This window comes from Geminicoccus harenae, assembly GCF_019800005.1.
GTDB classification, from domain to species: domain Bacteria; phylum Pseudomonadota; class Alphaproteobacteria; order Geminicoccales; family Geminicoccaceae; genus Geminicoccus; species Geminicoccus harenae.
Genome location: NZ_JABGCL010000029.1, coordinates 1 through 56,851, shown reverse-complemented (window position 1 = coordinate 56,851; position 56,851 = coordinate 1). Strand labels below are relative to the sequence as shown.

The 56,851-nt window shown below is 65.2% G+C and carries 45 protein-coding genes and 2 tRNA genes; 30 read left to right on the top strand and 17 right to left on the bottom strand.

Going from position 1 to position 56,851, the window contains the following annotated elements; translation table 11 throughout:
* The coding region (locus tag HLA95_RS21660; RefSeq protein ID WP_222184491.1) for an integrase core domain-containing protein at positions 1-324 on the top strand (324 nt) is incomplete at its 5' end.
* Here HLA95_RS21660 and HLA95_RS21655 read toward each other — a convergent pair.
* Positions 321-812 carry a hypothetical protein gene (locus HLA95_RS21655; RefSeq protein WP_191059538.1) on the bottom strand — a complete coding sequence of 164 codons (492 nt, stop codon included), beginning with the start codon at positions 810-812 and terminating at the stop codon, positions 321-323. The genes HLA95_RS21660 and HLA95_RS21655 overlap by 4 nt on opposite strands.
* Positions 813-1,116: 304 nt before the next feature.
* Here HLA95_RS21655 and HLA95_RS21650 point away from each other — a divergent pair, with 304 nt between their 5' ends.
* The 12 genes from HLA95_RS21650 (at position 1,117) to HLA95_RS21595 (ending at position 15,370) form a co-directional block, all read left to right on the top strand.
* The gene (locus tag HLA95_RS21650; RefSeq protein ID WP_191059537.1) at positions 1,117-1,359 is read left to right on the top strand and encodes a hypothetical protein; all 243 of its coding nucleotides are present in this window, start codon (positions 1,117-1,119) and stop codon (positions 1,357-1,359) included.
* Positions 1,360-1,751: 392 nt separating this feature from the next.
* Complete coding sequence (locus tag HLA95_RS21645) at positions 1,752-2,894, top strand: sugar ABC transporter substrate-binding protein (RefSeq protein WP_191059536.1); 1,143 nt, start codon at positions 1,752-1,754, stop codon at positions 2,892-2,894.
* A gap of 78 nt (positions 2,895-2,972) precedes the next feature.
* The gene (locus HLA95_RS21640) at positions 2,973-4,547 is read left to right on the top strand and encodes a sugar ABC transporter ATP-binding protein (RefSeq protein ID WP_191059535.1); all 1,575 of its coding nucleotides are present in this window, start codon (positions 2,973-2,975) and stop codon (positions 4,545-4,547) included.
* Positions 4,544-5,515, top strand: a complete 972-nt coding sequence (locus HLA95_RS21635; protein WP_191059534.1) for an ABC transporter permease — start codon at positions 4,544-4,546, stop codon at positions 5,513-5,515. The genes HLA95_RS21640 and HLA95_RS21635 overlap by 4 nt, the downstream gene beginning before the upstream one ends.
* Positions 5,516-5,517: 2 nt before the next feature.
* Positions 5,518-7,044 carry an FGGY-family carbohydrate kinase gene (locus HLA95_RS21630; protein WP_191059533.1) on the top strand — a complete coding sequence of 509 codons (1,527 nt, stop codon included), beginning with the start codon at positions 5,518-5,520 and terminating at the stop codon, positions 7,042-7,044.
* Positions 7,045-7,059: 15 nt separating this feature from the next.
* Entirely contained in the window at positions 7,060-8,799 is a 1,740-nt protein-coding gene (locus HLA95_RS21625) for a glycerol-3-phosphate dehydrogenase/oxidase (RefSeq protein ID WP_222184489.1), read from the top strand.
* The gene (locus HLA95_RS21620; RefSeq protein ID WP_191058894.1) at positions 8,796-9,614 is read left to right on the top strand and encodes a DeoR/GlpR family DNA-binding transcription regulator; all 819 of its coding nucleotides are present in this window, start codon (positions 8,796-8,798) and stop codon (positions 9,612-9,614) included. Before HLA95_RS21625 ends, HLA95_RS21620 begins: the two co-directional genes overlap by 4 nt.
* A complete protein-coding gene (locus tag HLA95_RS21615) occupies positions 9,611-11,107 on the top strand; it encodes an FGGY-family carbohydrate kinase (RefSeq protein ID WP_191058893.1) in 1,497 nt (498 codons plus the stop codon). Before HLA95_RS21620 ends, HLA95_RS21615 begins: the two co-directional genes overlap by 4 nt.
* Before the next feature lie 29 nt (positions 11,108-11,136).
* The gene (locus tag HLA95_RS21610) at positions 11,137-12,447 is read left to right on the top strand and encodes an extracellular solute-binding protein (protein WP_191058892.1); all 1,311 of its coding nucleotides are present in this window, start codon (positions 11,137-11,139) and stop codon (positions 12,445-12,447) included.
* A gap of 73 nt (positions 12,448-12,520) precedes the next feature.
* Complete coding sequence (locus HLA95_RS21605; RefSeq protein WP_191058891.1) at positions 12,521-13,441, top strand: carbohydrate ABC transporter permease; 921 nt, start codon at positions 12,521-12,523, stop codon at positions 13,439-13,441.
* A complete protein-coding gene (locus HLA95_RS21600; protein WP_191058890.1) occupies positions 13,429-14,244 on the top strand; it encodes a carbohydrate ABC transporter permease in 816 nt (271 codons plus the stop codon). Before HLA95_RS21605 ends, HLA95_RS21600 begins: the two co-directional genes overlap by 13 nt.
* A gap of 10 nt (positions 14,245-14,254) precedes the next feature.
* Positions 14,255-15,370 carry an ABC transporter ATP-binding protein gene (locus HLA95_RS21595; protein WP_191058889.1) on the top strand — a complete coding sequence of 372 codons (1,116 nt, stop codon included), beginning with the start codon at positions 14,255-14,257 and terminating at the stop codon, positions 15,368-15,370.
* A gap of 655 nt (positions 15,371-16,025) precedes the next feature.
* Here the strand turns inward: HLA95_RS21595 and HLA95_RS21590 are convergent.
* The 4 genes from HLA95_RS21590 to HLA95_RS21575 form a co-directional block, all read right to left on the bottom strand.
* Complete coding sequence (locus tag HLA95_RS21590; protein WP_222184485.1) at positions 16,026-16,625, bottom strand: helix-turn-helix domain-containing protein; 600 nt, start codon at positions 16,623-16,625, stop codon at positions 16,026-16,028.
* Positions 16,626-16,772: 147 nt separating this feature from the next.
* A complete protein-coding gene (locus HLA95_RS21585) occupies positions 16,773-18,761 on the bottom strand; it encodes a hydantoinase B/oxoprolinase family protein (protein WP_191058888.1) in 1,989 nt (662 codons plus the stop codon).
* Between the two features lie 3 nt (positions 18,762-18,764).
* Positions 18,765-20,852, bottom strand: coding sequence for a hydantoinase/oxoprolinase family protein (locus HLA95_RS21580; protein ID WP_222184483.1), 2,088 nt, complete (start codon positions 20,850-20,852; stop codon positions 18,765-18,767).
* Positions 20,853-20,942: 90 nt separating this feature from the next.
* Positions 20,943-21,719, bottom strand: coding sequence for a cupin domain-containing protein (locus tag HLA95_RS21575; protein WP_191059619.1), 777 nt, complete (start codon positions 21,717-21,719; stop codon positions 20,943-20,945).
* Between the two features lie 161 nt (positions 21,720-21,880).
* Here HLA95_RS21575 and HLA95_RS21570 point away from each other — a divergent pair, with 161 nt between their 5' ends.
* From HLA95_RS21570 to HLA95_RS21555, 4 genes are all read left to right on the top strand, one after another.
* Complete coding sequence (locus tag HLA95_RS21570; protein WP_222184481.1) at positions 21,881-22,936, top strand: ABC transporter ATP-binding protein; 1,056 nt, start codon at positions 21,881-21,883, stop codon at positions 22,934-22,936.
* A gap of 1 nt (position 22,937) precedes the next feature.
* Complete coding sequence (locus HLA95_RS21565) at positions 22,938-23,798, top strand: ABC transporter permease (protein ID WP_191059617.1); 861 nt, start codon at positions 22,938-22,940, stop codon at positions 23,796-23,798.
* The gene (locus HLA95_RS21560) at positions 23,795-24,583 is read left to right on the top strand and encodes an ABC transporter permease (protein WP_191059616.1); all 789 of its coding nucleotides are present in this window, start codon (positions 23,795-23,797) and stop codon (positions 24,581-24,583) included. Before HLA95_RS21565 ends, HLA95_RS21560 begins: the two co-directional genes overlap by 4 nt.
* Positions 24,584-24,645: 62 nt before the next feature.
* On the top strand, positions 24,646-25,713 hold the full coding sequence (locus HLA95_RS21555) for an ABC transporter substrate-binding protein (RefSeq protein ID WP_191059615.1): 1,068 nt from the start codon (positions 24,646-24,648) through the stop codon (positions 25,711-25,713).
* A gap of 1,792 nt (positions 25,714-27,505) precedes the next feature.
* Here the strand turns inward: HLA95_RS21555 and HLA95_RS21550 are convergent.
* Positions 27,506-27,595: transfer RNA gene (locus tag HLA95_RS21550), tRNA-Ser, on the bottom strand.
* A 189-nt stretch (positions 27,596-27,784) separates the two neighbouring features.
* Here HLA95_RS21550 and HLA95_RS28975 point away from each other — a divergent pair.
* A complete protein-coding gene (locus HLA95_RS28975; RefSeq protein WP_191057897.1) occupies positions 27,785-29,209 on the top strand; it encodes a tyrosine-type recombinase/integrase in 1,425 nt (474 codons plus the stop codon).
* Here the strand turns inward: HLA95_RS28975 and HLA95_RS21540 are convergent.
* Both HLA95_RS21540 and HLA95_RS28850 read right to left on the bottom strand, forming a co-directional pair.
* Positions 29,206-30,309: a calcium-binding protein gene (locus HLA95_RS21540; protein WP_191057896.1), complete on the bottom strand. Its 1,104-nt coding sequence runs from the start codon at positions 30,307-30,309 to the stop codon at positions 29,206-29,208. The genes HLA95_RS28975 and HLA95_RS21540 overlap by 4 nt on opposite strands.
* Before the next feature lie 108 nt (positions 30,310-30,417).
* A complete protein-coding gene (locus HLA95_RS28850) occupies positions 30,418-31,791 on the bottom strand; it encodes a calcium-binding protein (RefSeq protein ID WP_191057895.1) in 1,374 nt (457 codons plus the stop codon).
* A 977-nt stretch (positions 31,792-32,768) separates the two neighbouring features.
* Between HLA95_RS28850 and HLA95_RS21530 the strand changes: the two genes are divergently transcribed.
* Complete coding sequence (locus HLA95_RS21530; protein WP_222184477.1) at positions 32,769-34,145, top strand: hypothetical protein; 1,377 nt, start codon at positions 32,769-32,771, stop codon at positions 34,143-34,145.
* A gap of 225 nt (positions 34,146-34,370) precedes the next feature.
* Here HLA95_RS21530 and HLA95_RS21525 read toward each other — a convergent pair whose 3' ends face one another.
* Entirely contained in the window at positions 34,371-35,771 is a 1,401-nt protein-coding gene (locus tag HLA95_RS21525; protein ID WP_191057893.1) for a PIN domain-containing protein, read from the bottom strand.
* Between the two features lie 3,609 nt (positions 35,772-39,380).
* Between HLA95_RS21525 and HLA95_RS21520 the strand changes: the two genes are divergently transcribed.
* The 3 genes from HLA95_RS21520 (at position 39,381) to HLA95_RS21510 (ending at position 43,093) form a co-directional block, all read left to right on the top strand.
* Positions 39,381-40,055: a recombinase family protein gene (locus HLA95_RS21520; protein WP_191057892.1), complete on the top strand. Its 675-nt coding sequence runs from the start codon at positions 39,381-39,383 to the stop codon at positions 40,053-40,055.
* Between the two features lie 1,057 nt (positions 40,056-41,112).
* Positions 41,113-41,882 (top strand): IS5 family transposase gene (locus HLA95_RS21515; protein ID WP_191057891.1). Its coding sequence is split into 2 segments (ribosomal slippage): positions 41,113-41,428 and positions 41,428-41,882, totalling 771 coding nucleotides; the frame shifts between segments, so codons are not numbered across the junction.
* 671 nt (positions 41,883-42,553) lie between these two features.
* Positions 42,554-43,093, top strand: a complete 540-nt coding sequence (locus tag HLA95_RS21510) for an RICIN domain-containing protein (protein WP_191057890.1) — start codon at positions 42,554-42,556, stop codon at positions 43,091-43,093.
* A gap of 696 nt (positions 43,094-43,789) precedes the next feature.
* On the opposite strand, the gene HLA95_RS29315 is transcribed toward HLA95_RS21510, so the two are convergent.
* The 3 genes from HLA95_RS29315 to HLA95_RS21495 all read right to left on the bottom strand — a co-directional run bounded on the left by HLA95_RS29315 (position 43,790) and on the right by HLA95_RS21495 (position 44,990).
* Positions 43,790-44,104, bottom strand: a complete 315-nt coding sequence (locus tag HLA95_RS29315; RefSeq protein WP_191057889.1) for a transposase — start codon at positions 44,102-44,104, stop codon at positions 43,790-43,792.
* Positions 44,105-44,216: 112 nt separating this feature from the next.
* On the bottom strand, positions 44,217-44,435 hold the full coding sequence (locus tag HLA95_RS21500) for a hypothetical protein (RefSeq protein WP_222184475.1): 219 nt from the start codon (positions 44,433-44,435) through the stop codon (positions 44,217-44,219).
* A gap of 469 nt (positions 44,436-44,904) precedes the next feature.
* Positions 44,905-44,990 (bottom strand) — tRNA-Ser (locus tag HLA95_RS21495).
* A gap of 117 nt (positions 44,991-45,107) precedes the next feature.
* Between HLA95_RS21495 and HLA95_RS21490 the strand changes: the two genes are divergently transcribed.
* Positions 45,108-45,794: an RluA family pseudouridine synthase gene (locus HLA95_RS21490; protein WP_223861472.1), complete on the top strand. Its 687-nt coding sequence runs from the start codon at positions 45,108-45,110 to the stop codon at positions 45,792-45,794.
* On the opposite strand, the gene HLA95_RS21485 is transcribed toward HLA95_RS21490, so the two are convergent.
* Genes HLA95_RS21485 through HLA95_RS21465 form a run of 5 tightly spaced genes read right to left on the bottom strand, consistent with a single transcriptional unit; the run spans position 45,767 to position 48,063 of the window.
* Complete coding sequence (locus HLA95_RS21485) at positions 45,767-46,066, bottom strand: YceI family protein (protein ID WP_255513166.1); 300 nt, start codon at positions 46,064-46,066, stop codon at positions 45,767-45,769. The two genes, HLA95_RS21490 and HLA95_RS21485, sit on opposite strands and share 28 nt — an antisense overlap.
* Positions 46,067-46,095: 29 nt before the next feature.
* Positions 46,096-46,239, bottom strand: a complete 144-nt coding sequence (locus tag HLA95_RS21480; protein WP_191059244.1) for a hypothetical protein — start codon at positions 46,237-46,239, stop codon at positions 46,096-46,098.
* Positions 46,240-46,283: 44 nt separating this feature from the next.
* Positions 46,284-46,841, bottom strand: coding sequence for a cytochrome b (locus HLA95_RS21475; RefSeq protein WP_191059243.1), 558 nt, complete (start codon positions 46,839-46,841; stop codon positions 46,284-46,286).
* Between the two features lie 11 nt (positions 46,842-46,852).
* Positions 46,853-47,440 carry a YceI family protein gene (locus tag HLA95_RS21470; protein WP_191059242.1) on the bottom strand — a complete coding sequence of 196 codons (588 nt, stop codon included), beginning with the start codon at positions 47,438-47,440 and terminating at the stop codon, positions 46,853-46,855.
* Between the two features lie 35 nt (positions 47,441-47,475).
* Complete coding sequence (locus tag HLA95_RS21465) at positions 47,476-48,063, bottom strand: YceI family protein (RefSeq protein WP_191059241.1); 588 nt, start codon at positions 48,061-48,063, stop codon at positions 47,476-47,478.
* Positions 48,064-48,189: 126 nt separating this feature from the next.
* On the opposite strand from HLA95_RS21465, the gene HLA95_RS21460 reads away from it, so the two are divergent.
* From HLA95_RS21460 to dctP, 7 genes are all read left to right on the top strand, one after another.
* Positions 48,190-49,110 carry a LysR family transcriptional regulator gene (locus HLA95_RS21460; protein ID WP_322100158.1) on the top strand — a complete coding sequence of 307 codons (921 nt, stop codon included), beginning with the start codon at positions 48,190-48,192 and terminating at the stop codon, positions 49,108-49,110.
* Positions 49,111-49,162: 52 nt separating this feature from the next.
* Positions 49,163-50,413, top strand: coding sequence for a paraquat-inducible protein A (locus HLA95_RS21455; protein WP_223861473.1), 1,251 nt, complete (start codon positions 49,163-49,165; stop codon positions 50,411-50,413).
* Positions 50,410-52,086 (top strand): PqiB family protein, encoded by a 1,677-nt coding sequence (locus tag HLA95_RS21450; protein WP_191059238.1) that lies wholly within the window; start codon positions 50,410-50,412, stop codon positions 52,084-52,086. The genes HLA95_RS21455 and HLA95_RS21450 overlap by 4 nt, the downstream gene beginning before the upstream one ends.
* A complete protein-coding gene (locus HLA95_RS21445; RefSeq protein ID WP_191059237.1) occupies positions 52,086-52,727 on the top strand; it encodes a PqiC family protein in 642 nt (213 codons plus the stop codon). The genes HLA95_RS21450 and HLA95_RS21445 overlap by 1 nt, the downstream gene beginning before the upstream one ends.
* Entirely contained in the window at positions 52,724-53,704 is a 981-nt protein-coding gene (gene rfaD, locus HLA95_RS21440; RefSeq protein WP_191059236.1) for an ADP-glyceromanno-heptose 6-epimerase, read from the top strand. Before HLA95_RS21445 ends, rfaD begins: the two co-directional genes overlap by 4 nt.
* Positions 53,701-55,149 carry a D-glycero-beta-D-manno-heptose-7-phosphate kinase gene (gene rfaE1 / locus HLA95_RS21435; RefSeq protein WP_222184469.1) on the top strand — a complete coding sequence of 483 codons (1,449 nt, stop codon included), beginning with the start codon at positions 53,701-53,703 and terminating at the stop codon, positions 55,147-55,149. The genes rfaD and rfaE1 overlap by 4 nt, the downstream gene beginning before the upstream one ends.
* A gap of 107 nt (positions 55,150-55,256) precedes the next feature.
* Complete coding sequence (dctP, locus tag HLA95_RS21430) at positions 55,257-56,252, top strand: TRAP transporter substrate-binding protein DctP (RefSeq protein ID WP_191061978.1); 996 nt, start codon at positions 55,257-55,259, stop codon at positions 56,250-56,252.
* Positions 56,253-56,851: the final 599 nt, after the last annotated feature.

Below are 56,851 nucleotides of genomic sequence, written 5' to 3'. Positions count from 1 at the left end.
GCCTTCGTCCACATCTTCGACCGGGTTTGCGCAGAGCACAGCATCGAGCACCGCCTGACCAAGGTGAACCACCCTTGGACCAACGGCCAGGTCGAGCGCATGAACCGCACGATCAAGGACGCTACCGTCAAGCGCTACCACTACGACAGCCATGAACAGCTCCGGGTCCATCTGCAGCTGTTCGTCGATGCCTACAACCACGCCCGCCGGCTCAAGACCCTGCGTGGCCTCACGCCCTACGAGTTCATCTGCCAGATCTGGGCCAAAGAGCCCGATCGGTTCAGGCTCGACCCGTCACACCACATGCCGGGACCGTACACCTAGCGTCCGCTGCACTCCTGTTCGATCGTGTCCAGCTCGCCGTGCAGGCCTACCTCACCAGGGTCGGCCAGCAGGTGCGCGAGCCATGCCGGTGCCTGGTTGTCGTGGTCCATAGCTAGGTGATGCAGGCGGTCAATCAGCGCCAGATCGGATGGGTGGCCGTTAGTGTCGATCAGCAGACCAGCCGGGCGCATCTCGACATACCGGCCGTAGGCACGGGCCTCTGCGGTCGGTTCGGCCGCATCGTTGGCAGGCGCAGGTGCGTTCGCCGCGACTAAGGCCGCCCGGATCTCCTCACACCGGCCGCGTAGGTGCGCGAGCACGTTCGGTGCAATCGGACGCAGCGACTTCCAGGTGATCCGACCATCCGGCTCAAGGGCGAATGCGACACCGGCTGTCGCGCCAGGGAAAGCGCCGCAACACAGCTCGCCTCCCCACCTGTGCAACGCGCTCATAGGAAAAAGATTGGGAAGAAGCGTCATGAGCGTCATGGTCGGGCGCTTCCGGCACGTGAGGGGTCGGTTCGTCCGGCTCTCTTGGCGTCTCCAGCTTCAGTGACACCGACATCGATCACCTCCTGAAGAGAGCCGCCATGTCGCTCACCGCCAAGTCCGCTCGACACCTCGATGCAGCGAGGCTCGACCAGAGCGCAGCCCGCCGGATCAATGCCTTGCGCCTGGAATGGCTGGAAGCTGTCGATCAGAACTTCTGGGCGCTGGACAACCTGCGCCGCATGCGAGAGGGCACGGAGCACACGAGAAGGCGGCCGGGCGGATCGTGCGGCGCCGGGCGGTCATGTTCGATCTGGTCGAGCAGGCCTGCGCGGTACCGCTGGATGGGTCCGAGGCGCGCTGGCAGCTGCAGTGCTTCGCCGACTGGATCGAGAAGGCTGGCAGCGACCACGAGGACCGGGATATCGAGCTGATCGAGGAGCGCCTGGGCCGGATCATCGAGGGGGAGTGCGAGGTGGTGCCACTCGATCTGCTGGCGGTGTCGGCGAACAAGGCGCTGCATGGAAGAAGGTCGGCGGCGTCCTGAGGGCTATGTTCCGATGCTAGAACGACCGCCCCAGCCTCTTCGAGGCGGTCTTCATAGGCACAACACTTATGGCGGCCGCAAATGGCACGGACACGGGCCATTTGCTGCGAGCTCCTGAGGAAGCGTTCGCCCGACAAAGCTAGTCGAAGGTGGGCCGGTCGCCCCGCTGCAGAGTCAAAGGTTGTCATGGTGCATTGCTGCCCGTGACATTTGACCACCAGCGATCACAAGATCACATTGGATCTTAACAACGAAGCGGCTGGGATGTTACGTTCCGTTGGCTCGGCTGCCGGTCCGCAGGCCGAGCCCACGCAACAGAGGGGCCGTCGCGAGGACTCCAGGGGTCCGCACAGAGCACCAAGGAACAAGGTGCCGGGGAAGAGGAGGCTGAAATGAGCTTGAGCAACGGACGTTGCGCGATCATGGTCGCCATGCTGGCCACACTGGCCGGCGGCACGGCGCTGGCGGCGGAGAAGTACGAGGTCGCAGTCATCCGCTGGGCGCCGGAGGACATCTACTTCAACGGCGTCCAGCTCGGCCAGGAGATGGAACGCGACCGGATCATGAAAGAGGACGGTGTCGAGATCGAGTTCCGGGTGTTCGGCGCCAACGACGTGAGCGCTCAGCGCAACGCGCTCGACGCGCAAATCTCCCGCGGCGTGGACGGCGTGCTGATGGTGCCCTGGCGAGGCGAGGCGATGCGCGGCGTGGTCAGCCAGCTCCACGACGACGGCATCCCAGTCGTGATCAGCAACAACCTGGTACCGGGCGCCAAGCAGACCTTCGTCGCCTTCGACAACGAGGCCGCGGGCCGCAAGGGGGGTGAAGCGCTGGTCAAGCGATTGAGTGAGCTGCGCGGCGCCGACTGGGCGAAGGCGGGCGGCGTAATCATCGAACTCCGCTGCGTCATCACCGCCTCCGGTGACATCGATCGCCACAACGGCTACCGCAGTGCGCTCGATCCAATCGTCGCCGAAAACCCGGGCGTTCAGATCGAGGTCAACGAGGCCGGGTGCGACGGTGGCAAGGCGCGCAAGGCGGTCGACGACATCATCGCCCGCCATGGCCCCGAGCAGATCCTGGCAGTGATCAGCATCGACGGCACTATGGGCGTGGGCGGTGCCGTGCCGGCCTTCCAGGCGCAGGGCATGCTGGTGCCGCCGGACGATCCCAAGCACATCCCGATCATCACGATCGACGGCACCATGCCCGAGCTGGAGGCGCTCGAGCGTGGGCACATCGACACGGTGATGGTCCAGCCGGCCTTCGGCGAGGGCATCATGTCGATGCGGCTGCTCTACGACATGATGAAGTCGGGCAAGATGCTGGAAGCTCCGGCCGAGCCGCAGAAGCTCTATACCGACGGCGACGAGTTGTGGATGCCGGTCGAAGTGCTGCCCTCCGACCAGTTCGACGGGCCATGGTACCGGATCCAGACCTACAGCGTCCCGCACGACGTCTCGCCCAAGGATCCGCGCAACTGGGCGGTGCAGATGTCCGAGCAGGGCGGCGCCCAGCCGAAAGGCGCTAACTGACGGATCGCGGCCCGGTGTTTTCCCCGTGGGGAGGCGGCGGGTCGTGACTGGGCCGACATTCCATCTTGGATCATTCTCATGCTCGCTGCCGCTCTCCCGATCGAGAGCCCGACCGACGCGGCCGAATCCTACCAGCTGGCCAGCCTCACCCGCCGGTTCCCCGGCGTGCTGGCGGTCGATCAGGTCGACCTGACCGTCCGTCGCGGCGAGATCCACGGCATCATCGGCCGCAACGGTGCCGGCAAGTCGGTGCTGGTCAGCATGATCGCGGGCCTCATCCCGCCCAGTGCCGGCACGGTCCTGGCCAGTGGTGGCCAACTCGACGCCGTGAATGCCACGCCGGTCCGGGCGCATCGGCTCGGCATCTCGCTGATCCCGCAGGAGCCCCGGTTCGCCCGAGCCCTCACCGTCACCGACAACCTGTTCATGGGCCGCGAACTTACCGTGGGCCTGGGCTTTCTCGATCCGGCTGCCATGCGCCGCGCGGTGGCCGAGGTGATCGATCGGCTGGAGCTGGAGGCGAGCCCGGCCAGTCGGATGGGCGACCTGCCGATCGAGACCCAGCAGCTCCTGGCGTTCGGCAAGGCGGTGTTCATCGAGCACGCCCGGATCATCCTCCTGGACGAGATCACCGCTTCCTTGTCACGCCAGCGCAAGACTCGGCTTCTGGGCCTGCTGCGCACGCTGGCCGCCGAATCGACCGACCTGTCCTTCACCCTGATCTCCCATCACATCGCCGAGGTGATGGAGTTCACCGACCGGGTGACGGTGATGCGGGATGGTCGGGCGGTCGCGACGCTGACCACTGCCAGAACTGACGAGAGGAGCCTGGCCAACTGGATCGTGGGCGACGTCAAGATCGGTAGCGCGGCGCAGGCAGCCAGGCCCGTCGCCAGGCCACGGGCGGAGGCCGTGCCACTGCTTACGGCAGGCAGGTTGGGCGACGGCCGCGACTTCCACGACCTGTCCTTTCAGCTGCAGCGCGGTGAGGTTATCGGCTTTGCGGGGCTGGAAGGCTCAGGCAAGGACGCCGCCCTGGAGGCGCTGTTCGGCCTGCGCCCGTACCGGACCGGTGAGATGCTCCTGGAGGGCAGCGTCGTGCGCTTTGCCGCGCCGCGCGAGGCACTCAAGGCCGGTATCGCCTTCTTGCCCAAGCACCGCGAGGTCCAGGCGGTCATCCAGAACCGGCCGGTCGAGGACAACACGCTGATCTCCAGCCTGCGCCGGATCCAGGGTCCCTTGGGCTTCCTGCGGGTGCGCGAGGGCCAGCGCATCGCGCGCGAGAAGACCGCCGAGCTGCAGGTCAAGACGCCCAGCATCTTCACGCCGATCGACCATCTGTCCGGCGGTAACAAGCAGAAGATCCTGATCAACCGGCTGTCACTGACCACGCCCAAGGTTTTCCTCCTCAACGAGCCGACCCGGGGGGTGGACCTGGCAGCCAAGCCGGCGCTGTTGCAGGTCGTGCGCGAAAAGCTGGCGGCACAAAGCGGCGTGATCATGCTCTCCGAGAGCGAGGACGAACTGGTCGCCTGCTGCGACCGGGTGCTGGTGTTCTTCCGCGGCCGGATCAGCCGGATCTTGGAGCGGGACAAGCCTGACTTCACCGTCGGCGAGATCTATAAGAGCGTTCAGGGGGTTGAGGAGCCATGAGCGGTTCCCTGCAAGCATTCGTCCGCACCGTATTCGAGCGGCATCTGATCTGGGCGCTCCTGGTCCTGCTGGTCCTAATCGGTCTGACGGTCCCGGGCTTCCTGTCCACGCGCAACGTGGTCAATGTCCTGTGGGCGGCGGCCCCATTGGGCTGCGTCGTGCTGGGCCTGTTCTTCGTGCTGCTGACCGGCAGCCTCGACCTGTCGCTGGAATCGACCTTCGCCCTAGCGCCGGCCCTCGCGATCATGATCGTGCTGAACTGGCTGCCGGACCTGATCTGGCCGGGCCTCACCATGCCGATCGTGCTGATGATCGGCCTCCTCGCCGGCATGGTGAACGGATTCATCTCGGTGCGGCTGGGCGTGAACGCCTTCCTGGTCACGCTCGCCACCTTACTGGTGTACCGCGGGATCGTGATCTTCCTGATCCCGGAGGGCATCTACTATCTGCCGATCGAGATGACCTTCTGGGGCGAGAGCCGCGTCCTGGGCTTCCTGCCGATCGCGGTGATCATCTGGTTCGTTCTCTACGGACTGGCCTTCGCGCTCATCAACTACCACCGCCTGGGCAAGAACATCTTCGCGCTCGGCAACAATCCGGAAGCCGCCTTCATCGCCGGGGTCGATGTCGACCGCACCCGGATCACCTGCTTCTGCATCGCCGGCGTGCTGGCAGCGCTCGGCGGGCTGCTGGAGGTCGGGCGCCTGCAGTCGGCGGTGGCCGATCTTGGCCAGGGCGACATCCTGATGGCGTTCGCCGGTGCCATCCTGGGCGGCACCGGGCTCGCCGGCGGGGTGGGCAGCGTCGGCGGGATTTTCGCCGCTGTGCTGGTGATCTCTATCATTGAGAACCTGATGAACCTGTTTGGCGTCGAGCCCTCGGTGCGGCAGATCGTGTTCGGCCTGATCCTCCTGGCCGCGATCTACCTTACCAGCCTGCAGGGCCGTGTCCGGGTCAGGGCGGTCTGACCATGCCCAACAGCTATCTGCTCGGGATCGACAGCGGCCTGACCGTCACCAAGGCGGTGGTGTTCGATCTTTCCGGCCGCGCGCTGGGCCTGGGCCGTTGCGAGATCACAACGCGCAAGTCGAAGCCGCGCCACGTGGAGCGCGACATGGGCGAGCACTGGCAGGCGACCTGCCGGGCGATCCGGCAGGCGCTGATCCAGGCGACGGTCCCGCCGGACCGGGTCGTTGCCATCGGCATCACCGGCCATGGCGACGGCGTCTACCCAGTCACGGCGGCGAACGAGCCCAACGGTCCCGCCATGCTGTCGCTGGACAGCCGCAGCAACGGCATCGTCGAGGAGTGGCGGCGGGACGGCCGGATGGACGAACTCCTGCACCGTACCGGCCAGGCAACCCCGAGCTTCACCGCCGCCGCCCACTTGGCCTGGATGAAGCGCCACGAGCCGGAACGCTACCGCAGCACCCGCTGGGTGCTGTTCTGCAAGGACTGGCTGCGCTTCCGGCTGACCGGCAAGATCGCCACTGATCGGACCGAAGCCAGCTCCTCGTTCACCGACGTGCAGACCCAGCGCTATAGCAAGGAAGTGCTGGAGCTCTATGGGATGCCGGAGCTGTGGGACGCCCTGCCGCCGGTCTTGGAGCCGACCGCGATCGCCGGCGAGGTGACGGCCGAGGCGGCGGCGGTCACTGGCCTGGCCGCGGGCACCCCGGTGGTCGCCGGCCTGCACGACGTGGTGGCGACGCCGATCGGCATGGGCTGCATCGAACCGGCCCAGCTTTCCCTGATCGCCGGGACCTTCAGCATCAACTCGGTGATCTCCACGGCCCCGGCCTTCGACCCGGACTGGTGCTGCCGCAACGGCTTCCGACCAGGCGAATGGCTGGACGTCAGTGGCTCACCGGCGTCCGCGACCAACATCGACTGGTTCGTGCAGCAGTTCTGCCGCGACGCGCTGAAGGAGGCGCGGGCACTCGGCTGCTCGCCGTTCGACCTGCTCCAGGACGAGATCGAGGCCGCGTTCGCCCGGCCGTCCGGACTCCTCTACCACCCCTTCCTCTACGGCTCGCCGCACGGCGATGCCGCCACGGCCGGCTTTCTCGGGATGCAGGCCTGGCACGAGCGCGGCCACCTGATCCGCGCCCTGTTCGAGGGCATCGTCTTCAACCACCGCTTTCACGTCGACGCGCTGCGCCGGGCCTTCCCGATGACCGAGGCACGCCTGGGCGGCGGCGGGGCACGGAGCCCGCGGCTTAGCCAGCTGTTCGCCGACACGCTGGACCTGCCGGTCACGATCGTCGACGCCGACGAGGCGGGTGCTCTGGGCGTCGCCCTGTGTGCCGGGATTGGCAGCGGCTGCTATGCCGACTACGCCCAGGCGGTGGCCGCTACCTGCCGGATCCTCCGCCGGCATGAGCCTGATCCTGGATGCCATGCCGCGCTCGACCATGCCTACCATACCTATCTCGGCTCGATCCGTGCGCTCACGCCGTTCTGGCCGGCCCTGCGTGCGACCGACGAGCTTGCCTGAAGTGAGAGCTGCACCATGGCCATGACCCGCCAGCAACGTCTCGCCGCGGTCCGGGCAAAGACAGATTTCCCGGTTGTTATCGTCGGCGCCGGGATCAACGGCATTGGGACCTTCCGCGACCTGTCTCTGCAGGGGGTGGATTGCCTGATCGTCGACAAGGGTGACTTCTGCAGCGGTGCCAGCGCAGCACCCTCCCGCCTGATCCATGGCGGTCTGAAATACCTGGAGACCGGCGAATTCCGTCTGGTCGCTGAGGCGACGCTGGAGCGCAACCGGCTGCTGCGCAACGCGGGACACTTGGTCCGCCCGCTGGAAACGATGGTGCCGCTGTTTTCATGGCTGGACGGGATCGGCCCGACGGTTCGGCGCTTCTTCCGCCGCCCGGCTCGGACCACCAGCCGCGGCGCGGCCATCATCGAGATCGGCCTGTCGCTTTACGACTATCTGGGGCGCCGCGAGCGCGTCATGCCCCGGCACCGATTCTGGCGCCGACAGGCGGCGCTCCAGGCGATGCCGGGCCTGGATCCCCGCTTGGTCGCCGCGGCCAGCTACTACGACGCCTGGATCACCCAGCCGGAACGGCTCGGGCTGGAACTGGTCCTGGATGCCGAAACGGCCAATCCCGGCTCGATCGGCCTGAACCATGTCCGCCTGGTCGGCCGGGATGGAGGCCAGCTCCGATTTCGGGACGAGCTGTCCCAGGAGGAGTTTGAGGTCCGCCCCGACCTCGTGATCAATGCCGGTGGTGCGTGGATCGACCGAGCCAACCAGGTGATGGCGGTGCCGAGCCGCTACATCGGGGGCACCAAGGGCTCGCATCTTCTCCTGGACCATCCGGCCCTCCTGCGGGCACTGGCTGGCCGGATGCTGTCGTTCGCCACGGCGGACGGCCGGCTCTGCCTGGCCTTCCCGTTCCTCGACCGGGTGCTGACCGGCTCCACCGACTTGCGCATCGACGATCCCGACCAAGCAGCCTGCGAAGACGCCGAGATCGACTATATCCTGGCGGCCCTAGGGGCGATGTTCCCGGGCCTTTCGGTCGAGCGCTCGCACATCGTCTACACCTATTGCGGCGTGCGGCCCTTGCCGCACAGCAATGCCGCGGATGTGGGCGAAATTAGCCGGGATCACTCGGTGCCGATCGACGAGCCCACCGCCGAGAGGCCCTTCCCCATCCTGTCGCTGGTGGGCGGCAAGTGGACCACGTTTCGCGCCTTCGCGGCGGAGACGACCGACCGGGTGCTGGCCCGGCTGGGGCGGCAGCGCCGCTGCTCAACTGAGCTGGAACCGATTGGCGGCGGTCGTGGCCTCCCGCCGGCGGGGCCGGCCCAGGACGCCTGGATAGCGGAGTTCGCTGTCCGCCGCGAGGTCGAGCGTGAACGGGCGACAGCACTCATGCATCGCTACGGTAGCCGTGCCGAAGCCGTTGCCCGCTTCTGCGCCGCCGGCGCCGACCAGCCCCTCAAGAGCCTGCCCGCCTATACCAGACGCGAGATCGAGTTCATCGCCCGCGAGGAGCAGGTCGGCACGCTGGGCGACGTCCTGCTGCGCCGGACCGTGATCGGGATCACCGGCCGCGCCAGTCTCGCCGTGGTCCAGGAGCTGGCCGAGGTACTGGGCGAGGTCCTCGGCTGGGACAGAACCCGCCGCGAGGCGGAGGTGGCGCACATCAGAGCGGACCTGGCTGACCGCCACCGGGTAGTGCTGGCGGACGAAGCGCCGACTTACGTGGCGCGCGTGGCCGTGCCGACGTGAAGAGTTCCGCACGCCGCCAGCGGATCATCGATGCGCTGATGGAGCAGGGCTCAGTCCAGGTCGACGACCTCGCAACCTCACTCAGGGTTAGCCGGATGACCATCCATCGCGATCTCGACATGCTCGAGAGCGACGGGATCGTCTGCAAGGTCCGTGGCGGTGCCACCATCCAGTCGAATACCCTATTCGAGAGCGATTTCCGCTACCGGGAGCGAGTGGCGCTGGAGGAGAAGCGCCTGCTGGCGGAGGCGGCGGCCGAGCTGATCGAGCCGGGCCAAGCGATCATCCTGGACGGTGGGACAACGATCCAGGCCCTGGCACCCCTCCTGGTGCAGCGGCGGCCGCTCACCGTCATCACCAACAGCCTGGGCATCTGCACAGCGCTGGCGGAGGCACCCGGCATCAGCCTGATCGGCCTCGGCGGCATCTACAGCCGGCACTATCATGGCTTCATGGGCGCCCTCGCCGAGCGGATGCTGGCCGATCTGCGCGCCAACCTTCTGTTTATGTCGACCGCCGCCGTCTGTGGACGGACCGCCTTCCATCAGGACCCGCAGGTGGCCCAGGTCAAGCGGGCGATGATCGCGGCCGCCGAGCGGCGCTTCCTCCTGGTCGACCACAGCAAGTTCGGCAAGACTGCCCTGAACGTGCTGACCGACCTGACGGCCTTCGAGGCAGTATTCACAGGCTCGGCCCTACCCCAGGGCGTCCGCAGGGAGCTGGCCGGTCAGGGCGTCACGCTGCGCATAGTGCAGGTGCCGGAGCGAGTAGGCCGCCCGGCGGACATGGTGATCGGAAGTGAGGTGGCACCATGAGCCTGTTTCTCGGCATCGATGCGGGCGGTACCGTGATCAAGGCCGCCGTCTTCGATGGTCAGGGCAAGGAGATCGCCGCCGGCGTCGCGCCGATGACCAACAGCCACCCGCAGCCAGGGCGCAGCGAGCGCGATCCGCTCGCCATGTGGGAAGCCTCGGCGGCCGCAATCCGGCAGGTGCTGGCGGCACCAGGAGTCGACGCCCGGGAGATCGCCGCGGTGGCCTGCACGGGGCACGGCAACGGCGTCTATGTCTTCGACCGGCAGATGCGGCCGGCCTGCCCGGGCATCATCTCCTCGGACATGCGCACCCACGACCTGTGCGAGGCGCTGATGGCGTCTGAGCGCGGCCAGGAGCTGGTGGCGCACTCGCGGCAGCAGCTCCGGCCGGCATCCACGCCGCTCTACCTCCTGTGGTTCGATCGTCATGCACCCGAGGTCACTCGCGCTGCGCGCCACGTCCTGCTCTGCAAGGACTATGTGCGTTACCGCCTGACCGGCAGCATCGACAGCGACCTGAACGACCTGTCCGGCAGCCAGCTCGTGCATATCGAGACGCGCGACTACGACGCGCCGCTGTTTGAGGGGCTGGAGATCAGCCACTGGCTGGAGCGGATGCCGCGCATCCGGCGCAATTCCGAGATCGTCGGTACGGTGACGCCGGAGGCCGCGGCACAGACCGGATTGCGGCCCGGCACGCCCGTGGTCGCGGGCACCATGGACCTGGACGCCGTGGCGCTGGCGTCCGGCGTGACCCGGCCGGGCGAGCTGGCGATCTGTGCCGGGACCTGGAGCATCAACCTGATGGTCCAGGACGAGCCGGCCGGCCCACCCTTCCCGCTGATGCAGTGCCTGGACCAGGACGGCAGCCGCTGCCTGGTCGTCGAGGGCAGCCCGACCTCGGCCACCAACCTCGCCTGGTTCAAGACTGGCGTGCTAGACGATTCCCTGGAGTTCGAACGGATCAACGCCCTGGTGGAGGGAGTGCCGCCCGAGGCCAGCCGCCTGGTCTACCTGCCCTATATCCACGGGGCGCCGGGTGCGCCGCGCGGCGCGTTCGTGGGACTGGGCGCAGAGAACGGTCGTGCCGAGATGCTGCGGGCCCTGTTCGAGGGCGTAGTATTCAAGCACCGCGCGCATGTCGCGGACCTGGTCCGGGTGACGGGCCGTACGCCCGAGGTGGCACGGCTTTCGGGTGGTGCCGCCAAGAGCGCGGTATGGGCGCAGATGTTCGCCGATATCCTGGAGCTGCCGGTCGAGGTGGCGGCAGGATCCGAACTGGGGGCATTGGGCTCCGCGATCTGCGCCGCAGTCGCCGTCGGCGCCTATCCGGGCTTCGAGGCGGCCATCGCCGGTATGGTCCGGCTGGAGCGCCGGTTCGAGCCCAGGGCGCAGGTGATCGAGGCCTATCGGCTGAAGGCCGACGACTGGCACAAGGTCGATGGCTATCTGGCTCCGGCCTGGGCGGAGCTGGGAGGACCGCTCCTGCGATGAAGCAGTCGTCGTGAAAGGGAGGAACGAGAATGAGGAATCGAGCAAGGCAGCGATGGCTGGATACGGCCGCCCTCGGCCTGACAGCGGTGTGGCTGGCGGCAGCTCCGGATGCACAAGCCCAGGCCACGGCCGAGGCCTGCGCCGGCAAAGTCCCGGAAGTCCGGGTGATCGTCCAGCCGATGCCGGCGACAGGTCATCTCGACACGATCAAGGGCGAGTTCGAAGCGAAGTGGCAGACCAAGGTCGAGATCGTCCAGTACGGCGAGAACGACCGGCGCTCGCGCTCGCGCCTAGACGCGTCGAGCGGGGCCGGCGCCTATCAGGTCTATTACATCGACGAGGCCAACGTCGCCGAGTTCGCCGCATCCAAGTGGGTGCTGCCACTGCTCGACTACCTGCCGAAGGACTATGACTACGAGGGCTTCCTCGACGCCCGCAAGGCGGTGGCACAGTGGAACGGCACGCCCTACTTCGCGCCGATCACCGGCGGCGGCGACATGATGATCTACCGCAAGGACGTCTTCGCGGAGAAGGGCATCGCCCCGCCCAAGACACTGGACGAGCTCAAGCAGGCGATCGCCGCCCTGCACTCACCTCCGGAGATGTACGGCTGGACCGCGCGGGCGCGGCGCGGCTCGGGCATGAACGTCTGGCGCTGGACCCCGTTCTTCCGGGCCGAGGGCGGCCAGTGGTTCCAGGACGGCGAGGCCAGCTTCAACTCCGAGGCAGCGGTCAAGGCGACCGAGACCTACAAGGACCTGTTCCAGTTCGCGCCGCCCGGCGCCACGACCAACACCTGGTCCGAGGTCGTCGAGAGCTTCCGGGCCGGCCAGGTCGCGGTGATCGTGGAGAGCGACCCGCTGGCCTTGTGGATGGAGGATCCGGAGAAGTCGCGGGTGGTCGGCAAGGTTGGCTTCGCGCCGCCACCGGAACCGCTACCGTCGGCCGGCTATGCCCACGGGCTCGCCCTGTCGGCGAGCGGCAATCCGGACGACTGCTCCAAGCTGGTCTCCGCCGACTTCATTGGCTGGGCCACCAGTTCGGAGATGGAGCACCGGCGCTTCGAGGCTGGCCTGTTCGCGGACTTCGCCCGCAAGAGCAGCCTGGAGGACCCGATCTTCAAGGAGAAGGTGCCAGCCGAATACATTCAGGCGCTCGCCGGCACGTCACCGCGCACCAGCCTCCTGATCTATGATGGCCCGGAATGGCCCGAGATCGGTGACTTCCTAGGCCTGGTCCTCGAGGAGGTCCTGACTGGTACCCGCGACGACATCCAGCTCTCGCTGGATGAGGCAGCGGAATATGCCAACGACATCATGCGCCGCTCGCAGCGCCAGTGATGGCCTGGCAGGCGGGCGGTGATCTTTCGCCGCCCGCTCCAGCCGATCTGCCGACTAAGGACTGAGCCGGACCATGAACCACTCGGCATCGCCCGGGACGGGCCAGCCGCGGCGCCTACGGCCTGAGCATCGACGCTTCGCACTGGTAACCCTTCTGCCAGGGCTGAGCCTGCTCATCCTCCTGTCGCTGATCGCCAGCGTCGGCGCCATCAACCTGGCCTTCCAGGACCGCATGCTGCGCTTCCCGGACGCGGCCTATGTCGGTCTGGAGAACTTTGAACGGCTGTTCCGTGACCGACGCTTTGCCAACGCGCTGCAGGTCTCCGCGATCTGGGAAGTGGTGACCGTTGTCTGCACGATGCTGCTCGCCGTGCTGCTGGCGATTCTGCTGGTCGAAGGGGTGCGGAGCCCCCGGGTCCGCAACGCCATCTGCATCCTGCTGATCATCCCAGTGCTCCTGCCGCGCGTCTCGGCGGGCCTGATCTGGCGGTTCCTCTACAGCCCGACCATGGGCGCCGCGAACTATCCGCTGACCATGCTGGGCCTGCCCCCGATCGAGTTCTTGAGCGATCCGCAGATCGCGCTCTACGCGGTAGCGCTGGTAGACATTTGGCAGTGGGGCCTGTTCTTCGGCGTGGTCCTGGCCAAGCTCATCGAGACGTTGCCCAAGGAGCCGCAGGAAGCCGCTCGCCTCGACCATGCAGGCACGCTGGGGGTGTATTGGTGGGTGGCGCTGCCCATGCTGCGTGGTCCCATCATCATGATGACCTTCGTCAAGGCGATCGAGTCGTTGCGCTCGTTCGACCTCATCTACACGATGACCGCCGGCGGGCCTGGCATCAGCACCGAAACGCTGGATCTTTACGCTTTCCAGCAGGGGATCGGCATCAGCGGCCGGATCTCCTACGCCTCCAGCCTGAGCGTCCTGCTCATGGTGATGACGGTGATCATCTTCTCCATCCTGTGGAAGAGGGCTGCACGATGGGCCGCGTGACCCTGCGCCTCGGTGGGGGGCTGCTCACCTGGCTCATTGTCCTCCTGGCGCTGTTGCCAGTCTTCTGGACGATCCTCAGCTCTTTCAAGAGCCTGCGCGACATCGTCTCGCCGATCCCGGTGCTGGTGTTCCAGCCGACGCTGGAGAACTATCGGACCGTGCTCACCACCCCCGCCGTGCGCGACGGCCTGGTCAACAGCATCATCGTGGTCGGCAGCGCGCTGCTGATCGGGGTCGTACTGGGCGTGCCTGCCGCCTACGCGCTCGCACGCTTCGTGCGCCGCCTCAAGGGCGACATCCAGTTTTTCGTCCTGTCGCTGCGCTTCATGCCGCCCGTCGCCGTCGCGCTGCCATTCATCGCGCTCTGGCTCGATCTCGGCCTCTACGACACGCTGATCGCGGTCATCGTGACCTACTGCATCGTCACCATTTCTACGATCATCTGGCTGGGCGTTCCCGCGTTCGAACAGGTGCCGCGTGCCATCGAGGAGGCGGCCGCCCTGGAAGGCTATGGGCCGTTCGCGGTGTTCTGGAAGGTGGCATTGCCGGTCGCTGCGCCCTCGCTGGTGGGTGCGGTGCTGTTCACCTTCGTGATCACCTGGAACGAGCTCCTGATCGCCTTAGCGCTCACCTCGCGCAACGTCACCCTGCCGGTGGTAGCGGCCGGCTTCACCACGCTCGGCATGGAGGTGCCATGGGGCGTGATCAATGCCTCCTCCGTAGTGCTGGCCCTGCCGCCGCTCATTCTAGTGGGGCTGATCATGCGCTTCATCGACCGGTATTTCTCGCGCCCGGCGCGCTAGGGGACGCTTCATGGCGACGATCGAGATCAGGGACATCGGCAAGAACTACGGCGACGTACGTGTCTTGGACGGGCTCAACCTCGACATCGGCGACGGCGAGTTCATCGTGCTGCTCGGCCCGTCCGGCTGCGGCAAGTCGACGATGCTGCGAATGATCGCGGGCCTGGAGGATGTCGACAGCGGCACCATCGCCATCGGCAGCAAGGTGGTGAATAACCTGGCCCCGGGCGACCGCAGGGTCGCCATGGTCTTCCAGAGCTATGCCCTCTATCCGCACATGACGGTGTTCGACAACATCGCCTTCGGCCTGCGGCGCCTGCGTGTGCCGAAACTGGAGATCACGCGCCGGGTCGACGAGGTGGCGAAGCTCCTGGCCATCGACGGCCTGCTGGCCCGCAAGCCTGCCCAGCTATCGGGCGGCCAGCAGCAGCGGGTCGCGATGGCCCGGGCCATGATCAAGACGCCCTCGGTGTTCCTGTTCGACGAGCCGCTGTCCAATCTGGACGCCAAGCTGCGCGATCATCTCAGGGTGGAGATCAAGCGCCTGCACGGCATGCTCGGCACCACCACGATCTTCGTCACCCATGACCAGCTGGAGGCGATGGCGCTGGCCGACCGCATCGTGGTGATGAACGGAGGACGCATCGAGCAGCAGGGCACGCCGCAGGAGATCTATCACGCGCCTCAAACTCTGTTCGTCGCCCGGTTCGTGGGCAATCCGACTATCAACCTCCTGGATGGGCGGGTCGGCACGGACGGCAGGATCGAATACATGTCAGGGTCACTGGATGTCGGCGCGGCTCGGCTCGATGGCCTCGCCCCCGGCAGCCCGCTGACAATCGGCATTCGGGCGCGTGACCTGAAACTGCCGGGCCGGCTGCCGGAGGCGGCCGTTGCCGGGCGTATCGATGCCAAGGTGGAACTGGTCGAACTGCTGGGCGACGAAGCCCAACTCGACCTGCTAGTGGGCGACAAGAGCCTCGTGGTGCTGGTCGACGGACGTACGCCACCTGCTATCGGCAGCACGCTCAGCCTAGAGGTCGATCGCAATGCCCTCCATCTATTCGATCCCGAGAGCGGCCGGGCGATCCACAAGACGGGCCAGAAGCTTCACCAGGCAGCGTGAGCTTTCTTGTTCCGAAGCAGGGACAGCGACGTGCACCCACTATGAGCGGAGAGGCCGAATATCCAGTATGTTGCGCCTCAGCCCTGCATCAAGGAGGCAACCGGGACCTTCCGGAAAACCGGCAGCTGCAAGTGAGCCTCTGGCGTTGACCGAAGCCCCAGCTTGATGAGGCCAGCTCATGAGCAGAATTTCTGCCGTACCCGCTACCGGATCTTACCGGACGTGCCTGGACGGCTACCGCAATAGGTGGCTGAAGACGTCTCATGAACGATTAGCTCGTCCACATTCGCAACTTTCGCGACCCTCAAGCTCGACGGCGAGGCGGAAGGCTTCACGTCGATCTTTCGATTGATGCGCCATGAACGCTGCTCCTCATGTGGACATGATCCACGGGTTGGAGCTGCGGCTGCCTTGCCTCGCCAGCACCAGGCGAACCCGGTATCTCCGCTCGCCAGGATGCAGCTAGCCCGGGAGCGGAGGCCGGCAGAGCGCGGAGATAGAACAAGGGCGTCAAGAGAACGTTGCCCGGGGAGACCTGGAGCGGCTGCGCTCGCTGACTCGGCGAAAGCCAAAGCTCTTGGTGTTCGTTGTTGCTGATGCTCAGCTGCGTGATACATCTGAGATGCTGAACAGACCGGGACATCTCTGCTGTGCATCACCAGTGATGGTCGATGTGATAGCTGACCAGGACAGCTTGCTGAGGCTCATCGGTCATGTTTCTGATGGAGTGTGGGACATCGGCCGGATATCTCGCGGTTGCACCTTTCGCGAGTGTGAGAGTGCTGTCGCCGGAGGTGACGATTAGCCCGCCTGAGAGAGCGGTCAGATGCTCCCAGCTGCCCCGTCGATGAGCATCGCTGGCAAGCGTGCCGCCTGCCTGAAACTCCAGCTCGAACCATTGCGTGCTGTGGGCCAGGCCCAGGGGGCTCAGGATTCGGACCCGACAGAGCCCGTCGCGACTCTGGAGCTCGGGAGTATCGGCTGCCGGGATTAGCTCCGCGGGCGGCGGGCTCCGAAACTCCGGCGAGATGGTGAGCTCGCCCAGGCTAATGCCCAAAGCAAAGGTGATACGCCAGAGGGCCGCGAACGTAGGAGAAGACTCGCCTCGTTCGATCAGGGAGATCATGGACTTTGAGACCTTCGAGAGGTCTGCTAATTGCTCAAGTGTAAGCTGCCGCTGCTTACGATGGGCTCGCAAAGTACGCCCGATCTCGACTGGACTCTTGACGCCCATTTCGATCGGCTCGTCTAGCATTCCTCAGAATTCTCCTAACAGGGTGCACGAGCTCGAATGCTGGCTGGTCGACTCACCGGCCATTCCGCCCGCCGCCCGCACAAGACGACCGGTGGATCGTTCCGGGGCGGCAGGTCATCCAGGTGACCGACCAATGCGGAATCTCCGCTACTCGAATGCAGCCAGTTCACGCTCGACCGCCGGACGCGCCTGAACAAGACCCGCCGCATCGATGGCGCCGGTTGGCGACAGATACGGCAGCACCGGCGCGAAGATCTTTCGACGTGCCGAGCGCCGGGCAGCGGGCGGCAGCCGCGATAGGGCCGAGTTGATCCGGCTCATGAAGTCGTTCGAGAAGAGGCTCTCCCAGGTGAGCCGCTCCCTACCCAGGTCGAAGACAGTCCCGGCCTCGGCCGTCCTTCCCACATGCGTTGCCCGGAGAGCCTGGGTCGCGGCGTGGTCGACCTTCCCTTCCTCGATCACCACCTTGTAGTCGTCACGCGCGCTCTGCGCGCTGATGAAGCCGCGCTTCAGATCCAGCAGGACCGCTTCTGGGTCGCGTTCGGCCGGATCGCCATAGCCACCGCCGCCAGGTGTCAGGAAAGTGATGGTCTCTCCCACCTCGAGATCCACCACGTCGATCTTGCCGAGTTCCTGCTCGTCCGGGCGGCCCAGATTCTTGATGGTGCGGGAGCCCTTCGCGCAGAAGCCGCCGGCCATGCCCCAAGGCACGAAGCGATGGCGCTCCATGCCGCGGGCCAGCACTTGGCAGCCCGACACTTTCGGCGAGAAGGTCAGCTCCAGCCCCACACCTCCCCGCCAGCGGCCGGCCCCGCCCGAATCCTGGCGAACGCCATAAGTGTGGACCATGACCGGTGCCGAGCTTTCGATGCTCTCGATCGGGTTGTTGGACATGCCGCTGGTGCCGGGATCGCGGCCGTCAATGCCATCGGCGCCGAGCATCGCCCCGGTGCCGCCGGACAGGAGCTGCACCACCATGACCTGCCGGTCGCCATCGCTCGTCTGCGGGCCGGCGAGCACGACCGGGATGGTCACGCCGCAACCTGGTGCACGCATGAAATCCGGCACTGCGGCGGCCAGCACACCGTTCAGGACGTCCATCACTCGATTGCCGGTGGCATGGCGCACGCCCACCGCCGCCGGGAATACCGGATTGAGCAGGCTGCCTTCCGGCAGGGTCATGGTGACCGGCTCGAAGATCCCGGAGTTGAGTGGCACCGCACGATCGCGCGTGTAGACGTATTGCAGGAGGCGCAGCGAAAGCCAGGTATGCCGCTTGCCGCAGGACGGCAGGTTGAAGGCGGCGGCGACCTGCGGATCGGTCTGGCTGAAGTCGATGTCGAGCAGCCCGTCCCTCACCTTCATTCTGGCATGGATCCGCACCGGGACCGGCGACACCAGATCATCGTCGAGATAGTCCCAGAACTCGTAGGTCCCGTCCGGAATGGTGCGGAAGGCGGCGCGGGCCTTAGCGGCCGAATAAGCTGGGACGTCCACCGCCGCGGCCTCGAACGCTTCGACGCCGTGCTGCTCGATGATGCGCGCAACCCGCCGCTCACCCACCGCCAGCGCGGCCAGCATGGCCTTGAGATCGCCGGCATTCTCTTCCGAGGTGCGGCTGTTGGCGCCCATGACGGCCAGCATGTCTCGGTTGGGCTCGCCCCTGCAGACGATCTTCACTGGCGGGATCATCAGCCCTTCCTGGTAGATCTCGTGGCTGCTGGGCGAGATGCTGGACGGGACCCGTCCCCCGACATCCGCGGAATGGACGAAGCACCAGCCATAGCCGACGATCCGGTCCTTGGCGAAATAGGGCTTCACCAGATGCAGGTCCGGCAGGTGGGTGGCGAGGCCGCCGGATGCGAAGGGATGGTTGGTGAGCACGACGTCGCCGGGCGAGAGCTCGCCGATCACCTCCAGCACCGTGCTGTAGTCGTTGTCGACCATACCGATCACGCCCACGCCGCGCGGGTAGGCGAACAGCCGGCCGGCATGGTTGACGAGACCGGTGCCGAAGTCCTGGGTCTCCTTGACGTACATGGTGCGGCCGGACCGCTGCAGGGCGTTGCCCATCTCCTCGGCGGCAGCGGTAAGCTTGGTCGCCAGGATCTCGAGCAGAACAGGATCAAGACGCATTCTTTACCGACTCCGCTCGATGTTCAGCACGCCGACCTCGTCTGCCGCCAGACGCCAGCCAGGCAGGATCCAGGTGGTGGTGTCGCTCTGCTCGACGATGAGCGGCCCATCGAGCCAGGTGCCGCTGCCGAGTTCCTCCCTCCGCACGACCCGCGCCTCGACCCAGGCACCACCATGGAAGACCTTGCGGGTGCGCAGGTGGCCGCCGGCTCGTGAAGCAGCCACCGTCCGTGGCAGCTCGAAGGTCGGTACCCGGCCGATGATGCTCAGCCGCTGCGCAACGATCTCGATGGCCGCATCGTCCTCGCGGAACCCGTAGATCGCCTCGTGCGCCTGGTGGAACGCCTGCGCCACCGCAGAGACGTCGCGCGCGGTGCGGGCGGAGGCCGGAACCGTGACCATGAGGTTGTGCGCCTGGCCCGCGTAGCGCATGTCCGCGGCGTACTCGAGATCCTGCGAGAGGATCGCGATCCCTTCCCCTGCCAGCCAGGCCTTCGCCTCGCTCTCCAGCGTCGCCCAGTTGTCCCAGAGGCGGTCGCCCAGGCCGATCAGCCGCGCGTGGCCCAGCGCCGCCACGAAGTCCCGGCGGACATCGGCCAGGGCGGCACCCAGCGCGCAGAAGGTCGCCGCGGCCGGCGGCACCGCCACGCCGGCCAGGCCGGCTTCCTCCGCCAGCAGATTGGCATGGGTCGGTCCGGCACCGCCGAACGGCATCAGGACCTGGGTGGTAGGCTCGTGGCCCTTGAGTGCCAGGAGCTTGAACAGGTCGGTTGCCATCTGCGCGGTCGCCACGCTGATGGCCGCCTCGGCGGCATGAGCGGCGGAGGGCAGGTTCAGGCGATCGGCCACCTCCTGGAGGGCTACCTCGGCGCGTGCCTTGTCCAGGCGGATGCGGCCGCCGAGAAAGCCGTCCGGGTCGATCAGGCCGAGCACCAGATAGCAGTCGGTCACGGTCGGCCGGATCCCACCAAGCCCATAGGCGACCGGCCCCGGATTGGCGCCGGCGCTTTCGGGCCCGACCTTGATGATGCCGTGGGCATCGACCGACACGATCGAGCCGCCGCCTGCCCCGATGCTGGATACGCCGACCACCGGCATCATCAGGGGCAGCTCGCCGATGCGCGACGTCGTCGTGAACTCGAGGACGCCGTCCACAATCACGGCGATGTCGGCGCTGGTGCCGCCCATGTCGAAGGTCAGGGCGGAACCGATGCCCTGGGCCTTGGCCAGCTTGGCGGCCGCGGTGGCGCCGGACGCCGGGCCCGACAGCATGGTCTCGATCGGCCGGGCGCGTGCCGAATGGACGCTCAGCATGCCGCCGGAGGAGGAGGTGAGCTGCAGAGCGGCCGTGATCCCTGCGCCGTCGACCCGCTGCGCGAGCGTCGCCAGGTAGTCTTCCATCAGCGGATGGACCTGGGCGTTGATGCAGGCGACGACGGTCCGCTCGAACTCGCGGATCTCCGGCCAGACCGACGACGAGCTGGTGATCAGGAGATCCGGCAGCCGCGCGGCTATCGCGGTGACCAGCTCGCGCTCCAGCGTGGCGTCGACATAGGAGTTCAGCAGGGTGATGGCGACCGCACCCACGCCCAGGGCCCGGATCCTGGCGCACAGATCGTCCAGTTCCGCCTCGCCCGGGCGGCTCATGACGATGCCGTCCGCATCCGTGCGACCGCCAATCTCCAGGATCCGGTCACGCGGGACGATCGGCCGCTCCTTGGCGACATGGATGTCGAACGACGAAGGCAGGCGCGCCCGGCCGATCTCCAGCACGTCACGATTGCCCCTGGAAACCACCAGCGCGATGTCGGCCACCTTGTGCTGGAGCACCGCATTCAGCGCCAGTGTCGTGCCATGGACGATGCGCGTCCGGGCTTCCCGTAGCGCGGGATGAGCGTCCACGAGATGCTTCAGCCCCAGATGCACCGCCATGGACGGGTCCTTGGGCGTGCTCGGCTCCTTGTGGAAGACCAGCTGCCTCTCGGGCAGCGCCAAGACGAAATCGGTGAACGTCCCCCCGACGTCGATGCCGATGGTCGCACGCGCAGCCGGGTCTGCGGCAGCTTCGTCAAGACGTCCGGCCGATGCCATTTCCTACTCCGATGTCGGTTGTCGAGCGCACCACGAGGGGCCGCTGCAGCTTGAAGCGGATGCCGCAGGTCCGATGGACCATCGGGCGGGCTAGAACCGGAAGACGCAGTAGATCTTCCGCACGAACCGGTCGTTCTTCCAGTCGCACTCGACGCCAGCCGGCACCATGAAGCTGTCCCCAGCCACGAAGCGCAGCGTGTCGCCGGAGGGCGCCGTGAAGGACACCTCACCCTCCAGCAGGTGCATGAACTCGTAGCGCGGGAAGAGAATGGTCTTCCGATGATACGGCGTGGCACTCCAGATGCCCGCGGCGAAGCGCTGATCGGTTGTACTGAAGGCGGCGCGGCCCATGGTCTGCGGCACCTCGCTCAGCAGCAGCTCCGTCGGCGGGGGTGCCGACGGCGCCAGCTCGACCCCGGGATCGATCCGGACGACCGTCGTGGGATCCGCCGCGGCCACCCCAGTCGAATCGGCGGCGACGAACAGGTAGCGTGCCGGTCCGGGCTGGCTCCAGCGAGACCATGCCCCGGCAGGAAGGACGAAGCTGTCGCCTGCCTGGAAGCTCGTCTCGGTCCCGTCCTTACCCGTGATGACGATGCCTCCGGAGACCAGCATCACGAAGCTGTCGCGTGCTGCCGGAGGCAGGGTGACGGTCTGTGCCGGAGCGTCGACGACGCCTGCCAGGAGATTGACGGCGCGATCCTGGACCAGGAGGCTGGCGCGAACCCGGGGGTCGGGCTCGGCCGGGCGTCCCGGCAGGGGCGATGGCAGCTCGGTTGGATTGTGCAGAGGGCCCCCATGGGAGAATCGAGGGATCGCCGCGGCGAACGGTCCCACTTCCGGCGCGAACTTCGCACTTCCCGTCATCGCGTTGACACCCTGCCAAATTCCAGCATATTGGAATTCATGGCACGCTCCCGAATCCGACGCAATCCTCTTCCGTCCGTGACCGGCCTGTGCCGGCGCACCTTTCACAGCCTGTGGCCGGGCGCGGCATGAGCCAGCCCGCCGCCCTGCGTCTCGTGGACGTGACCAAGCGTTACCCGGCCGGCTATACTGTCGGTCCGGTTTCCTTCGAGATCGGCAAGGGCGAGTTCTTCTCGCTTCTAGGTGAGAGCGGATCCGGCAAGACCACCCTGCTGCGCTGCATCGCCGGCTTCGAGACGCTGACGACCGGCACAATCACACTCGGGGGCGAGCCGATCCATACTAGGCCAGCCCACCTGCGCAATGTCGGGCTCGTGTTCCAGAACTACGCGCTGTTCCCGCATCGCACTGTCTACGAGAACGTCGCGTACGGCCTGAAACTGCGCAAGCGGCCGCCGAAGGAGATCGCGGAGCGGGTCGGACGGATCCTAGAGATGGTGGGCATGCCGGACCTCGGGGGGCGCTATCCCTCCCAGATCTCGGGGGGGCAGCAGCAGCGCGTGGCGCTCGCCCGCTCCCTGATCCTGGAGCCGCCGCTCGTGCTGTTCGACGAGCCTCTTTCTAACCTGGACGCGAAGCTGCGCGTGCAACTCCGCTTCGAGCTGCGCGCCCTTCAGCGCCGGCTCGGCATGACCTGCATCTTCGTGACCCACGACCAGTCCGAAGCGCTCGCTCTGTCCGACCGCATCGCCGTTCTGGCCAAAGGACAGGTCGTCCAGGTGGGGCCGCCGGCCGACATCTACCAGCGGCCGAACTCCATCTTCGTCGCGGAGTTCGTCGGCAGCTCGAACCGCCTGTCGGCTACGCTCGAACACGCGGACCAGGACGGTAGCCAAGTACGGACCCAGGGTGGCCTAGCTCTCCGATCGTCGGTGCCGGCGCAGACGGGCACAACGCAGCTGGTGGCAATGTTCCGCCCGGAGGAGGTTGAGATCCTGCCCTCCTCCGCTCCGGAAGCACAGAACCGGTTCGCCTGTGAGATCGCCGATCTGACCTATCTCGGCGAGGACACCCACCTGCAGCTGGTCACCCGCGTGTCGGGCGAGCGGCTTCTGGTGACCTTCAAGAGCCATCGTCGCTGGGCGGGGCTGGCAGCCGGCGACGAGGTGGTCGCGGCGATCGACCCGGCTGCTGTCCGCCTGTTCGACGGGGCCTGAGATGGCTTCCCGGTTCCGCTTGCCACTCTGGGTCATCCTGCTGGCGTTGCCAGGGCTCTATCTTGTCGGGCTTTTCCTGGCACCGATCCTGTACATGCTGATGTTCAGCTTCTGGCAGTACTCGCAGATCGACATAGTGGTCCGGGCGTTCACGCTTGAGAACTACCTGGCGCTGCTGTCGCCCTATTATCTGCGCCTGTTCGGCCGGACGTTCTCGATCGGCCTAGCCACAACGCTCATCGCGGCGGTCCTGGCGTTTCCTGTGGCCTACTTCATCGCTCGGGCGCGGCCGGCAATCAAATCCCTCGCTATTTTCCTGATCATGACCCCGCTGATGATCAGCACGGTGGTCCGGGTGTTCGGCCTGGCACTGATCCTGCAGCGCGACGGCGTGCTCAACCAGTTCCTGGCGCTGATCGGGCTGCCCGTGGTCCTGCTGGCGCGCACTCAAAGTGCCATTGTCATCGGCCTCGTCCAGATGCTGCTGCCCTTGATGGTGCTGCCGCTCGTCTCTGCGATTGAGCGGATCTCGCCCAGTGTTGAGGAAGCCGCGCGCAACCTCGGGGCCAACAGCGCGCGGGTCTTCGCCACCGTGGTGTTCCCCCTGGCCCTGCCTGGGCTCGTCTCCGGCTGCGTCCTCGTCTACACGCTGTCGATCAGCGCGCTGGTGATCCCTGCCCTGCTCGGTGGCGCCGGCGACCGGATGATCGGCCAGCAGATCTACGACCAGATGTTGGTGGCGTTGAACTGGCCGTCATCGGCCGCGCTGAGCACGGTGCTGGCGGTCTTCACGATCATCTTTGCCATGCTGGGGCTGAGCCTCACCGCACGGGCCGCTAGGCTGCGGGAAGCAGGCCGATGACGCCTGTCGCCCGACGCATCCTGCTCACCGTCGTGATCGCCATCTATGCGTTGATCTTGGCACCGATCGTGGTCGTCGTGGCGGTCTCGTTCGATGGCAGCGGCCGCTATGCCTTCCCACCGACCCAGCTTTCCTTGCACTGGTTCCAAGAGTTTTTCCAGAGCGCTCCCTACTTCAACTCCTTCATGTACGTGAGCCTGCCGATCGGCCTGATCGTCGCGGTGGTGGCGACGTTCCTCGGCATACTGGTCGCGACCGCCCTGACGCGGTGCCGGTTCCTCGGCCGCCAGATGGCCGAGATCTACTTCACCGCACCTCTGTTCGTGCCGGACATCCTGCTTGCCGCCGCCCTCTATCTCGCCTACTCCACGATCGGGATGAAGGGCTCGCTCTTGTCCATCGCCGCCGGGCATCTGGTGATCGCCCTACCCTATGTCGTGCGCACCCTGATGGCCGGCATGGCCGGAATCGACCCGAGGCTGGAGGAGGCGGCTCAGAACCTGGGGGCTTCGCCCTTGCAGGCGTTCACCCACGCGACCCTTCCGTTGCTCCAGTCTAGCATCGTCTCGGGGGCGGCCTTTGCCTTCATCGTCTCCTTCAGCGACATCAACCTTTCCTTGTTCCTGTCCGGCCCGGGCACCACGACCTTGCCGGTACATATCTTCTCGCAGCTCGAGTTCCAGGACGATCCGACCATCGCCGCCGCTTCGACCCTGCAGATCCTGCTGGTGGGCAGCATGCTCTTTGTCCTGCAGCGCCTTTTTCAGCGGACGCCGGCCAGGTGAGCGAGCACGGTCGCCCCGCGCATCTCCGGCATCCTGTGCAAACTGTCTGATAGGAGTTGCCGATGACGTCCGAGTTTACCCGTCGCTCCACCCTGCGCCTCGGTCTTGCCGGTGCCACGTCTGCAACCGCGCTGGCGCTTCCCGGGATCCGGCCGGCCTTCGCCGAAGACCAATTCACCCTGTCCTCGGCAGGCGGCAGCTGGGGCGAGAGCCTGCGCAAGGCGTTCGTCGCCGGCAGTGAATTTGCCGACATGGACATCGCATACGAGGAAGGTGGCGATTCGGTTCGGCTGACCAAGCTGCTAGCACAGCGTGGCAATCCCCTAGTGAGCGCCATCAACCTCCTGACCACCGAGCAGGTCCTGGCGGCCGAGGCCGGCGCGGTGCAGAGCTACGACACCGATATTGTCACCAACCTGCAGGATATCTATCCCGAGGCCGTCTCGGCACCCGTGAACGGCCTGACCGATTGGAGCGCGGCCTTCTCGATCGCCATGATCGGGATGACGTGGAACACCAACGAGGTCGAAGCTGCTCCCACGAGCTGGAACGACCTGTGGAACCCGAAATACAAGGGCCGGATCGGCATCCCGGACTACGGCTGGATCGGCATCTCCTGGCTGCACGCGCTCAACCACGAACTCGGCGGGAACGAGGACAACATCGACGCTGCGATCGAGGCGGTGGCCGATCTGCGCCGCAACAACGAGGCGGTCATCATCGGCAGCTCGGATCAGGCCTACAAGTCCATGGCCAGCGGCGAGATCATCATGCTCCCTTGGTTCAACGGGCGGGCCTTCGAGCTTCAGGAGAAGGGCTCACCGATCGACATGGCCTATGTTCGCAACTCGGTCCTGCAGCACAACGCCTACCTGATCCCTGCAGGCGTCCAGCACGTGGAGCTGGCCAACAAGTTCATCCAGCGTACCCTGGATCCGGAGGCTCAGCTCACGCTCGCCAAAGCAACCCGTTACGCGCCGGCCAATCGTAAGGCGAAGCTGCCGCCAGAGTTCGAGCGCTACGCCATTCCCGCCAGTGCCCTGTCCTCCACTGCGCCGATCGATTGGCCGAAGGTAAACGCCCATCGCGCCGCTTATCTGACCCGCTGGACCCAGGAGGTGCTGGGCTAAAACGGCCCATTCTAGGAAAGTTGTAGTCCGTCCATGGCACGAGATCACAGGATAGCGCCATGATGATGCACGTACTCGCGTACAAGCACAATCCGAGGGCAAGAGCATCTTCTGAGGTCGGCGACTGAGCTCCGGCATCAAAGTGCCGGCTAGGGATTGTCGTTGAGAAGGCAGACGCGGGGAGGCTTTCCTTGGCGAAGCCGAGCTTGATGAGGCCAGCTCACGGACATGCCTCTCGACTTACACGTTATGGAATCTTAACGGCGTGCCTGGACGGCTACCGCAAATAGATGGCTGAAGACGGCTCACGGACGGGCAGCTCGTCCACATTCGCAACTTTCGCAGCCTTGGATGATGGTTGTTGCAGGCTGCGCGCCGGGCCGGCAGATCATCATCGGGGGTGAGGACCAAGCCGAGCTCATGATCGCGGCGGGCCTCGCCCGGGACTGCCCACGGTTCAGCGGCGGCCGCTATGCGGCGGCGGAGCAGCCGGAGGCGTCAGAACTGCCACTGCTGGGGTACTTGCCGGCCAGAATGACAGCGCCGCCTAGGGCTGGCGACAGGGGGAGTAAGGCGGAGGCACTTACGGTGACGAAGACATTGAGTGGGAGCCAGAGCCCTTCCACCAGTCATATGAGCCTGGCTCTGCCCCGTTAGCGAGGTGCCGCACAGGAGGGCAACTTCTATCGCCCTACCTTTCAGCGAGGTGCCTGTGCGCCTTCTCCATCTGTTCAGCCGACATCACCGTCGGGTCTTTCTTCTCGGTCTCGTCCGTCGAGCAAAATCCCCCGCCAACAGAGTGGTCACCAGCAGTTCGTCACGTGCCATGGGTCGTGCAGGTCATACCCCTGTTCTGCTGGTTGGACTGGTTCATCAGGGCCATACCTTGTAGAGCCATGCCGAGGCTGGTGGCGCGCGCTTGGCGCTCCTGCTGCTCCAGCAGCGCGGCTTGTCCATGTCTGGAGCCGGCATGAGCGTGCGCCACCCAGCTGCCGCGGATGCGCCAAGCCTGGGGGCATGAGCTTGGCCGTCCGCCCCACCTACGACATTCCGGGCTTCTGCGAGGCCTTCGGCGTCGGCCGCTCCCACGTGTTTGGCGAGATCGCCGGGGGACGGCTGCGGGCGACCAAGATCGGGCGGCGAACCGTGATCGTCGGGACCGATGCGCTGGCTTGGCTGGAGGCCTATCGGCAGGCTTCGGGGGAATCGGCACCGAAGGTCGCCTGGGTCAGACGGAGGTGGCGGCTGCCGCGCAGAGACAGCCCCGCCTTCCCATACTGCGTCAGTGGCCGATTTCGCTCCCGCAGAAGCCGAAGGGTAGCAAAGGTAGCGGGGGTAGCAGGTATGCGTGCGCGCGAGGGGCATAGTGCGAGTAGGTCAGGGAGACCCTGAGCCAGCTCACCAGCAGGCCCACGCGGGCAGCAGGAGCAGCGAAACGACACCGATGCTATGGCACCGGTGACTCTACCCGCCAGTGCTTACAGCGGGATTTGCTCACCATGTGCTCACCAGCGGCGGAGGCTTGGTAAGCAATGAGCAGCTAACTTATTGATTCATAATCGGAGTGGTCAGATTGAACTGACAACCCTCTGCCCCAAAACAGGTCACACTCAGTCTGGATGTGAAATACGGCTACGTATGAGGTACAAGATGTACTACTCCTTCACCGTGCTGAGCTACTGGACCGAGGGCAGAAGACCATCATCCACCGGCGTTCTTGGGACCAATGGTGGTACCAATGAACAGCGCACCAAAAATTTAGGCGCAATTTCAGCGGTTTAGCTGCTGATGCTGGCGGAGGGACAGGGATTCGAACCCTGGGTACCATCGCTGGTACAACGGTTTTCGAGACCGCCCCGATCGACCACTCCGGCATCCCTCCGAGGCGCGTGGTGATGTAGCGTCCGCCGGGCGAGGCCGCAAGGATGGGATGATGGTTCGGGGTGATTTGCCGGCGGGTGGGCGTCGGAAGGGGCGGTCCGTCCTCCGCCACATGGCTACCGCCTAGGCTGCTTTTCGGCACTTTCAGAACGATGGGCCGCCTCCCAGGGCACCCGTCGGGAGGTAGAAAGTGCCAAGGAAGGTTCCGTATCTGCGGCGGAAGGGACACGCCTGGTTTGCCGTCAAGAAGGTCCCGAGGGCTCTGGTGGCCGTGGTGGGCCAACAGGTCTTCGAGGTCTCCCTTAAGACCGACAGGCAGCAGGAGGCCATCCGGCGGCTGCCCTACGCCCTTGGTGAGATCCAGCGGAAGATCGATGCGCTGGCCGGCGGGGAGCGCTGCCAGACAGCGCGTCTGGAGGCGGAGCACCAGGAGGCCCGCCAGCGCCCCGGGGGATGGCCTACAGCGTTCATAGCGGCTCCCGAACCCTCTCCCGTCCCCAGCCCCGCGCAGACGCCAGAGCAGCCAACCGGCGTGGCTACTAGAGGGCTGGTGATCGCTGACCAGGTAGACCCCTGGCTAGACGTTGAGGTCGCCGTGGCCTCCACCAAGTCTCAGCATCGGCTGGCCGTAAGGGAGCTTCTGGGCTTCCTCCGGTCCAACCAAGCCCGCACGAGCGACGTCACCTACTTCAAGGCCCGCGACTTCCGTGACCTCCACCTGATCGAGAAGCGCGGGCTCACCCAGAAGACCGCCAACCGCTACATCAGCAGCCTGTCCAGCCTGTGGCGGTGGCTGATAGTCAATCGGTACCTCGGAGATGAACACAGCGATCCCCGGCGGCTGAACCCGTGGGCTGGCCTGGGGGTAGCCAAGAAGAAGCTCCGGGGGAGCAAGACCAAGAAGACGGTAGGTTGGTCTCCTGACGAGATGGTCGCCATTCTGTCCAGCGAACACCTGACGGACACCCTCCGGCCCCTGGTGCTGATCGCAATGTACACCGGGGCCCGAATTGAGGAGATTGCCCAACTGCGTGCTCAGGATGTCCAGAAGGACGGCATCACAGGCCACTCGTATCTGCACATCCGGAAGTCCAAGACGGAGGCAGGCATCCGGGATGTGCCCGTCCACTCCATCCTCCGGCCGCTGATCATCTCACTCGTGGAGGAAGCACGCGGGGCCACGGCGGAGGGCTGGCTGTTTCCCACGCTGAAGCCTGGGGGTGCCGGGAGAGAGAAGCGGTCACACTACGCCTCCAAGGCATTCGGCATGATGACGAGGGAGAAGCTGAAGCTCACCGATGAGCGGAAGGTGTTCCACTCGTTCCGGGCCAACGCGATCACCGCCTTGCAGCGCGCAGGGATCAATGGGCAGACCATCGGGCAGCTGGTTGGGCACGCTAATGGCAGCGTTACTTTTGGGGTCTATAGCGATGGGCTACTTGTTCAGCAGCTATCCGAGGCGCTGGAGAAGGTGACGTACGGGTCGAGGGTCGATGCGCTGGCGAGGCAGATGGCCAGCGCCCCGCTTCCGCCATGGACGAGTAAGCCCACGCTCAAGCGCAGAGACCCAGCGAAGCCCAAAGGTCGCCCGAGGAAGCGCTTAGTACCGCGCTAGCCCATGGGCGGTATGTCGAACACGACCGACGATGGCTTGAGATCGCCCGCCACCAACTCCGTCACCCCAAACAGGCTGATGGTTTGCGGGACGTTGTAGTCGCCCCATGCAGTCTGGCTCAGGTCCACCACCAGCGACGACCTGGTGGCGCCCTCGAAGCTCAACTCCTCCAGGCTGAAGCCGGTGTCGCCGGCCGTGAGCCTGCCGTCGCCGTCCGTGTCGAACCGGTCCAGGCCGAACGTTATTTCCCGTTCCGACGCGATCTCCTGGAGGAGCAGCATGTCCTGGCCATGGGTGAAGTCAGCGATGAAGGTCTCGCCGGGGGCAAGCGCCCCGTCCCAGTACCAGCCGGCATACTGGAACGTGTCGGCGCCACTGCCGCCAATCAGTGTGTCCTTGCCGGCCGAGGCCGTGATGAAGTCGTCGCCGGTACCGCCATCCATCAGGTCGTCGCCATCCGGGCGCCCGTCGAACAGAAAGTAGACCAGGCTCCCCAGCCGATCGTCACCGGCCCCGCCGAACAGACGGTCGTCGCCCGTGGAGCCCCCCAACTGATCATCGCCGTCATTGCCCAGGAGGAGGTCGTTGCCGGCATTGCCGATCAGGTGGTCGTCGCCTATGGAACCTTCCAGCCGATCATCGCCGTCATTGCCCTCAAGGAGGTCGTTGCCGAAGCCGCCCTGCAGGTTGTCGTTGCCGGCATTGCCGAACAGGCGGTCGTCGCCCTCGGCGCCGTTCAGGGCGTCGTTGCCGAGGCCGCCATGAATCTGGTCGGCGCCCTCGCCGGCGAACAGGACGTCACGGCCGGCACCACCCGACATGTAGTCGCCGCCGCTGCCGCCGTTGACCAGATCGTCCCCGTCCTCCCCAAAGAGCTGATCGTTGCCGGCGTCACCGAGGATCGTGTCGTTGCCCCGGTAGCCCTGGATGATGTCGTCACCCGACCCGCCATCCAGCCAATCCGCGCCCAGGTGGCCCAGCAGCTTGTCGTCGCCGCCCAGACCACGGAGGACGTCGCTGCCGTCCCCGCCAAAGATCCAGTCGCGCGCGTCCGTCCCGGTGATGTCGTCGTTGTCGTCCGTGCCGAGGATGACGGCCATCGCTGTGCCCCTGGAGTGGTTGATGCGCCGGAGCCGAATGTTGGGCAGCTTACACTGCACCTGATAGGCGTCCGGCGCACCCTTGTTCTACCCTATCCGGCAGTCCGCCTAGGCAGGCCCTGGCTCAAGCGGAACAATGCTGGTCGGCGCGAAATCGGCGGCCACCAGTGAAGTGACGCCGAACACCTCGATCAGGTGCTCGCCCTGCAGGTCGGCCGGCTGCATCGTGCCGGTGCGTGCCGCCACCACGTTCATGTCGATCACCAGCGAGGTCGCTGTCCGTCCGTCGAGCGTGATGGACTGCAGCGAGACGCCTTGGTCGTTGCCATTGAGCGTGCCGTCGCCGTTGGCGTCGAAGAACTCGAAGCCGTGGACGTAATTCGCCACGTCATCGCGGAATTGCTCGAAGGCGATGACGTCCTCGCCGTGGACGAAGTCGCCGATAGTGAACTTGTTGGCGAGGATGGAGGTCCGGCTTTCGATCGGCTCGCCAGGATCACCTCCGCTAAGCTCGGTCATGTAGGAGTAGACGAAGCGGTCGCTGTCGGCACCGCCATAAGCGACATCGTCCTGGCCGTGCGTCTCGATCCGGTCGTTACCAGCCCCGCCCATCATGCGGTCGTTTCCGGTGAACTTGTTCTCATTGTAGCTGTTGACGATGATCAGGCTGAACCAGTCATCCCCATCGCCACCCCACATCTCGTCATCGCCGAAGCTGTCGTCGATCCGGTCGTTGCCGGCACCCCCGAAGACCCGATCGTCGCCAGAGCCACCGCTAAGATCGTCATTCCCGTCGTCCCCGTACAGGACGTCGTTGTTCTCCTTGCCCACGAGGAAGTCGTCACCCGCACCCCCGCTCAGCCAGTCTGCATTCTGGCTGCCGCGGACGGTGTCGCTGCCCGCACCGCCGTAAGCCTTACCGCCCAGGCTAGCGACCTCGGGGTCCGAGTTGATGTCGATAATGTCGTTGCCGGCCCCGCCGTAGATGTTGTCCAGGCCACCCCGGCCGTCCAGCACGTCGTTGCCATCGCCGCCAAAGAGCGTGTCGTTGCCGAGGCCACCCTCGATCCGGTCGTCGCCGGCGTTACCATAGAGCGTGTCGTTGCCGGCGCCGCCCAGCATCTGGTCGTTCCCGGCCCCGCCAAACAACTGGTCGTTGCCGAGGCCGCCGCTCATGGTGTCGTTGCCGGCACCACCGACCATGTAGTCTTCGCCGGAGCCACCATCGAGGACGTCGTTGCCGCCCTGGCCGAACAGGACGTCATCGCCCGAGCCGCCGTAGACGGTGTCGTGGCCGGCTCCACCCTGGGCAGTGTCGTCGCCGAGCCCGCCGCTAATCCAGTCGTCGCCTTCGCCGCCGAACAGCTTGTCGTTGCCGGCTTCACCCTTGAGCGTGTCGGACGCGCCCAGCCCGGCGATCCAATCGCTGGCGGCGGTGCCGACGAGGTTGTCCTTCTGCTGCGTTCCGATGATCACTGCCATGAAGTTCTGCTCCAGATCCAAAGGGGCAGAGGGCTGTCTATGATTTTTTGGTAACCTTGCATTCATCATCTAGCTCTGCAAGGCTCGGAAGCGTTCTCCCGCTGCGACAAGCTTTCCCGCCGTGGAAAAGTGCCGGTGGAGACGAAGGTGCCGCCAGGATGCTGTCGATGGCCACCGTGTCCGCCATGGCTGTGAAAGGCGGCTGACTGCTCCTCACGCTGTAGCTCAGCGGAGTATGAGGAAGCACCGGGCTTCGCTACGCCTCCAAGACTTTTGACCTGATGACCAAGAAGGCTGATGCCCACGGATGAGCGGAAGGTGCTCCATTCGTGCAGGGCGAACGCGATCACTGTTCTACAGCGCGCAGGAATCAAACGGGCAGACTGTTGGGTAGCTGCTGGGGCATGCCAATGGCAGCGTGACCTTGGGGTCTAACGCGATGGATTACCTGTCCAGCAGCTATCCCGGCACTGGAGAAGGTGACGTACGGGTCGAAGGTTCACGCACTGGAGGCAAATGGTCAGCGCAGTGCTTCTCGTATAGTCGACCAGCCTCGTGCTCAACCGGCGGAATCCCATTGAGACCCAACGGCCGCCCTAGGAAGCCTGCTGGCCGCGCCTTGGGGCTTCGGCCGCTTCTTCTGGCCCTTCCTGCTCGCCTGCCCGCTGTGCTCCTGCGGCACAGTCATGAGTGTCGGCGCAATAGCAGTGCAGGCCATTTCGACTCCTAGGCTGGCCAGCGTGATCAATGACAATTCGCACACTATCGGGCCGCCGCGACATAAATCTTGGGGATAAACACAGGACCACATCCGCGTCGTAGCAAAGCAGCAACGCGCACAAAATGTCGCATGTAGCTGTGCGTTGACTATTTTCCGGAAGTTAGCCAATAAATCGTCAAACAAATGATCAATGCCCTCGCGTGTCTGGTCTAACATCATAAGGCTACATGCGATGAATATCGACAGGCGGTCCTTGTTGGCCACTGGTTCCGCCCTTCTGACACTTCCGGTTCTCGGGACGCAGCAAGCTGAAGCTCAATCGACCTTCGCTGATGATACTGAAGTTTGGGGCAACCTGTTCTACGGCAATGCCGTTTCCAACTACGGTTCGGGCAACACCAGGCTGAATGCTCAAGAAGCCTTCTCGTACTGGTACAGGTCCGAGATGACCGGTTATCTAGCTGCCGTTCGTATCGTTTTTGAAAGCGGTAGCGGATATGCCGCTGGCGATGGTGGTGGGCCCTACAACCTCCAGATTCGTAGCGATAACAATGGTATACCGGGCTCGGTGATCGCAACCTCCATCAATTCATTTAATGCGCCCCCATCCAGCACTCTCGGAGGAAGTCAAGCGAATTGGGCAGTAGAATTTAAGTTTCCATCTACAGTGTCTCTTACAAAGAACGACATTGTACACTTTGTCGTTCTAAACAACCGCCCGGGTGGTGGCCAATCTGCTAATTATCTATCGGTGAATCATTTCAATGGCGTTCGCCTATGGCAAGGTGAAAATCAGTATACCCAGGGTTCTGGGGTCCTAATTCCGAGCGATCCATTGGTGGATGCATGGAAGCGGTCCCCCTACTATCATTCCAGAGGTGACGCGGCACTCACGGCTTCTCACAAGATCCGTGGTATCGATCGGCGCGGGCCAGGTGGTGCCTGGGCGTCTGATTGGTCGAAGTTCCCAACGATCGAGTTGGACTTCAAGCAGACGTCAACTGGTCCAATCATCGCCACCAAGGGGCAGAGCATTATCTACCGCGCTGTGCTAACGTCGTGGGCGGGGCTGGCAAACTCAAGCAACTACTTTCCACTTTCGAATACAAATAAGGTTCAACTAAATTTTACTCCCACGACCCGTACCAGGATAATTGGAACGGAATGCTTCACCAGGTTGCATCGTACTGGCGCGAGCGTGCAGGCGTTCGTTAAGCTGAGCGGGCCCCTTACGTCGTCTGGGGCAGCCGACAGCGTGACCTTCACGTTTAACAACATCGATGGACCTTCAAGCAGTCTGAATGAGCCACAGCAGTACGATCCAGACAGCCCACGGGTTGGTTGGATCAGGTCGGCATCAGCAAGCAAGGCTGGTCCATTCTATTTGCACCAGGGTAGTAGTTATACGGTCGAATGGAGTTCGGTTGCCGGTAGCACCGTCGCTATCAAGCCGCACGACATGAGCGACCTGCCTCCTCCCAGCCATTTAACGTCGCGGCCAGAGGTCGTACGTCTCAATCGTAAACCTAGCTTCTATGCGGATACCCAGGGCGGTAGCTACACAGTGAACGGTGTCTCTGGCACCTTCGCAAAGCGAACGAGCCTTCCTTTCCTATTCCGTGTCATTGGGTGAAATTGAGGAGATCGCCGCTGAACTAACAACGGCGTAGGAGACGCGGCTACCGGGGTACAATCAGATTCCGGTAGCCGCACTCCGACACCTTCCGCCTCCTACCGGCGCTTCTGGGGTGCCACCACTCCCACTTCGTGGACCCTTCACGATCTCCCTCCGCTCCTATGGATCGACAAGCCGGCCAGGTGGGACGGGCGACCTTGATGGTCATTCTGCGGTCCTTGCTTACCAGCCGAGTGCAATGTCGCTGCCTTTGGACGCAACATAGGGTCGGCACCCAAAGACCTTGAAGAACTCCTCTCGGACCACTTCCCGACCAGCTTCTGCCCAACTCTCCGGGACCAGCAACCCATCATGTATCGGATACGCTGGCACTCCATCAGGCATAGCTCGTCGGATCACACCAAAGATCACCTGGCTCTCCAGGAACATCAGGGTCATGCAGCTACCGCCTGCCTCCTTCCATCGCGCGATGTGCGGGTGGGCCAGCAGAATGCCGTTCCCGACGCGCTGGGCAGGATACTCCGCCAATAGCCCCGGATAGTCCCCCAGCAAGCTCTCCACGGTCTCCTCCGGCCACCTCCTCAGCGTCACCCCGCGGTTCGCCAGTAGGACCGATGATGCGGCCTTTACGATATCCCGCGGGATCTTCTGGCCTGTCTCCGGGTCCAGGATCATGTCGTAGGGATCACGATCCTCGTCGTTCCAGTAGTCGGGATCGAAGGCGGCATTCCCTTCTCTCGTCAGGCCGTACACGGCAGTGGGCCAGGAGGCCCGTATGTCGATCTCAGACACCACCTCGCCATCAATGACCAACTGGCGCCGAGCGCGCTTCTTGACGCCCATGTAGCTGCCGTAGCCCCGGCAATAGAGCCTGCCGTGGAGGTTCCACGGGTAGGCTGCTAGGTCGGCCTCCGGATAATTCCAGGGGACCGAGAAGACCCGGGTGAGGCCGAAGAAGGCGGGGACACGGTCGACGGTGGTGAGGCGGAAGCTGTCCAGGAACGTGTTGATCCTGTCCAACTCGGTTGCGAGAGGCGCAACCAACGGGCTCTCTCGGATCACCTTAGGAAGCTCAATGGTCCTGTCAGGCTTCCGCTTGGTCCCCTGCTTCCGCTGCCGCCGAAGCTGCACGAGGCACACGGGCATTGTCGGGCGGAAGTGGGACCTGTCGCTGACGCCATGGCTCGCTGCTAGCGCCACTAAGGACGCAGACACGCGGTGGGTGGTCGCCTGATCCGGTAAGCTTACCGGCTCCTCCAGGCCCTCCACGACCGCCGCACGCTCCCTGAAGCGATGCCCCGTCACGACCTCTAGGAAGCCCAGCGCCACCAGAGCATCACGGACAGCACGGGCAGCCTTGGCGCCGATGCCCCGGACTGCGGTGTCAGCCGTCTTGCTGAAGGTGGCGTCCATCCAGGAGCGGTACAGGTCCCGGGGTGGCTTGGTGTCGAGGGCGATCAGGAAGGCCCCAAGGAACCCGGCAATGACCTGGCGGGCCTTCTTGGGCTGCCTATCGGGGTCTTTGGGCGTGGCGCTGGCAGTCCAGTGGTAGAGGACGCGGCTTAGGACGTCGTCGCATAGGGCATCGGCTTGTGGCGTCGCCGTGAGCCAGCCAAGGTCCATGTAGAGGGGCCTGGTGGTCGGCTCCGGGTATGCAGCAAGTGCCGAGCCCGGAGACACCAGATCGGGCGGGGCTGCCGGCGGCGCCGGGTTCCCATTGTGGAAGCACGGAGGTCGCGGGAGGACGGGGCTTGGCGAGCCCGTGTGATGGTGCAGGTTCATGCGGTTGGTCCGTAGGCGGCAGAGGGCCAGCCAGCGTGCGGGACGAGCGTCACCCTGCGGTCGCAAAGGTTGCGTCCGTTCGCACTGCTGGCTGACGATGTGGAGGAGTGGTGACGGATGCTGAGGCGGGGCCTCGTTCAGTCAGGCCCAGCGAAGGGAGAGGAATGGTCGGTCGGCATGATCAGCCGTGGTCCCAGAAAGTTGCTACTAATGGCCCTTCCTTGGGGGGGTCCTAAAGTAGTGTCCTTGGGGCCTGTTGGGGGCTATGGTTTAGATTAGAGCAGAGATCATCATGGGTGGTGAGCTGTGGGTGTGCAGGGGGTTCAGGCAAGTGGTCGCTATGCCTTCGCCGGTGGGGCCTAGGGGTGGTTCAGACGACTACCGTGGCGGTCGGAGAGCCACCCCTTGAGCCTGGCCACGGGGTCTTGGCTTTGCAGGGTGGGGCTGTGATATGGCCCACAGCGACTTCTCGGATGATCCTTGTGGATGGAACACCAAAGTGGTGATTCTTCGACCGATGATGCGCTGCGGGCCATTGACGGCAAGAAGCTAGGTTAAGAAGCAGGCCGCCTATCCATTGTGTGATATTTGCGGCTGGTTATGGCCACGGCCACAGGGTCTGCGGTCTGGCTCCGTTCTCCTATGCGACCTTCACAACCTTTTTTGGTACGCTAAGGCGCCTCCTGAAGTTGCCTTTGGTGAAGTTCCACCTAAAGGCCCCGCCAGGTCCCCGTAGGATGTCTTCACCGTCTTCCGCATCCATGATTACCCGCTTGACCAGCAACTTAGCTTTGGATTTTGGGTCATGAACCTGAAGATCGCCGTCTCCGTTCTCGCTGAAATGCAGGGGCAGGCCGCGCTCTTGAAACTTCGTAACAGTCTCGATGTCCAGTAGACAGGCGGGGCCATAACCGCTGACATGCGCGATTACTTTCGTTCCATCGCCTGGATAAGCGATAGGATCTCGGAATTCTGTGGTGCATGCCCTAGTCGATCCACGGTCCTCTGGAGTGGCGCTCGAAAGTGGGTCGCCCACCTCCACCCCCAGAGTAGACTTTGACCAGAAGCCGTTACTCCAGGTGAAATCTAGATAGTCACGGCTGCGAAACCGCGCTCGAAGCCTAGACGGGGTATTGATCGTCGTCCGGTGCAGCCCCATCCACCCTGACTTCGATGCATCATAGAAGTAGATTTTGAGTTTCGACCCGGTGCCTCCTCGCCATTTGCTCCACTGAAAGCGAAGTTCCACGACGAACTTTCCGTGTTCATTCAGTATTCCTAGACGCTCAAGCCTCTTGCGCCCGAACACATCCAGCTTGATAGCTGCCGGATTTATGTTCTCGCCACTAGGACTAGGGGGCACATGAGATAGTGGGACATGATAGACTACATCACAGTTTTCTCCCTTACCCAGGTAAGATGAGGTGGATTTTCCGCTGTACGACAATTGATCTGCTCGAAGGTGGACCAACTAGATGCTTTTGGTCCACAGATACTCCAGGTTGCGTCTCGGGCGCATGGGTTGATTGCGAGACTGATGACTTCAAGAGTGGATAGCGCGACTACCCAGCTTCCTGTTTCGCCCTTTCGGTGAACGGGCATCATCAGGCGGGAGGCACCTGGCCCCTCCCACGACAGAAAGTGTGCCGTTCTTCGCTCCCCGCACACCGCTCCATCGAGCGGGGCTCTCCCCAACGACCGGCGGCGTTAAGGGAGGATTTATGGGTCTGACCGCGAAGGGGCTCCGCGCGGTGGAGGTCTTTTCGCCATCATAACGCTCAGACACTTGTCTAAGCGGAGGCCAGGGTCACTCTCCCCGTACTGACAAGGTACCTTTTGCTGACGATCATGTCAATGCGGGTTCTGGATACACGCATGTACTTGACGACAATACTTGGACTTAACTTGAACTGTCTCTAACGCATTGAGAACGATGAGCATCCCGTCAGACGTATTGTTGCATCAATGCATCACTTTGCATTTTCTTGGAGCGGCCACATGCGAAAAAATTCACTTCATGTGACTGGCACTGCGGGTCCAGGCCCATAGCGCTTGCCGCTCCCCTGCATCGACAGCGGCAGGCTGCTCTCTATATGCCCGCAGGCTGCCTATAATCCATTTCTAGGGCATGCCTTTTGAAGAGCCGCAGGCAATCGGCCGTGTCTACTGTCACCGCGCATTACGTGCATCTTCTATGGTTGTTACCGAGAGGGAGCCGGCGGCCAACTATGCGGCGGCGCCGGGGGCACCTTGAAGACCCGGTAGCCTGACCGCTCCAGGTGGTCTGCGATCCTCTCCGCCATGAGCCTGGCCTCAGCAGCCCGCTCCTCGTCGGGGACATAGCGAGCAGGCCGCCGCCGGTCCCTGCCGGTTCCTCCGGCCATCAGCATGAACTGGATGGAGAACACGAGGTCCTCGCGGGAGGCTGGGAGGAGGTCCTGGGGTTGGTCCGGCGGGTTGCTCATGGCGGGGACGCTATGGGAACGGAAAGGGAACATCAAGATCCTGGGAGAGCCCGCCTGGGGACCAGAGGGGTACGCCACGAAAAGCACACCCCCAGGTCCGGGATACTTGTCTCAGCGGAAAGGGGGTAGGGGTGGGTCGGCCCGACGAAATCTCACAGCCAGCCCGCTCCACTGCTCAAACCTCAACAACAGCAACAACGGCGGGGTTTACTCGCCATTTTGAAAGTCAGTTTGGACAGAGCAAAGGGGTGGGGGTCTAGTCGGCAGGATGGGACCCGTTCAGGCCTTACCTCTGTCCCCTTCCCGCCCCCTTTTCATCCCGCGAGCTATCACGTTCAACCAAGCCTTTTCCGGCTGGCTAGGAGCCGCTAGAGTTGAGGTACGTGCCTCGGCAATCCACGTGGAAATGGATCAAGCCGATAGAGGCAGTCGGTCCTGATACGCGCCCGTGTGGGCAATCAAGCCGTGAGGCTTCTCGTCAAGTCTTGAAGGGCCCAGCCTCGTAAACTGGGCACCCCAAGAGGAGACGCTCAGGCAACCGATTGCTGGCACTACTCGGCAATTCCACTGCCGGGGCACTGCCCGTCAAGTTGCGCATAGACAGGCAGGACCCGAGTGCTCCCGACGGCGGGTTATCCGTTGGTCCAGGACGTCAATGAAGTCCTCGGGCTTCTGGCGCCAGAGGTCGTGAGACACTGATATGTCTTTCAACCTCGGTGTGAAGATCAACATTGACCTGGCAAAAGTCATCTTGGCTCTTGCCGCGGCAGTGAAGCTCTTCATGTAGTGGGGCGGGGGTCTTAGGGCCCCCGTCTCCCTGCGCAATTTGCGTGCTTCCCTCTTCACCAGTTCGCCTGCTTACTCGTGTGCCGTTCAAGCACAGCAAAGCAAACTTTCCAGACCAACGCCTCAAGATGACACGTTGCGCTAGTTGTACAAACTGGCCTAATGTTCATTACGCCATTCAGTACGCCAAGAGGTCCCTATGAGGATCGTCGCCTACTACCGGGTCTCCACCGCCAAGCAGGGGCGCTCCGGCCTCGGCCTGGAAGCGCAGACGGCCGCGGTAGAAGCCTACGCCGGCCGTGTAGGAGGTACGATCACGGCGGCCTTCACTGAGGTCGAGAGCGGCAAGACCAACGACCGGCCTCAACTCACCCAGGCGCTTCACTTGGCGAAGGTGACCGGCGCCACCCTGGTGATCGCCAAGCTGGACCGCCTGAGCCGCAATGCGGCCTTCCTGATCACCCTTCGGGATAGCGGTTGCCGGTTCGTGGCTGCCGACATGCCGGATGCCTGTGAGCTTACAGTCGGTATCATGGCTCTGGTTGCCGAACAGGAGCGGAAGGCGATCTCCCGGAGGACCCGTGAAGCTCTCCAGGCGGCCAAGGCCAGAGGCCAGCGCCTCGGTAATCCCAATGGGGCCGCTGCGCTCCGAAGGGCTGCCAAGGGCAACGCGGCCAGCCGAGAGGCAGCCAAGGTCAACGCTGATCGCTTCGCCCAGGACCGGGCTTCGGTGGTCGCTCAGCTTCAGGAGGCCGGTGTGGTGTCGCTAGGGGCCATAGCGGCGGCCCTTAACAAGCGAGGGATCACCACGCCTCGCGGCGGGCAGTGGCATAGGTCGACCGTGAGGAACCTGTTGGGGCGCTTAACGATCTGACGGGCCATTCCGCACATTCATGTTGTAGAACGGAACGGATTGCCCTACTAAATCAGTAGTCTTGCGCGAGGTGCGCAGGCACAGGCCCGCCGTTCTGGCGGGTCTTTTCATTTGGACAACATTGCAGCATCGCCGCCGTCCTGGTCGGAAGAAGACCGGGTGGAAGAGGTATGCCGTGTTCGTGGCCAAGCGTGCCACGGATCACCTGATCGGCTGTGCGGTCGGTTACTCGATTGCGCATGCTACCGAGTGGGTGACTTACACGGTGGGCCTGATCCGCTCGATCCTCCCCTTCGGCTAGGACATACCGCCCCGCACTGTTGGAGAAGAACAGGCGGGCGATGACGCACGCCCTCTAAAAAGGCAGCAGCGGTCACAGGCGAGAGTGTGCTTGTTGTGCAACGAAGGTACGGGAACGAAGCATAGGTCCAGCCCCGGGGAAGGTAGTGGTCTGCAACTTCTGGATGCCGCCAGCAATCTCCAGATACCTCCAGCACACTCCCAAGGTCCCGGAGGGCATCATTGCACTGCGCGGAAAATCGGAGACCCCCCTATTGCCTTGCCCGCCCTTTGGGCTGACAGTTGGTAGCGTGCCGACATGCGCACGACCATCAGCCCCACAGGCACCGAAACGTCATCCCTCGCCGCTTCTGTCGGCTGGCTCGGCGATCTCCCCGGCACCCTGAGCATCAGCCTCCAGGGTGACGTCACGGCTATCGTAATTGTCGCCGTCCTGCTGGGCCGACTTCGTTGGAGGTCGCTGTGGCCGCCTGGAGATGACGATGAGCTTCCTCCAGGACCCCGTTTGCGGCGTCCCCGGAGGCGCAGCGGTCGATACCGGGAACGGCGCTAGAGATCGACAGGGCGTCGCCATACACAGCCGATGGCCGCACGGCGGGTACTAGCCTTTGCGGCGGCAGCCCAGCCCGGTGGCGTTCTTGGGAACATCGAGGGTCCCACCCGTCTGCTCGATGTATTAGGGTCCGTTAGCTCCTGAAGTCCGTCCCCATCTGCTATGCGGTGAGCAGCAGTTGGATGGATGGATGGGATGAGGGGCGTGCTGACGGATCAACAGTGGGCGGTGCTGGCACCGTTGATCGAGGCCTGCCGCCCGCACCGCAAGACGCAGCATCACGATCTGAGACGCACGATCGAAGCGATCATCTGGCGCTGCCAGAATGGTGCCAAGTGGCGCAGCCTACCTGCTCAGTTCGGTCCTTGGTGGATGGCAGCGCAGACCTTCATCCGCTGGGGAAGGCTCGGGGTTTGGGAACGCCTGCTGGCCATGCCGCAGGAGCAGGGCGTGCAGTTGGGCATGACCTTCCTGGACGGCACCAACATCCGAGCACATCAAAAGGCGGCCGGTGCTGCTCAAAAGGGGGCGACGGAGCCCGACGTCCTGCGGGTGAAGCTCTTGGCCGCTCTCGTGGCGGCTATGGAACCAAGGTCTGCGTGATCGCGGATGGCAGCGGTCGCGCCGTTGCCTTCAGCCTGGCACCCGGCCAGGCCCATGAACTGCCCCAGGCGGTCGGCCTGCTCGCTCGTCTGCCGGGTGTGTCACGCTGGGTGGTGGCCGATCGCGGCTACACCAGTCATGCCTTCAGGGAGCATATCTGGAACCTGGGCAGCCGTCCGGCGATCCCACCGCAGCGGCACGAGGCACCCGTCGCCTGCCCGCCCCGGATCTACCACAACCGCAACCGGGTCGAGCGCTTGTGGGCCAGGCTCAAGGAGTGGCGCGCCGTCGCCACCCGCTACGAGAAAAGAGCCAGCTCCTTCATGGGCGTCCTCTACCTCGCTGCCACCTTCGACTGGCTCAAGAACTAACGGATCCTAGTGGCAGGATGCGTCGGCCTCTCCTGCGCAACCGCATCGCGATGTGCCACATCGACGGGTGCCGGAAGTTCGAGACCGTCGAGGGCATCCGGTTGGCCCCAGTCCCGGGTCAAATGACCCGCAACGCCCGTCCAGGTTAGAGAACCCACCTGGACCGCCATCGCCGCTACCATCCTCCGCCAGCAAGAGCGGATCGCTTCCCGAACCGCAGAGCTACGTTCTTCAAGCCGACCAATGGCAGTGTTGGGGGCACGCGAGGAGGTGCCTCTCAGATTTGAATGTGAAGCCGGGCGAGCAAGTCACAAGCGTCGTGAACGGCCAGAGCCAAGACAATCATCGTCTGCGGAACCACCGGCCATCACCCCCAGACGAGCCAGGCTAAAAATTTGCATCTTCATGATCCGAAAGATGTCAAATGACCAAGCAAACATTACTAATCACTGATACAACATGTCAATCCGCCCTTCAGCAACTTCGCTATAAAGTAGTTATTAACTTGATCAAAATCTAAACGATACTGAAATTTATTGTAGATAGAATTCTGTTGACAACATGTGTTCATAATACGATTATGTAAGTTGCCATTAGCTATGTATAGCTTAGCATACAAGAGCTGTGGCTTGTCACGCGAACAATGCGAAACCTAACCATGGACGATCACCATGAAGCGCTCAACGAGCAGAGTGATCCCTTCTCTATGGAAAAGTACTTTCCGAAGGATATTGCTACCTTCTGCATTGTTGGTTTGCGCCGCCTCGGCGCAAGCAATTGCTCATGACTACTATTATGTAGTCGCAAAGCACAGCAATAAGTGCCTTCATCAGCATGGAGCAACCCAGGGCAATGGAGATGCCATCACTCAGTGGAGTTGCGTGAATCAACCAAACGTGAAGCTGGAACTACGGCGAGCAGGTGGCGGCTATTACTTTCTGAAGTTCAAGCACAGCGAGAAGTGCGTTCACCAGCATGGAGCAACTTTCGGGGATGGCGATCCTATTACGCAGTGGCAGTGCGTTAATCAGCCCAACGTCAAAATCAAGAGAATCCCAGCAGGCGGTGGATATTACTGGCTGCAGTTTCAACATAGCGGCAAGTGTGTCCATCAACACGGAGGAACCTCGGGAAATGGCGATGCTATCACGCAGTGGGCCTGCATCAACCAACCCAACGTACTCTGGCGATTCGTGAAGGCGCCTGACTGACAAGCAGACTAAGTCATCTGAACAGCGGGCACTGCCAGATGATTGGCTAATCCGACAGCACATTGATAGCCCTCAGTCTTCTGACCTCCCCATCCTGCGGCATCATCAGGGCTCGCCCATCCTTGAGCCAGTCGATTGTGGCAGCGTGCATAGTACGCCCATGGACGAAGCCGCGGTCTTCACGCCCGCCCCGCCCTGCAGCCGACTTGCGGGCAGGCTCCGCGACTGCCCACCGCTGCTACTCCTTGCGCCTCGCCCACAGGCGCTCGATCCGGTTGTGTTGTGGTAGATCCAGGCAGGACAAGCGACCGGCGCCTCGTGCCGCTGCGGCGGGATCATCGGATGGTGGCTGTCCCAGTTCCGGATGTGCTCGCGGAAGGCATGGCTGGTATAGCCCCGTCCGCCATCCCAGTGCGGCACCCTCGGCAGACGAGCGAGCAGGCCGGGCACCAGCACCGTCCACTGCCCATCCATCAGCATGCCCGTCCTGGGTCCATCCGTCTGCTGCTCACCGCATCACGGATCGAACCATTCTCAGGAACTGACAGGCCCTAGGTGACAGAAGGACGATTGAAATAGAAAGGAAGGGCAACCTAGCTTAGGTAAAGATGTGTTGCAGTCCTCATTCGCTTGCATGTAATCTTACTTTGATAGGAAAAATTGGCCTAATAGTTTGGCACAGCGCTATCACTGCTGCTAAGCAACGAGGTGTTTTCCGGCAAGCTGAGCGACTGTGGCTGCTAAGATGGAAAGTTGACGTCGAAGATCTTCATTCTCACAGCGCAGCCTCACGATTTCCTCTGCCCTGGCGGCGGACATGCAGGATTCCCGATAAGCGTGAGCGGCTTTTTGTGTTGGGCTGAATACACCGGCTTTTTGGCACCATCCCCTGAGGGTCTTCGTGCTCACACCACGCTCTCTCGCCACGCTGTAGTAAGAACGACCCGCGTCCACCATGCCCACGCACTCGCGCACAAACTCGGCGGTGTAACGGATACCCCGTCTGGCCATGCTTCATGCCCCCGTGAAGGCCCCAGGGTTGGCCGATATTCCACATTAGTTTCCTGGGGCCTCATCTAGCTCTACGGTGCTGGAATGGCTTGTGGTCGCTCTTCGGCTTGCCTCACGTCTGCACCACCACCACCGCGACCTCATCCGCGGGCCCAGGGACACTTCTGAGGGCAGCCACAAGGAATCTTAGGGCTTCCGTCAGCTGGTATTCGTCGTCCCCGAGAGCAGCGCAGTGAGCTTCAAACTCTGCGACATCCGCCCTGGTGGCGCCGTCACTGAAGGCGGCCACTGCCGCATCCTGATAGGCTGCCGTCCTGCGCGCGAGCTTCATCAACCCCTCTGTTGCACGCGAAGAAAATGCTTCCACGCTACACAAAGATTGCAAGCAAAGCGATGTTTCCGCGCTGTTGATGTTTCCGACTTGCGCAGTCATTCCGCGGCCATTAAACATCAAGTCAGCATCACACATGGAATTAGCCCTTCCAGTGAGGTGTCAGGGGCCACGGTAGAGCACCCACTCCACTGTGGTCCCGCCCTATCAGTTCGATAGGATCTCGGCACGCTGCCTTATTCATTGATACTGGTCAAGAGCACCATTTGGCACAGAAGGTGCATGAATGCTATGGCCTGCGGTGTCTTTGGGATGGATAGCGGTCTCGCGCTCAGTCCTGCCGCAGGAGAGGGCACGCTACACGGGGCCCATGGCTACGCACCTCCCAACCGGCATTCCTACCGGCCCTGGGAGCCCTGGCACTAACTGATTGTATCTGTTAGGAAACCGTCGTCAGCCGATAAGCAGCTACAGGACAGGGATTCGAACCCTGGGTACCATCGCTGGTACAACGGTTTTCGAGACCGCCCCGATCGACCACTCCGGCATCCCTCCGAGGCGCGTGGTGATGTAGCGTCCGCCGGGCGAGGCCGCAAGGATGGGATGATGGTTCGGGGTGATTTGCCGGCGGGTGGGCGTCGGAAGGGGCGGTGGCGGCCGGTGGAGGGGCCGGTGCCGGCCGAGGCGCAGGCGCTGCAGGGGCGGGTGCTTCATCGTGACGAGATGGTGCTGGTGATCGACAAGCCGGCGGGGCTGCCGGTGCATGCCGGGCCTAAGGGCGGGGCGACGCTGGACGCGCTGCTGCCCTGGCTGGCGTTCGGCAAGGGGCGGCCGCCCGGGCTGGCGCACCGGCTGGACCGGGACACGTCGGGCTGCCTGGTGCTCGGGCGGACCAAGCCAGCGCTGGCACGGCTGGGCGAGCTGTTCGCCAAGGGGGCCGTGACCAAGACCTATCTGGCGCTGGTCACGGATGCGCCGGGGCTGGAGGATGGGCGGATCGACCTGCCGCTGGCCAAGCGCAACCAGGCGCGCGGGTGGTGGATGGAGCCGTCGGAGCAGGGGCAGGCGGCGGTAACCGATGTGCGGGTGCTGGCGCGCGGGAACGGGGTCGCGTTGGTGGAGGCCAGGCCGCGGACCGGGCGGACCCATCAGATCCGGGTGCATCTGAAGGCACTGGGTGCGCCGCTCCTGGGTGACCGCATCTACGGGCAGGACCGGGAGGCGGGGCGGCTGATGCTGCATGCCCGGGCGATCGAGCTTCCCTGGCTGGCGGGCGTCACCATCCAGGCCGAGGCGCCTTTGCCGGATGACTTCGACCGGCAGCTACGCCGCTATGGGCTGGCGGTCGCGGTGAGCTGAAGGCTGATCCGCACCTCGTTGCCGACCAGCGGCAGGAAGGCAGTCATGCCCCAGTCGCTGCGGGACAGGCGGGTGTGGCCGGAGAACCGGACCTGCCCGTTGCCGTCCGGGGCCTGAAGCAGCTTGGTTTCCACGGTCACCGGTTTGGGCACACGGATCAGGTCGAGGGTGCCCAGGGCCACCGCCCGGTCACCGCCGTCGGGGTAGGCGGCGGTGGTCCCGAAGCGGATCTCGGGGAAGGCCGCTGCGTTCGGGAAGGAGGTGCCGCGGATAACCTCGTCCCGCTTGCGAAATGCCGTGTTCAGCGACGCGGCATCGAGCGCCTGTTGCGGATGATCGGGCGCAGCTGGCGCACGCGCATGGTCCCGGTCGCCGCGGCAAGGCCGGTGGCGTCGACCGTGAACTCGATGCGGGTCCGGTCGGGATCGATCGCATGGTCTCGCACCGCCGCGTCCGCACGAGGTGCGGCCGGCAGGAGCAGGACGACCGTCAGCGCCCGAACGGGATCATGCGCAGCAATACCTTGTCCTTCGCGACGAAATGATGGTGCAGGGCCGCGCCGGCATGGGCGACCAGGACAACGGCCAATGTCATGGCGAGACCGTAGTGCGTCCATCGCAGCAGCGTGTAGGCCGTCTCGGAGGGGGCGATCGGGTGGGGGACCGGGATCGTTTCGAAGATCACGGTCGGGATCCCCAGCGGGGACGCGGCGCTCATCAGAAAGCCGGTCACCGGCAGGCCCAGCAGGAGCAGGTAGAAGGCGAGGTGCGAGAGATGCGCCCCCAGGCGGTGCAGGCGGCTCATCGTGGGCGGCAAAGGCGGCGGCGGGTCGTAGATCCGCCAGGCCAGGCGCAGCAGGGCCAGGCCGAACACCACGAAGCCGAACGACTTGTGCAACTGGTAGAGCTCGTACTGCCAGAACAGGTCCTGGGTCTGGCCGACCATGTACCAGCCCAGTGCCCACAAGGGGATGACCAGCGCGGCCATCCCCCAGTGGAAGCTCTTGGCTACGAGGCCGAACCGCTCAGGGCCGTTGCGCAGTCGCATCGGGCCGGATCTCACCGGGCAGCAGCCTGGAGGTCGAACGCGACCAGCACCTCCAGCCCGATCATGGTGCCGGTGGCGAACTGGCCGGTGCCGACGCCGAAATCGGTCCGGGTGATCGGGACGCTGCCGGTGGCATGGGCCTGGTCGCCATCGATCGTGATGGTCGCCTCGTGGCTGAGTTCCTGGGTCACCCCCTTCAGCGTCAGTTCGGCCTCGACCTGGTAGCGGTCGTCGCCGAGCGGCGCGAACGAGATGGTCCGGTAGACCGCCTCGGCCACGCTGCCCGCGTCGAGGAAGTCCGGGCCCTTGGCCTGCCCGTCGCGCTGGCTGTCGCCGGACGCGAACGAGCCGAGATCGACCGTCACCGTGACCCTGGACTGGTCCAGCGCGGCCGGATCGAAGCTCACCTCCGCCGCGAAGCGCTCGAAGCGGGCCTCGATTGGGGTCTGGCCCTGCTGGATGGTCACCGTCAGGGTGCTGGCGGCGGGGTCGACCACCCAGTCCTTCGCCATGGCCGGGCCCGGCAGCGCCGCTGCCAGGCACACCAGCGCCACGGCCGGCAACCGGGCGGCTCGGACCAACCAAGTCCGCAGGTTCATGATGCCATACCTCGTCGGGTTCCGGGGCGGCCGGCTCACTCGGTCTTGGCGGCCGCGGGGCTGGTCTCCGTGTCGATCCGCACCGTCAGCTCGTCGCCGACCGCCGGAACATAGGCCGATACGCCGAAGTCAGAACGCTTGATCACGGTGGTGACGGTGAAGCCGGCCGTGTCTGCCTTGGTCATCGGGCTCGGCTCCAGCTTGTTCAGCTTCACGTCCAGCACCACGGGCTTGGTCACGCCCTTGATCGTGAGGTCGCCCGTCACCTTGGCGCTGTCGTCCCCCGCCGGCTCGACCTTGGTGCTCTGGAAGGTGATGGTCGGGAACTGCGCGACATCCAGGAAGTCGGCGCTCTTCAGGTGCTCGTCGCGCTTGGCGAACAGCGTGTCCAGGCTGTCGGCCTGGATGGTGAAGGCGACCGACGAGACCTCGGGGGCCTCCGGGTCGAGGCTGAGCTCGCCGGTGAAGTCGCGGAAGAAGCCGTGCACGGTCGAGTAGCCGAGATGGTCCACCGTGAAGGTGATCGCGGTATGGCTGTTGTCGATCGCCCAGGGCGCGGGTGCCGCCAGGACGGGCGCGCCCAGCGGGAGGGACAGGACGGCGGCGAGCAAGAGCTTCTTCATGGCGACGACTCCTGGCAATAACGAGGGCGCTCGGGCCCGGAAATCAGCGTGAGGCTGCCACGCCCGCCCGTCGGCCGACAGGCCACATCGGTTCGACGGATTGTTTCTTCCCAAGGGATGATGGCTGTGTCATCCGCTCTGGCCATGGACCAACTCACCGGCATGCGGGTGTTCGCCACCATCGTGGACAAGGGCGGCTTCGCCCCGGCGGCCGCGGCGCTCGGCATGTCCAAGACCATGGTCAGCAAGCATCTGGCGGCGATCGAGGACCGCCTCGGCGTGCGCCTGCTCAACCGCACCACCCGCAAGATCGGCCTCACCGAGATTGGGGCGGAATATCTGCGCCGCTGCCAGGAGATCATCCAGCTCGTCGACGAGGCGGACGGAAGGCTGCTCGAGAGCCACGACCGCCCGCGCGGCCTCCTGCGGGTGAACGCGCCGGTGACCTTCAGCGAGCGGCATCTGGCCCCGTCGATCGCCGAGTATCGCCGCCGCCACCCCGAGGTGCAGGTCGACCTCGTGGTCAACGACCGGGTCATCGACCTGATCGAGGAAGGCTTCGACATGGCGGTGCGGATCGGGCGGCTGAAGGACAGCACGCTCGTGGCCCGCCGGCTGGCTCCCGCCCACATGGCGCTGGTCGCCTCGCCCGCCTATCTGGCCGCGCGCGGCCGCCCGGAACGGCCGGAGGACCTCGCCCAGCACGACTGCCTGATCTACGCCTACTCGTCGGAGCGCGACGAGTGGCGCTTTGCGGATGCGGATGGCCCCAGGACGGTACGGGTCAAGGGCCCGGTCAGCAGCAACAACGGCATGATCCTGATGCAGGCCGCCATCGACGGCCAGGGGATCGTGGTGCTGCCGACCTTCATCGTCGGCGATGCGCTGCGCGACGGGCGGCTGGTCGAGATCCTGGCGGACTACCGCCCGCAGGACCGGGCGATCTACGCGGTGTTCCCCGCCAACCGGCATCTTTCGCCCAAGGTGCGCAGCTTCGTCGACTTCCTGGTGGAGCGGTTCGGCGGGAGGCCCTACTGGGAGCCATGAGCAGCAGCACGGCCCGCCAGTACCGGCAGCAGGCCGGCACGGAGCACCGGTGATGGTGGCCGCCGCCATTCCACCCGGCACAGCTGCACCCGACGCTTGCGTGCTGGCCTGCCATGACTGCGGCAGGATCCAGGCCGTGCCCGCGGGCGACACGCAGCACCAGTTCCGCTGCCAGCGCTGCGATGCCGATCTCGGCGCCTTCGCCGGCGGGCTGGACGCGCCCGTGGCCCTGCTGCTCGCAGCCGCGATCAGCTTCGTGGTCGCCAACACCATGCCGTTCATGACCCTCGCCATCGAGGGCTTTACCCAGTCCACCACCCTGCTCTCGGCGAGCCGGGCGCTCTGGCAGGCGGACATGGCGCCGCTGGGCGCCCTCGTGTTCCTGGTCGCCACCCTGGCACCCGCCCTGAAGATCCTGGGCCTGCTCTATGTGCTGGTGCCGCTGCGGCACGGCCATCGCTGGCCGCTGGCCGGGATGATCTACCGGTTCGTCGGCGGGGTGCGGCCCTGGGCGATGATGGAGATCTACCTGCTCGGCATCATCGTCGCCTACGTCAAGCTGATCGACCTGGCCCATATCGAGCTGGGCATCGCGGTCTACGCCTTCGTCGCCACCGTGCTGCTGGAAATCGCCGCGGAAGCGAAGACCGAGCCGATGGCGGTCTGGCACGGGCTGATGGCCCAGGCGGGGCCAGGCGTGCTGCAGGTGCCGAGCGGCCGCCGGCTCATGAGCTGCCATGCCTGCCGCCAGATGCTGCAGGTGCCGGCCGGATCCGAAGGTACCAGGTGCCCGCGCTGCCGGGCCCCCGTCCACGGCGACGATCCGGATGCCTGGAAGTCCTCCCTGGCCCTCCTGCTGGCCGCGGTCGTGCTCTACGTCCCCGCCAACGTGCTGCCGGTCATGACGGTGATCTATTTCGGCTCCGGCCAGCCGGACACCATCCTGAGCGGGGTGGTGGAGCTCTGGCAGATCGGCATGTATCCCGTGGCGGCCCTGGTATTCACTGCGAGCATCCTGGTGCCGATCCTCAAGATGCTGGCGCTCGGCTGGCTGATCCTGCCGCCTGGCCGGAACATGGACGTCGCCCGGCGCAAGACCCGCGTCTATCGTCTGGTCGAACTGGTCGGGCGCTGGTCGATGGTCGACATCTTCATGATCGGGACGCTGACGGCGCTCGTTCACCTGGGCAACGTGGCCACGGTCGTCCCCGGCACCGGGGCGATGGCCTTCGCGGCGGTGGTTACCCTCACCATGCTCGCCTCGGCGGCCTTCAACCCGCACTTCCTCTGGCACCGGGCATGAGCGATCCGACGATGCAGCAGCCGGAGCCGGCCCGCGCGGTGCCGCGCGCGCGCAAGACCTTCGGCATCGTCTGGCTGGTGCCGCTGATCGCCCTGGCCCTGGCGCTCTGGGTCGGCTGGGCCAGCTGGAGCGCACGTGGCCCGGTGATCACCGTGACCTTCCAGACCGCCTCGGGCATCGAGGCGGGCAAGACCAGGCTGCGCTATCGGGACATCGATGTCGGCCAGGTCGACTCGGTCACGATCGCCCAGGACCTCCGATCCGTCGACGTCACGATCCAGGTGCAGGCGGAGGCAGAGCGGCTGATCAGCGAAACCAGCCGGTTCTGGGTGGTGCGGCCGCGCTTTGGCGGCGGCCAGATCTCCGGGCTCGAGACGCTGGTCTCGGGTGCCTATATCGAGCTGGATCCAGGTGCCGGTGGCGCCGCCGAGACGACATTCAGCGGCCTGGAGACGCCGCCGCGGGTGCGCTCGGACATGCCCGGCCGCCCCTTCGTCCTGCGGGCCGCCAGCCTCGGCGGCGTGTCGATCGGCAGCCCCGTCCTGTTCCGCGGCATCACCGTGGGCGAGATCACCGACGTCGAGCCGCCGACCGACCGCGAGGATCTCGCCATCCACATGTTCATCCGCCAGCCTTATGCGGAGCTGGTGCGCACGACGAGCCGCTTCTGGCGCGAGCGCGGCATCGATTTCAGCGTCAGCGCCGAAGGCGTGCGCTTCTCGATCGGCAATTTCGAGACGCTGTGGCGGGGCGGGGTGGTGTTCGATGCGCCGCCGGGCGGCGAGATCGCGACCGCGGGCCAGTCATTCGCCCTGTTCGACGGGCCCGACAGCCTGGACCAGGGGGCGATCACCGAGCGTGTGCCGCTGGTTTCCTATTTCGAGGGCTCGGTGCGCGGTCTCACCGTGGGCGCACCCGTCGAGGTCCGGGGCATCCGCATCGGCACGGTCCGGGAAGTCCGGCTGGACTACGATGTCGCCACCCACCGGCTGCGCATCCCGGTGATCTACGAGATCGAGCCGCAGCGTGTCCGGCTCGTCCATGCGGACGAGCTGACCACGAGCGAGGAGGCCGGCGAGGCGCACGCGCAGCTGGCGGCCCTGGTGGAACGCGGCCTGCGCGCGCAACTGGCGACCGGCAACCTGATCACCGGCCAGATGGTGGTGTCGCTGGACCTGGTGCCGGACGCGCCGCCGGCCGAGCTGGGCCAGGAGGGCGAGCTTGCGGTGATGCCGACCATCCCGAGCAGCCTGGACACGCTGGAACGCTCGCTCACCGGCATCATGGAGAAGGTGGCCGAGCTGCCGATCGCCGACCTGACCGAGCAGCTCCGCGCCACGGCCGCGTCGATCGCGTCGATCGCAGGCTCGGGCGAATTGGAGAATTCGCTGGCGAACCTGAACCAGGTGCTGGTGCGGCTCTCGGACCTGACCGGTAACCTGGACCGTTCCGCCACGCCGCTGCTGGCCGAGCTGGAGCGCACCGTGGGTGCGCTCGGGGATGCGGCCCGCTCGGCGGACAGCCTGATGGGCCCGCGCTCGACCACCCAGCGCGACCTGAACCGGCTGATGAGCGAGCTGACCCAGACCGCGCGTTCGGTGCGCGACCTGGCCGATTATCTGGAGCGCCATCCCGAGGCGCTGCTGCGCGGCAAGCCAGGAGGCCGGTACTGATGAGAAACCCAGCGAGGCTCCCCGCCCGCACTTCGGCTGCCTGGATCCTGGCCGCCTGCATCCTGGCAGGCTGCGCCGGCACCACCGCACCGACCCGTTACTACCAGATGATCCCGACCGTGGAGATGGACACGGCGGCCAGCTCGCCGACCGGGCTGCTCGGCATCTCGCCGGTGGGCTTTCCCGACTATCTGGACCGGCCGCAGATCGTCACCCGGGCCACGGAGACCCGGATGACCATGTCCGAGTTCGACCAGTGGTCCGAGCAGCTGGAGCTGATGTTCAACGAGGTGCTGACCGAGAATTTGCGCCGGCGCCTGGGCGGCGAGCATGTGGTGGCCGTGCCGAACAATCGCGGGCTGGAACCCAGCATCGAGCTCGACCTGAACGTGCTGCGCTTCGACGTGGACGCGGCCGGGCGCATCACCCTGGATGCCCGCTGGCGGATGTTCGACCGCGACGGCCGGCTGCTGCTCACCGGGCACAGCCTGCTCTCGGAACAGGCCACGCCCGGCGACTATGGGGCGATCGTCGACGGGATGAGCCAGGTGGTGGCCGACCTGAGCGGCGAGATCGTGGCACGGCTGGCCGACGCGGTGGCGGAAGCCGGGCCCGGCAACGAGCGGAGGCGATCGTCGTGATCCTGGTGACCGGAGGGGCGGGCTTCATCGGCTCGGTGCTGCTGGCAGCGCTGGATGCGCGCGGCCTGCCCGACCTCGTCTGCTGCGATCGCCTGGGCAGCGGCGACAAGTGGCACAACATCGCCAAGCGCCGGCTGGCCGACGTGATCCGCCCGGACGCGCTGTTCGCCTGGCTGGACCGCCATGCCGGCGAGGTCGAGGCAGTGTTCCACCTGGGCGCCATCTCGTCGACGGACGAGCGCGATGCGGACCTGATCGTCCAGGAAAACATCCGCACCACGCTGGACCTGGTCGACTGGTGTACCCGCCACCGCACCCGGCTGGTCTATGCCAGCTCTGCTGCCACCTATGGCGACGGCGAGGCCGGCTTCGACGACGATCCCGCCCGCTTCGGCGAGCTGCGCCCGCGCAACGCCTATGGCTGGTCCAAGCTGATGGTCGACCGGCGGATCGTGGAGCTGGCCGCGCGCGGCCAGAAGCTGCCGCCGCAATGGGCCGGCCTCAAGTTCTTCAACGTCTATGGCCCCAACGAATGGCATAAAGGCGGCCAGCAGTCGGTGGTGCCGCAATTCCTGAAGCAGATCCAGGAGACCGGTGTCTGCCGGCTGTTCAAAAGCCACCGCGAAGGGGTGGCGGACGGCGACCAGCGCCGTGACTTCGTCTGGGTGGACGACGTGGTCCAGGTGATGCTGTGGCTCTACGACCACCCGGACCGTTCCGGCATCTTCAACGTCGGCAGCGGCCGCGCGCGCAGCTTCCTGGAGCTGGCCCATGCCGTGTTCGGGGCGGTTGGCAAGGAGCCGGCGATCGAGTTCGTCGACATGCCCGAGCGGCTGCGCGAGCACTACCAGTACTTCACCGAGGCCCGGCTGGACCGGCTGCGCGCCGCCGGCTGCCCGCTCCAGCCGACGCCACTGGAGGAGGGGGTCAGGCGTTACGTGCAGGACAGCCTGCTGCGCGCGGACCCTTATCGATGAACCCGACGATCACGAGCGAGACCCTGCTGCACCGCCTGGCGGACGTGCAGGTCATGGTGATCGGCGACCTGATGCTCGACCGCGCGGTGTTCGGCCAGGTCGGACGGATCTCGCCCGAGGCGCCGATCCCGGTCCTGGAAATGGGCCGGGAGGAGACCAGGATCGGCGGGGCGGGCAACGTGGTCGCGAACCTCCATGCGCTGGGTGCCCAGGTCGCCGCGGCCGGGATGGTCGGTGCCGATGCCGAGGGTGACGAGATCGCCGGGATGCTGGCCGAGCTGGCGCCGGCCGGTGCGATCCTGTGGCGCCAGGAGGGCCGCGCCACCACGGTGAAGACCCGCTACTGGGGCGGCGGCCAGCAGCTCCTGCGGGTGGACCGGGAGAACCGGGCGGTGCTCAACCAGGAGGGCATCGCGACGATCCTGGACTGGCTGGACGAGAAGATCGGCGACGTCCGGGCGATCGTCCTGTCGGACTATGCCAAGGGCGCCCTGCCGCCGGCACTGGTGGAGCAGGTGATCGCGCGGGCGCGGGCGGCGGGCCGGCCGGTGCTGGTCGATCCCAAGGGCCGCGACCATGCACGCTACCGCGGTGCCACCGTGCTGACGCCCAACCGGCGCGAGCTCGCCGAGGCCAGCGGGGTCCCCGCCGGGGACGACGGTGCCGTCGAGCATGCCGCCGAGGCCCTGCGGACCGCCACCGGGGTCGATGCCGTGCTGGCGACGCTGGGTTCCGACGGCATGCTGCTCGCGACCAGTGCGGGCGCCACTCGGATCCCGGGCATCCGCCGCGAGGTGTTCGACGTGGTGGGTGCCGGGGACACGGTGATCGCGACGCTTGCCGCTGGCCTGGCCGCGGGCAGCGATCTGGCCGAGGCCGCCAGGCTCGCCAACCTCGCGGGCTCGATCGCGGTGACCCGGATCGGCACGGTGCCGGTCGGCCGCGCCGACCTGATGGCGGCCCTGGCACCGGCGCATGGCAAGGTGGTGGAGCTGGAGCGTGCCGCCGAGATCGTCGCGGATGCGAGGCGCAAGGGCCGGCGGGTCGGCTTCACCAATGGCTGCTTCGACCTGCTCCATGCCGGCCATGTCGCCTATCTGCACGCCGCCCGGGCGCGCTGCGACCTGCTGGTGGTCGGGCTGAACGACGACGCCTCGGTCACCCGCCTGAAGGGCCCAGGCCGGCCGGCCAACCGGCTGGCGGATCGGGCGCGAGTGCTGGCCGCACTGGCCGATGTCGACCTGGTGGTGCCGTTCGCGGAAGACACGCCGCTGCGCCTGATCACCACGCTGCGCCCCGAGCTCCTGGTCAAGGGTGCCGACTATCGCCCGGATCAGGTGGTGGGGGCGAAGGAACTGGCCGAGTGGGGCGGCGAGCTCTACTTGGCGGAGATCCAGCCCGGCCTGAGCACGACCGCCCTGCTCGAGCGCGGGCCCCGGCACTGACGGCCGTGGCTTCCATGCATCGGATGTGTGCCCCTAAGGGCGATACCCTGGCCGCGCCCGGGTCGGTGCGCCAGATGATCGCCATGCACTCCCCGAGGATCCGGCCGATGGACCGCCGCAGCTTCCTGGCATCCGGTGCCGCGGCGGCGGGATCCGTGGCAGCGCCGCGCGCCCTGCGCGCGCAGGAACAGGTGCTCCGCTTCAGCCATGCCGAGGCGCCAACCACGCCCAAGGGCCGGGGTGCGGAGCTGTTCCGGCAGCGGATCGAGGCGCTGACCGGCGGCCGGGTGCGGGTGGAGCTGTTCCCCAGCAGCGAGCTCGTGCCCCCGCAGGAAGAGATGGAGGCGCTGGCGCTGGGACAGGTGCAGATCATCGCACCGCCACTGTCCCACTTCGGCCGCTATGCCAAGAGCTTCCAGCTCTTCGACCTGCCCTTCCTGTTCCGCTCCACCGCGATGTTCGACCAGTTCCAGGCAAGCGAGGCGGCGCTGGCCCTGCGGGTCTCGGTCGAACGCCTGGGCTTCGTGGGCCTGGCCTACTGGCGGGAGGGGCCCAAGCAGCTCTCCGCGGCCCGGGCGCTCCGGCTGCCCAAGGATGCCGACGGGCTGCGCTTCGCCACGGCCGCCTCGGTGCCGCTGGCCCGCCAGTTCGAGATCCTCCGTGCCGTACCGGTGCCGCTGCCCTACGCCGAGTTCCGCGGCGCGCTGGCGAATGGCCAGGTCGACGGCCTGGAGACGAGCTGGGCCAGGCTCGCCCGGGACGAGTTGTTCCGGCTCCAGCCCTTCATGACCGAAACCGGCCACGGCGTGCTGGGCTCCATGCCGGTGGTGTCCACCGAGTTCTGGCGAGCATTGCCCGAGGACCTGCGCGCCGCGTTCCGGACTGCGATGGACGACGCCCGCCAGGAGGTCGCCCGGCTGGCCGACCAGGACAACCGGGACGCCCGGGACGCCATCCTGCGCTCGGGCGCCACCCAGGCGGTCGCCCTTCAGCCGGACGAGCGCCAGGCCTGGATCGACGCGACCCGGCCGGTCGTCACCGAGTTCCAGGCCGAGATCGGCGAGGATCTGGTGCGCGCCGTGGAGCGCGCCGCCGCCGGGTAGGTCATTGTCGCCAGAGCCGGTGAACCGCTGCCTTGTGCCCCTGCTGCCACCGCAGGAGCCGCAATGCCGGCTCGCCCGGGCCGATGCCCGGTGACTTGGCCTGCCGGCCGAGTTGATGAACCGGCATATCGCGTGGCGCAGGCTCCGACACTGGACGAAGATCGGCCTCTGAAGCCGTATCCTTCCTGCCTTGCACCCTTACGGCAGGAGTGCGTCGCTCCCTCGATGGGCAGGTATCCGGTCGACCTGGGACCTGCTGCCGTCATGTCCGCAAAGATCTGGACTGGGCTTTACCGGAGGTTAACACTCCGGTGGCAAGCTCCCGCTGCACATTGCCCTGGCCCTGCGGAGACTGCCGCGAAATCCTGGCCTTGGCCGTGCTGCTGTGATTCGATCCTGCCGATCAGGGCGGGAGGCGGCCGATGGTGCGCAAGGCGGTGGGTCAGGTGAGCCTGGTGGAAGCGCTGCTGCCGGCAACCTTCGGCAGCAACCAGCGCCTGGAGCGGATCAGGACGCAGGTAGACTGGGTGCCGATCGAGGCATTGTTGCAGCCCATGCGTCGGTCACCGACTGGACGACCTGCCTATCCACCGCTGGTC

Bases quoted from the DNA above. Each gene is read 5' to 3' on its own strand.
- HLA95_RS21655 (WP_191059538.1), bottom strand. From the start codon at position 812: ATGACGCTCATGACGCTTCTTCCCAATCTTTTTCCTATGAGCGCGTTG.
- HLA95_RS21650 (WP_191059537.1), top strand. From the start codon at position 1,117: ATGTTCGATCTGGTCGAGCAGGCCTGCGCGGTACCGCTGGATGGGTCC.
- HLA95_RS21645 (WP_191059536.1), top strand. From the start codon at position 1,752: ATGAGCTTGAGCAACGGACGTTGCGCGATCATGGTCGCCATGCTGGCC.
- HLA95_RS21640 (WP_191059535.1), top strand. From the start codon at position 2,973: ATGCTCGCTGCCGCTCTCCCGATCGAGAGCCCGACCGACGCGGCCGAA.
- HLA95_RS21635 (WP_191059534.1), top strand. From the start codon at position 4,544: ATGAGCGGTTCCCTGCAAGCATTCGTCCGCACCGTATTCGAGCGGCAT.
- HLA95_RS21630 (WP_191059533.1), top strand. From the start codon at position 5,518: ATGCCCAACAGCTATCTGCTCGGGATCGACAGCGGCCTGACCGTCACC.
- HLA95_RS21625 (WP_222184489.1), top strand. From the start codon at position 7,060: ATGGCCATGACCCGCCAGCAACGTCTCGCCGCGGTCCGGGCAAAGACA.
- HLA95_RS21615 (WP_191058893.1), top strand. From the start codon at position 9,611: ATGAGCCTGTTTCTCGGCATCGATGCGGGCGGTACCGTGATCAAGGCC.
- HLA95_RS21610 (WP_191058892.1), top strand. From the start codon at position 11,137: ATGAGGAATCGAGCAAGGCAGCGATGGCTGGATACGGCCGCCCTCGGC.
- HLA95_RS21605 (WP_191058891.1), top strand. From the start codon at position 12,521: ATGAACCACTCGGCATCGCCCGGGACGGGCCAGCCGCGGCGCCTACGG.
- HLA95_RS21600 (WP_191058890.1), top strand. From the start codon at position 13,429: ATGGGCCGCGTGACCCTGCGCCTCGGTGGGGGGCTGCTCACCTGGCTC.
- HLA95_RS21595 (WP_191058889.1), top strand. From the start codon at position 14,255: ATGGCGACGATCGAGATCAGGGACATCGGCAAGAACTACGGCGACGTA.
- HLA95_RS21590 (WP_222184485.1), bottom strand. From the start codon at position 16,625: ATGCTAGACGAGCCGATCGAAATGGGCGTCAAGAGTCCAGTCGAGATC.
- HLA95_RS21585 (WP_191058888.1), bottom strand. From the start codon at position 18,761: ATGCGTCTTGATCCTGTTCTGCTCGAGATCCTGGCGACCAAGCTTACC.
- HLA95_RS21580 (WP_222184483.1), bottom strand. From the start codon at position 20,852: ATGGCATCGGCCGGACGTCTTGACGAAGCTGCCGCAGACCCGGCTGCG.
- HLA95_RS21575 (WP_191059619.1), bottom strand. From the start codon at position 21,719: ATGACGGGAAGTGCGAAGTTCGCGCCGGAAGTGGGACCGTTCGCCGCG.
- HLA95_RS21565 (WP_191059617.1), top strand. From the start codon at position 22,938: ATGGCTTCCCGGTTCCGCTTGCCACTCTGGGTCATCCTGCTGGCGTTG.
- HLA95_RS21560 (WP_191059616.1), top strand. From the start codon at position 23,795: ATGACGCCTGTCGCCCGACGCATCCTGCTCACCGTCGTGATCGCCATC.
- HLA95_RS21555 (WP_191059615.1), top strand. From the start codon at position 24,646: ATGACGTCCGAGTTTACCCGTCGCTCCACCCTGCGCCTCGGTCTTGCC.
- HLA95_RS21540 (WP_191057896.1), bottom strand. From the start codon at position 30,309: ATGGCCGTCATCCTCGGCACGGACGACAACGACGACATCACCGGGACG.
- HLA95_RS28850 (WP_191057895.1), bottom strand. From the start codon at position 31,791: ATGGCAGTGATCATCGGAACGCAGCAGAAGGACAACCTCGTCGGCACC.
- HLA95_RS21525 (WP_191057893.1), bottom strand. From the start codon at position 35,771: ATGGACCTTGGCTGGCTCACGGCGACGCCACAAGCCGATGCCCTATGC.
- HLA95_RS21520 (WP_191057892.1), top strand. From the start codon at position 39,381: ATGAGGATCGTCGCCTACTACCGGGTCTCCACCGCCAAGCAGGGGCGC.
- HLA95_RS21510 (WP_191057890.1), top strand. From the start codon at position 42,554: ATGAAGCGCTCAACGAGCAGAGTGATCCCTTCTCTATGGAAAAGTACT.
- HLA95_RS29315 (WP_191057889.1), bottom strand. From the start codon at position 44,104: ATGGCCAGACGGGGTATCCGTTACACCGCCGAGTTTGTGCGCGAGTGC.
- HLA95_RS21500 (WP_222184475.1), bottom strand. From the start codon at position 44,435: ATGAAGCTCGCGCGCAGGACGGCAGCCTATCAGGATGCGGCAGTGGCC.
- HLA95_RS21475 (WP_191059243.1), bottom strand. From the start codon at position 46,841: ATGCGACTGCGCAACGGCCCTGAGCGGTTCGGCCTCGTAGCCAAGAGC.
- HLA95_RS21470 (WP_191059242.1), bottom strand. From the start codon at position 47,440: ATGAACCTGCGGACTTGGTTGGTCCGAGCCGCCCGGTTGCCGGCCGTG.
- HLA95_RS21465 (WP_191059241.1), bottom strand. From the start codon at position 48,063: ATGAAGAAGCTCTTGCTCGCCGCCGTCCTGTCCCTCCCGCTGGGCGCG.
- HLA95_RS21455 (WP_223861473.1), top strand. From the start codon at position 49,163: ATGGTGGCCGCCGCCATTCCACCCGGCACAGCTGCACCCGACGCTTGC.
- HLA95_RS21450 (WP_191059238.1), top strand. From the start codon at position 50,410: ATGAGCGATCCGACGATGCAGCAGCCGGAGCCGGCCCGCGCGGTGCCG.
- HLA95_RS21445 (WP_191059237.1), top strand. From the start codon at position 52,086: ATGAGAAACCCAGCGAGGCTCCCCGCCCGCACTTCGGCTGCCTGGATC.
- rfaE1 (WP_222184469.1), top strand. From the start codon at position 53,701: ATGAACCCGACGATCACGAGCGAGACCCTGCTGCACCGCCTGGCGGAC.
- dctP (WP_191061978.1), top strand. From the start codon at position 55,257: ATGGACCGCCGCAGCTTCCTGGCATCCGGTGCCGCGGCGGCGGGATCC.